Raw genomic sequence first — 57,671 nt, 5'->3', positions numbered from 1 at the left:
GATCGACGCCATGATTCCTATCGGCAGAGGACAGCGGCAATTAATCATTGGCGACGAAGGTCTGGGACGCACTTCCATCGCGCTGAATGCGGTGTTACATCAGAAAGATAAGGATGTTCGCTGTGTCTACGTGTTGATCGGACAAAAACGAGGCGCGGCGGTCAATGTCATGCAGACGCTGCAGCGGCACGGCGCTGACGCCTACACCACACTGGTGGTGGCTGACGCCGGCTCGCCCCCCGGCTTGCAGTATCTGGCGCCGTTCGCCGGATCAGCGCTGGCGTCGCACTGGATGCGCCAAGGACGCCATGTTCTGGTGGTGTATGACGATCTCTCCAGCCATGCGCGCAGCTATCGGGAGCTGTCTCTGTTGCTGCGCAGACCTCCTGGGCGCGAGGCCTATCCTGGAGATGTGTTCTCTGTACACGCTCGTTTGCTGGAGCAGGCGACCTGCCTTTCGCCCGAGCAAGGCGGGGGCAGCCTCACTGCATTGCCCATTGCGGAAACCCAACAGGGAGAAATCGCCGCTTACATCCCCACTAACCTGATATCCATCACGGACGGCCAGATCTATCTGGAGCGCAGCCTGTTCGCCGCCGGCGTACGCCCCGCCATTGACGTGGGGCGCTCCGTATCGCGCATCGGCGGCAAAGCCCAGCACCCCGCGATCAAACATGAAGCCGGCCGCATGAAGCTGGACTATTCCCGTTTTTTGGAACTGGAGATCTTTACCCGTTTCGGCGCCAAACTGGACCCAGGCATGCAGACCATTATCAAACGCGGCCAATTGCTCCGCGAACTCCTCAAACAGGACCGATTCGAACGCTTTTCGCCGGAACAGGAACTGGCCTGGATGATTGCCTACAACGAAGGGCTTCTGGATGACCATAGCCTCACAGACATCCCTTCAGTGTTGCTACAGATACAGTCCGGGCTCAGCACTCGCCTGAGTCTGGAAACGCCCCGAGAAGACTGGACGGCGGCGCTCCAGGAAATGCTGACGCACGCGGACGACTGAACCATGCCAAGCAGACGCCAGTTGCAGAGTAAGAAAGAGCTGTACGCCACATTGAATAAAATCATGGCGGCGCTAAAAGCCCTCGCCTATGCGGAAACCCGCAAGTTACAGCGACAGATTCCGCCGCAATTGGCGATCGCCGAGCACATGCGCGCCGCCATAGCAAAACTGCAGCAACATCCTAGTGAGGACAGGCCACTTAACAAGCTGGTCATTGTGATGGGAACAGAGCGAGGTTTTTGTGGCGATATCAACCGTCGTCTGCTCGACGCAACCACTGAGATGATGAGGACAACGCCATGTGGCGCCATTTTGGTGGGCGACCGGTTATATCGCCATGCCCACGCAAACTTTGAAGTGCTGGCGCAAGTCTCGGGCCCTTCCGTGGCGGAAGACGTTGAATCGGTCACCGATGAGCTGGTCGCGCTTCTGTCCCAACACAGCCAACGCTACCCATTAACCGAGGCGGAGATTCTCTACTACCGGGAGCAGGACGGACATCCCCGCCGATTTCCACTTTTCCCCAAGCGGAATCATGGAGGCGCCGCCGCGGCCATAACTCCCATGATGTATCGTCCTGCGCCGGAGTTGTTGCTGGAACTGATCCCCATGTATCTATTCGCCTCTCTACAATCCTGTCTCAAGGATGCATTGCTGGGGGAAAACAGGAAGCGGCTCAGTCATCTGGAGTACGCAACACGCCACTTGCAGGAGCGTATGAATGCGCTAACGCTACAAACCAATATGCTGCGTCAGGAAGAAATTATTGAGGATATAGAGGCTCTGTTATTTGTGGTGGCCGACTGACGCAGCGCTAAGGTGCGCTCAACTTTTCCAACGCTTCTTCAACCTGACGCGTCTCTTCATCAGTGAGCGCTTTGTAGCCTCTCAGGTAAGGCCAGCCATATCCCCAGCGAAAACCGGTCGGCCAGTATGGCGATCCACCGACGCGCACACCGGCTTCCATCACAAATGACAGGCTTTCCTCTCCTACGCCGGCGACGCATTGCTGCAAGGCTTTATCCGCCTGTACGCGCTCTTCGTATGTTCCACCTCTCCAGTAGGCCAGGTCATGCTGATAGCAGCAGTCAAACCAAAGATTTTCTTCACTGATGGAGCCATCGGGAAACATACTGCAGCCATCGCTGACGAAAGGCTTGAGTTCCTCGCCGACGCATAAGGCGGGAGCTAGCAATAATAACGTCAAAACAATATTGCGGGCGAACATAGAGCAATCGATCCAACACCGGTAATCCTGCCCGTAGCTTATGCCAGAACCCTGCGTATTACAAAGTGCAACCTGTCCCCCCAAGTTAGCGCTAAAGCGGATCAATCAGGCAAGGTGGCCGTTCTTCAAACGATACCCAACACTCTTGCCAGGACCGCATCATGCTGCTTTGTCTCTTCTTGATTTTTATCGGCTGTTTTATTCTGGAACGTGTGCACACCGGTTGGCGTCTGCCACAGGTAAAGAGCTGGTGGTTCCGCGTATTACTGGTGAATGCATTCCAACTGGCGGTGGTCTTGCTGGCAGGCGTCACCTGGGAAATCTGGTTGTCTGCTTACTCCGTTTTCAATCTTTCGAGTCATCTGAACCCTATCGCCGGCGGCTTTTTCGCGTACTTCATCGCCACCTTCGTCTTTTATTGGTGGCATCGCTGGCGCCATGAAAGCGACTTTTTATGGCGCATCTTCCATCAAATACACCACAGTCCTCAGCGCCTTGAAGTCATCACATCCTTTTATAAACACCCGGGTGAAATGATCTTCAACTCCATCCTGGGCGGTCTGCTGGTCTATGCGCTGCTCGGCCTGGACCCAGCCGCTGGCGCGGTATATACCTTCTGCACGGCGATCGGCGAATTCTTTTATCACACCAATATCAAGACGCCGCACTGGGTGGGTTACTTTTTCCAGCGCCCGGAAATGCATCGTATTCATCATGAATACGGTCGCCACAAGAATAACTATGGCGATATTACCTGGTGGGACATGCTTTTTGGCACTTATGAGAATCCCAAAACCTGGAATAAAACCTGCGGTTTCGACGACGCCAAAGAACAGCGCCTATGGGATATGCTGATGTACCGCGACGTCCATAAGGAATAAATACCTCCCCCCTCAAAAAGCAGGGGATGTTAGCGCTAATAAAATAGCGCAATCCCTTGAATTGATGTGTAATACGGGTTATCAATGCAGCGCGGAACCCAACGAGAGAGGCGCAATGAAACATCCCCTGAAAGTGTTCACCGGCAACTCCAACCCAGCCCTGGCCCACGAAATATGCGGGCATTTGGGGATAGATCTAAGCCCCCTGCAAATCTCACGTTTCTCCAACGACAACCTGTTTGTGCAGATCCAGGAAAACGTGCGCGAACGGGACGTATTTGTGGTGCAGCCGTTCACTGAGCCGGTCAGCGAACACATCATGGAACTGCTGATTACGCTGGACGCCTTACGCAGCGCTTCCGCCCGCCGTATCACTGCAGTCATTCCCTATTACTCCTACGCCCGTTCCGACAAGAAAGACGCTCCCCGCATTTCCATCGCCGGGAAGCTGATGGCCGACTTGCTGCAAACCGCCGGAGCCAATCGGGTGTTGACCATGGATTTACACGCAGACCAGGTTCATGGCTTTTTTAATATTCCCGTCGATCACCTGACCGCCGTCCCGCTGATCGCCGACTACTTCAAAGCGAACTACGACCTGAGCCGGATGGTGGCGGTTGCGACAGACGCTGGCGGCGCCAAGCGGGCGGGACGCTTTTCCGAACGCCTGAATATTCCTCTGGCGATCATCGATAAACGACGCGTCAGCGACACTCAGGTCAAACAAGGACACGTCGTCGGTGACGTCAAGGATATGGACGCCGTGATTTTCGAAGATGAAATTTCCACCGGCGGCACCCTGATGTCCACCGTCAAAACCCTGCAGCAAGCCGGCGTACGCAGCATTCATGTCGGCGCCGTACACCCAGTGCTTTGCGGTCCCGCCATCACCAATCTGCGTGAAGCGAATATTTCATCTTTGGTCGTCACTAATACGGTTTATCTACCGGAACAGAAACAACTGGAGAAAATCACCCAACTCTCCGTCGCCTCCCTAATGGCGGGGGCGATCAGCCGAATCCATTCCGGGGAGAGTGTGGGGGCTTTGTTTAGTTAATAACGGAAGCGATTAACGGAACAGACTATTGTTGACGGGGTCCCACCAAGAAGCCAGATACGTGGACTTCTTATGCCATGCGCTAATGTAGCTCATCGCCTCATCAATAACGCGCTGAGGCAAAGGCGTATTACTTTGTGAGTCGTAGCAGGCTTCGTCGTAACCCACGTTTTTCATGTACGCTATTTTAGCCATCGCCCGCATCCGCTGAGACACAGTTGGGCTGGGCGCATACTTGGTTATATTGACCGTAGGTATCCCCAGAAACGCGCCAAAATCCATTCCTCCACTCATCATGCCTATCGACGCAAAAACCCCCATACCGTGCGCGCAAAGTAACATGCCCCCCTGGCTGACATAAGAAGCTTTCAATGTGTAAAGCGTGTTTTGCACAGGAGTCAGATCAATCGCCTTTGCAGGAACCTTCTTGATATCCCGGAGGTCGCCAACAAGCACCGCCACAAGACCTCGCGCATCTAGCGCTTCCACAACCTGCTGCAAAGACGCCTCTGATGTACCTCGCCGGTCCTTGCTACCGCGCCGGACCCACACCAATACTTTGTTTCGCTGTATATTGCCCAAAAGACGGTGCAGCTGACCTTCAATGCTTGGATTAACCGGGCTACAGGCGAATACAAACGCCTTTCTGATTTCTTCGCGAATTAACGGAGGTCCAAGCTCATCGAGGTGACTATAGGCAGTAAGAGTGGTGCGGTTTGTCGTGAGAGGATCGTCTTTATTCTGTCGCTTAAGCTTAGAGTTTATTGGATGAAATTTATGTAAAAAGTGCAGCATCTGCGCGTCGGAAACAATATCACCCGGCGGCTCCAGAGAATCAATAATTAACTCCACATCCGACGCCTTCCCGACGTAACACATCGCAACCAGCCATGCAGCAGTGTGAAGAACTTCTCCGAAGCCGTTGGTTGCGAGAACGGCCTGAGTCCTTTTCAAATCATCCGGATTAATTGCGAAATCCATCGTTTCATTTCCTTGGGCTACTAAAACATAGTATTAGCGCCAAAAAAGATGAAAACGCCTCACGTATAAAAAATAATTGCATGAAATATAAGAGTTATTTCACGAAGCAAAATTCACGGTAAGCTCATTTAGATTCCGGGGTGAAAGCTTTCAGTTATGCATTAAACTTATTCCTGATACGCCACATGAAAAGGACAAACTATGTCTCTTAGCAGCACCGTTATGGAAAACTCATCATTTAGCAAAAGAGGAAAGCTTGGCGTACTGCTTGTCATAATAATGCTCGCGCTATGTTCCTTCAGACTTCCCGCAGCAGAAATCAAAGTAGTCACCACCGACTTCCCCCCCTATTCCTTTGAAGAGAGCGGCGAAATCCGTGGTATGGCGACGGAAGTGGTGAAAGCCGTGTTGGCGAAGTCTGGCGTCGGTGTGTCTTCGTTCCGTGTTTACCCATGGGCGCGGGCTTATAAACTTGCTCAGACCGAACCCAACACGCTGATCTACTCCATCGCCCGTTCCTCCGAACGAGAGCCGATGTTCAAGTGGGTGGGAGAGATTGCGCCGTTTCGGGTCAACCTCTACAAGCTGAAAAGCCGGTCAAACATCACTATCAGCAGCCTGGAAGACGCCAAACGCTATGTCGTCGGCGGTGAGTATCAGGATATCAAGCAGGATTATCTGGTTAAGCAGGGCTTTGAGGTGGGGAAGAATATTGTGCTGATGCCGGAAGACGAGCTCAACATTCGCATGCTGTTCGCCAAGCGCATCGACCTGATTCCATTCAGTGAGTTCAGCCTCCCCATCATGTTGAAACAAGAAGGTTTTTCCCCTGCGGAGGTAGAGAATGTGCTGACGTTGGACGACATTTCCTACAACCTCTATATGGCTTGCAGCCTGGAGACGCCGGACGCAACCGTAGACAGTCTCAGGCTCGCGCTGCAGACGCTATGGGATAAGGGAGAAATCCAGGCGATCCATCAGAAATACCTCAACCCCGAGTAATCGAGCCTCTCACTGTGATCACCGCAGATGTATAATCCCCGCCGTAATCAGCGGAGCAACCCCCATGGCGTTAAAAGCAACCATCTATAAAGCCGTACTGCATGTTGCAGATATGGACCGGAACTATTACGAGGACCTGACACTCACCGTCGCCAGACACCCTTCAGAAACCGACGAACGCATGATGCTGCGTCTGGTCGCTTTCGCGCTGCACGCATCAGATCGCCTGCAGTTCACCAAAGGCATCAGCACGCAGGATGAGCCGGATATCTGGGAAAAAAGCCTGAGTGATGAAATCGACCTGTGGATTGATCTCGGACTACCGGAAGAAAGCCGCATTCGCAAAGCCTGCGGTCGCGCCAGGCAAGTCATCATTTACGCCTATGGTGGTCGAGCCGTTCCGTTATGGTGGCGGAAAAATCAGGACGAACTCGCCCGCTTTGATAACCTGCGCATCATGGAAGTCAGCGCAGAGACGACCAAACAACTGGCGGATTTGGCGCAACGCGCCATGGATCTGCAATGCACCATTCAGGATGGACAGGTCTGGCTGAGCGACGCCTCCAACAGCGTCGCCATCGAACCCGTCAGCCTGTTTCCCGCATAAGGCTTCGCTTACGCTGCGAGCGGCGCGCGCTTTCTGGCGCGCCGTGCGCTCATTTCCCGCCGCATCAGCAATAAACCGCTTGCAGCGATCAGCAGAGCGCCGATTAACGCCAACGACGCAGGCGTTTCCTCCCAGAACACATAAGCCAACGCCATCCCCCATACCAACTGAGAGTACTGCATCGCACTGACCGTACTGGGCGATCCGCTCTGAAATGCTGACAGCACCAACAAAGTCGCCAGCGCGTAGCACACTCCGCCCGCCGCACTGATCGCCAGCGCGGTCATATCAAAGGAGAACAGAGACCATCCGGGCCAGCATCCCGTCACGACGACGATCAGGCTCAGCCCATAAACGGCGAACGCCAGAGGATGCTCCTGGTCTTTGTATTTTGCGACCATTATGAACGCCGCCGCTTCAATCATGGCGCTCGCCAAGGCGGGCAATAAAGCCATATTCACCACGCCAAAGCTTGGCGAGAGCACAATCAACGCGCCGACAAAGCCCATCAGCGCCAACATGAAGCGTCCCGTATCGAAGCGCTCCATATTCATCGCCATCGCGAATACCGCGACAAACACAGGCATGGTCAGAATCAGACTGTACGCCTCCGTTAGCGGCGCAGCGCCATAGCTGTAAAACGCCAGGGCGTCGACCAGCAACAGCATGACGGCCCGAACTAAATGCAGGCCCGGCCGCGATGTCTTCAATAGCGTCCAGCGTGGAGCCACCCATACCGATAACGCCAGCAGAGCAAACAGGCAGTTGAAGAAAATGACCTGTGGCAACGGGTAATTCGCCAGCAAATGTTTGATGCTTAAGTCCATCCAGGTAAAAAAGAAAAAGCCGCACAGGGCCATCAGCGCCGCTCTCATAGTCGCCCCCTAAAATCAGTCCTACAACACATCGCACACACCAATCCCTCAGATCAGCAGTGCGAGGCGGAAAATTTCACTTGGGATAGCTTGCGGCAGCGTCTAACATTTGTGAAACGAGTTTATTTTTATTAATTAATAAAATTGTTTTATGAATTTATCTCATCACATCATCGCCCATCTTCCCTTTCTCGCCGCGGTCTATCGCGCGCGCAGCTTTACCCGCGCGGCGGAGGAAATGCACGTATCCCAGGCGGCGGTGAGCTACCAGATTCGGCAGTTGGAGCAAAAGATCGGGGTTTGTCTGGTCGTGCGCCAATCCGGTAGCCGCATCCATCTGACCCATGCCGGACAGAATCTGGTGGATGAGTACTTGGTCAGCGAGCAGCGCCTGCAGGCGACTCTCGACAGTCTGAGTGGTGAAAGCCTCAGCGGCAGGCTAAAGGTCACCGCCCCCGTCGACTTCGGCAGTCTGGTTATGCCTGCCGCCATTGCGGAATTGGAGCGTCTGGCGCCTGCGCTGCAAATAGAGTTACACGTCAGTGACGACCTGATCGATCTTGTCGCGCAGCAGTTTGACGTCGCAATTCGCTCTCCTGCGACAGGCGCCGGGTTGACGCATCACCTGCTGACGACCTCCAAAAAACAGGTGGTGGCCGGCAAAGAGTATTTGCAGCGACGCGGTCTGCCGGACACTCTCGCAGATCTAAGACATCACCGTCTGCTAACCCGCGCCAACGGCAAAGCCGCCAGTTGGGGACAGTTATTAAAGCAGAATGATCTCAATCTGGATGCGATGCCGGAGCGCATGCGCCTAGGCAATACCTTCGCACTGGCGGAAGGCGTTCGCAATAATCTGGGAGTAGCGATATTGCCCAGCTTCGCTGTGGGGTGGGATATCGCGGAAGGAAAGGTCATTGAGCTGTTTCCGTCCTATAGCGCGCCGCTACTGACGGAGTTTTACTTGAGCTATCCGCCGTCAGCGCCAATCCGCAAGCGGCTCGCAGTGCTGGCGCAAGCCATACGGACGGTGATGGTTTCCGAGCGTTTCAGCGACGGATTCATCGAGGCGGACGAGCTATTGAATGATTAAAAACGCTCAACGCAAACGCCCCATGTCATCGTCTTCGGATAACTCCTCCGCTTTGCGGCATTCTTTGTCTGTTTGCGTTTCGTCGCAAACCGGATGCTGAGTTTGCGGATCAGGCTGATGATGCGACGCGCAGGACGACAACACCAGCGCCAACAAAGCGACCAACGCAGGCCGCAGCCAACGCAACTTCAGTCTAGACAGCTTTATCACTTGGATTTTCCTTTTAATTTGCACTCGTCAATCAGGCTGCGCACCCGCTCATCCGTCAATACATTTTCTCGCGCCCATGCAAAGTCTTTACTGCGTCCTATCGCAGGGGCTTGATAGGGTTGGTAATCAAAGTCGGCGAATTGGACGCTGACCTTGAGCAGACAAGCGAAAAAATAAGTGACTTCTTCCGCATTCTCCAACAGCGACGCAAAACGCAGCCCGTTTCTGGCGATACTCCACTGGAAGGGCTCTTCAGCCAGCAGCTCTTTAGTACGCGCCAGAAAACAAGATTCATGAAAATAACTCAGGGTTTCTGGATCTTTCGTCCACACGCCCCGGCGTTTCGACGCATTGAGATAGCAGGCGAGGATATTCTGCCGCAACTTATAACGGATGACTAAATTAGCCAATTGCGCCTGTTCAAGAATATCCAGTGCGGACTGGTATGCCTGAATCGCCTCTCCGCGATACGCCAGCATACGCTGGTCCTGATTGCGTTTACGCGCGCCAAGGCAACGGTCAAACAATATATCTCCCAGCAACCACCACAAACGCGCGCCCCCCACAGGCTCGCGCCCTGCAATCCTCAACTCATGACGCAGGAAAAACTCCAGACGCCCGATATTCTCCTCCTGCGACAGGTCGCAATTACGACGAAGCAAGTCCTCGTACAGATCGAACATGCCTTCCAATGCCGCAGGAAACGGATTGGGAAACTCCCTTTCATGCAAAGCATTGATAATGTCCACCGTATTTTTATTGGGTTTATGGTGGGGATGGTGATAGTTCGCCTTCAGCGTTTTGATATCCGGGCCAGCCTCATACTGGGCCACAAACGCTTCCCATGTCCAAAGACGTTTTAAGCGATGAATTTTGTTAAAAGTTGTAGGCATTTATGTTCTGCAAAATGTCAAGACCAGTTTTTGCTATAAAACTGGTTTTTTAGGCCTCTTTCCAGATCGCTATGCTGACCGGGAATCAGAGGCTGCGTCAAGCGCCGCAATCAGCACTAGGAACCGATCATGAAAAAACTTGCTTTAGCCGCTATCACTCTTCTTTACCTCAGTGGCTGCGCCACCTCTTCTCACTTCAATCGCGCCGCGATGGAAGGAATATCCGCCGAGTCTGGACAGCCCAAAGAGTACGCACGGGCGGACTCGGTCAAAGAAATCGACGCACTGAAGCCGCAAGCCGAGCTTCCATTGCGGTTGTACGTACCACAACCCGCCAATGACAACCCGTGGAGCCAGGAGGAGATTGAGGAAATCGAGTCATGGAAGTCCTTCTTGAAACAAAACGGCCTAGTGTCTGAATTATTTGTCGCACCGGAGTCGTCGCGCAGAAATTGCTATCAGTATGACAACTGCCAGCTTGAAGAACAGCGTATGGAGGCCGCGCGCTTTCAGGCGGACGCCTGGCTCGCTTTCGACATCAACAGCAGTGAGGAGGAGTACGCCAACCCTCTGAGTATTCTCAACATCACACTGGTCGGCATGTGGGTGGTCCCGGCGCATCACACGTCGTCGGACGTGCGTCTGGAAGGCTCTCTGGTGGATGTTCGCAACGGCTATCTCTACGCTTTCGCCCGCGCCTTCGGCAAAGCGTCTCAAACCCGACCATTCATGTACTCAGAAAGGTATGAAACCCGACGCCTCGCCCGTCTGAACGCGCTGAAAAACTTCGGCGAACGACTCAGGCAAGAAACCAGCGGAAGCGCAGCGTCCACTCTTTAACTCCTCGGCGACGTCCATTATCCTCAGGTAGCACGCCTCCCACTTTTCGTGGTCAGGCCAGAATCGATTGAGGGAGTATGGACATGCTACGCGCCATAACATTGCTGTTGGCTTTGGGCCTGAGTCTCATGACACAGGCCCAGCGTCTGGAAACGATCACACTGCAACACCGAACAGCGGAGGACATGGCGCGCCAGGTTCGGGAACTGTACCCCGAGGATCAGGCCCATATCAGTGGTCATCGCAACCAGTTGCTGATTCGGGCGGACGACTCGGTTATTGCGGAAATCCATGACCTGGTGATGCAACTGGATACTCCGCAACGGCAGTTTCTCATTACGGTCAGCCGTGATCGCAACCGGTTAGGAGAAAACAGCGGCTGGGGCGTCTCAGGCGTCATCAGCAACGAAGGCGGATCGGCGCGGGTCGAAGCAGGCAAGAAAGTCTACTCCACCCGGGGCGGCGGGCAGCAAACGCTCACCGTCGTGGAAGGCTCTTCCGCCTTTATCAATACCGGCCAGAAGCAGCCTGTCAGAACGACGCAACGGATCAATGGCCGACTGGTGGATAGCGTGGAATATCTGGATCTGAGCAGCGGCGTCTACGTAGAGCCCCGTCTGACCGGACAGAACCGGGTTGAATTGAAAGTCCGCTCACAAAGCAACGAGCGCGACGACATTCAACAACAACGCGTCAATACGTCTTCCCTGGACACCATTCGCGTCGTCCAGCTCGGCGAGTGGGTGGAGCTGGGAGGCGCGTCGTTAACCAGCAGCCGCTCAGACAGCGGCATAACCTATTCCACACGCAGACAGAGCGCAGATGAACAAAGCGTTCTCATCAAAGTTGAATTATTGGGGAATTAGCTATTCAGTAAAAAAGTCGTGGAAGTGGTAGCCCTTATTTTCCGGGCGCAACGATAAAGAGAAACGGCGAAAATCCTCTTTAGCCCAGTGGGCCTCCGTGACGACATCGATGGCCTTATCTACGTTGGCCGCCGTCGCCACAGCCAGATGCGTGCGAATGGTGACGCCTAGATAATCCGCAAAATCAACGCCGTTGAAATAGTCATACAGAAGCACGACCGCCCAGCCGGCTTCGACAAAGTGCCCGCCCACACTATGGGACAGGCGCCCGTCCTTTACCCCTTCTAACCCTTCATTCGACCAGTCCACACCGCCAATCAGGCGCTCCGGCTCCCGCGCGACTGAGCGCGCCGCCAGGGCCATCAAGTCACTGGCGGCCCAAATCAGGTCCACCGAGGGATAGCGTTCCAACATTTTCGGAGCGCGGGCCGTCACTTCATCCCAATACCAGTTGGCGTAAACCAGTTGTTTCAGGCTCACCTTATCAGTGTGCTCTGACAGAAATCGCCGCAAACCGGCGTTACGGTCCAAAGCCGCAGTGGAATCCATACCTCCACTGAACGCCAGCATGTCAAAGCTGCCCTTTCGCGGCCACTTTGCCTGAGCCTGTCGCAGTAACTCCGCCGCGACCAGATAGCCGACCTCCTCATCGTCGGGGTACATATGTCCCAGCCAATTAGGAAACTTCTCCGAACGCGGCTGTCCCACCAGAACCCGATCGCGCTCCGGCACACTGGTGTTGACAAGAAATACGCCGACGTCTCGGGCATTAGCTTCCTGCAGGAGCTTTTCTGTAATGGAAAAAAAGTATCCAACAATAATCACCTTCGGCGGATTGGGACGCTGCAGCGCCTCCATGCCCATTTTCAGCACATTGAAGCGTTGATCGTTCCCGTACATGACTTCCAGTTTGACGCCCAGGTCCTTCGCCACGTCTTTGGCGAAGGCGCCGGTCTTCCCCCAGAAGATATTTTCAGCGGGAGACGGTGATATAAACAGGAAATAATCCGTATCGGACAAGCGTCCGACAGACGGAGCGCCAGCATGACACAGACCGGACGAAGCGATAACCCAGACGACAATGAAGCCGCGCAAGAACTTCATTACAGTTGCGAGATTCATAGTTATTTATAGATAAGGCACCTCCATTAAGAGTGGACCATAACCGCTAGTTTGCAAAGAATCCGCCTGGCGCCCACTGACGCAAAAATTTTTCCTTCCATGTCGGCGCTTCCTGATTGCGCGGCCTGCGCCGCCGTAATAGTATGCGCTCCCCGCCCCAAGACTCGGAGTGCACCATGTTACGGCGCTTTCTGACTACCCTTTACTTTTTATGTTTCTGCTCCTCTCTTTACGCCCGCGAGCTAACGGAGCGCAGCGACTGGCGCGAGTATTTCCGCAACGCCCAGGTTCAGGGCGTCTTCGTGCTTTGCAAACAAAATGCGGACAACTGTCAAACCAGCGATCTGCAACGCGCCTCAGAGGGCTTCGTCCCCGCCTCCACATTCAAAATCCTGGAGGCGCTGATTGCGTTGGAGACCGGAGTCTTGAAAGACGGCCGGGAAGTGTTTCACTGGGATGGGCAAAAACGCCCGTTCAAAATATGGGAAGACGACTTCAGCTTACGTGGAGCCATGCAAAACTCCGTCGAGCCGGTTTTTCAGGAACTCGCGATAAAGATTGGCGAAGAACGCATGCGCCATCATGTCGCTCAAGTGAACTACGGCAACGCCGATATCAGCGGCAGCGCGGACCACTTCTGGCTTGATGGCGCGCTGCGAATATCCGCCGCGGAGCAAATTGAATTCCTGTCCCGCCTTTATTACACCGGACTGCCATTTTCTGAACGCAATCAACTGATCGTACAAGAGGCGCTGCTGACCGAAGCCGCCAACACCTTTGTATTAAGGAGTAAAACCGGCTATAGCCTGGGCATGCCAGGATACAACGATGCAACCAAATCTGGTTTGGCCTGGTGGGTCGGATGGGTGGAAAAAGGCGCTGACCTGTATTTCTTCGCCGCCAATTTCGATATCGACAAGAATGAAAAGCTGGCGTTCAGAAAAAGCATTCCCCGACGCATCATGACATCGGAGGGGATTCTGCCATAGAGGCGTTATTCAGCCGGCGAACAAGTAGCGGCCTTTTATTTGTCTCGCCTGCGATAACAGAAGCGGCGGGCTTGTCGCCGCCATGTGAACATCCCGTTGTTTTCGAGGACTGCTTATCAGTTTGCCCTGAAATTAAGTGCTAGCCTGCCCAGTCAACAGCTGTCATATCGATTCAGCAATCGCCTATTTCAGGGTAACAGCCATGCCACTAACAATAATAAAATCGCAGTTCTCCCGTCGTCTCCACAACACAATTCGTTTCAGCCTTTTCGTCAGTCTGGTCGTCAGCCTGCACGGGTGTGCGACTTCCTGGTGGCAAGACGCGGAGCCCTCCGCGCCACAAGAGGAGATCAGCCAAGCGGAAGAGATTGTCGTCCCTAATGAGTCCGTCTCTCAGACTCAGACTGCAGCTGTCCCCGCATCTAGTGAAGCCCTTAAAGGCGAAGAACTCGAACCGTCTATGGTTTCAGTAGAAATCATCAGTAGCGAGCCTCCTGCGGCTGGACATGAGACAGCGGCGTTAGCGCACAAGGATTCACTCCAAGCTGCAACGCAAACCAGTAAAGAGCCGAGTGTCGACACAGAGACGACAGCAGCCTCCGCACTTACGCCGCCGACGGCGGAAGCCCCCCATGATCAACAGGCGACTTCACAGCCCATGCTGGCGATAGCGCAAGATTCAAAGCCTTCGCCAGTGCAAGCCAACGCTAAGGCGGTAGGGCAAAGTGAAGATGTCATAGATGAAGAAGCCGGGTCACTGAAGGTCGTGGAAGTCAAAGCTCAGCCTACCTCTATCGAACGTTCCTCCACGACAGCCGCGCTGAGTCAGAGCGTCGCTTCATTCGGCATTTGGACCCTGGAACGCAACTGGGATGGAGAACACCCGGACAGCTGTCGCCTCAGCACGCCAACCCGCCAGGTGGAAATCGGCGACCACACCTCTCAAATATGGTTATCCTTGGAGCCGGGCCGCTTTGTCGTTTACGCCTCATCAGACATTTTCCTGAAAAAGCGCGGCGTAGGCCTACGCCTGGACCAGTCCAAGCTGATGTCTTTCTCACAACAGGACTACCCTACCCGCACGCTTGTCTTGTCGGACCTGAGCGAGCAACTGGAAAAGAGCAAAATGCTGCACGTTTACCTGGTATTAGGTGAGCAAAAGTCGTCGCTTGCTCACCAGGAATTCAGTTTGCAGGATATGCGCAAAGCTATCCCCGCCCTCAAACGCTGCAATGGCTGAAAAGCCTTGTTTTTCAAGGGCGAACAGCAAGTTCGCCCAGGCTTATATCTGCGTTTCCAGCCTTAAGCAATAATGCTTACAGAGAATCCACTACAGACCGCTAACCGACTGATTCTTTAGACTACTCTCGAATACATAGAAACATATACGGTTAGTGTTGTGGACTGGATAATCAATAGCAGCCAAAGAAACGCCATTCATCCAAGCGGACTCGAGCTGTTTTTTTACGCATTCGGCGGCGAGTTACGGGAACTGATGCCCCGTAATATCCCGGAAGAATTATCAGCCTCAGAAGTCCGTGAATTAGTGCAAGATGGTGAGAAGAAAATCACCAACTTCTTCGGACTTGAGAGCGACCCCCGCAAAGTGCACATTCTGCTCTAAGCGGACAAAAAAACCGAGGCGAACGCCTCGGTTTTTTATTGCCTTCAATTTCTTCCGAATAGCGCCCTACATAACGCCTTCCAGGCAGTACCGGTTATCTAGCCGGCTAACGCCCAGCCCGCTCATCTTCTTCACTTTGATCTGCACGGAAATACGCTCTTTCATCGCCTCTACATGACTGATGACGCCGATCATCTTGCCGCTGGCGTTCAGGCAATCCAAGGCATCCAGCGCCACCTCCAAGGTCTCGCTGTCCAAAGTACCGAAGCCTTCGTCCAGAAACAGTGAGTCAATGCTGGTTTTATGGCTGACCAAATCAGACAAGGCCAACGCCAAGGCCAGACTCACCAGAAAGCTCTCCCCGCCAGACAAGGTTTTGGTGTCCCTGACGGTATCCGCCTGCCAGGTATCCACCACTTGCAGCTCAAGAGCTTCGCCTTCACGGCGCTCCAGCTCATAACGACCGTGTAAGCGACTTAAATGCTGATTGGCGAGATAGACCAGATGGTCCAGAGTCAGACCTTGCGCATAACGGCGGAACTTAGCGCCGTCCGCCGCCCCTATAAGGCTACTCAAATACGCCCAGTCGTCGTAGCGCTGCTGCTGCGACTCAATATCGACCAGCAGCTTTTGCCGGCTCATCCGCCTGGACTGATCGCTTTGTAATAACTGTTTGATTTCACCCTGTTTTTGACTGATGGCTTTCAGGCCATCCGTGAGGGCTTGCAGCTGCTCCGTCAATTCAGCGTCTTTTAACTGAGTTGCTGGCGCCGCCAACAACGCATTCAATTCTGCTTCCGCACGCTGCTTCAGGGTGGCCGCTCGATCCTTCTGTTGATCCAGCTCCTGCTTCAATATCGCCAGCGCCTGCCGCTCTTCTTCATTAATCAACGCCTGTTCAAAAGCGGCTTGATCCGTAAAGCGGCTGGCGGCGAGCGCTTCGCTCCACAAGCGTTCCGCATCGGACAATAGAGCACGCTGTGAGCCCAGCTGCGTCTTCAACACTTCCTCACGTCCCAAGTGCTGCTGCAGCGCAGTGTCGGCCATTTCTTTGGCTTCCTGCAATGTGGCCCAACGCTTCTCCGCCGCCGCCAATTGCTCCTGCATACGCTTACGCTCTTCCGTCGGTGACTTGTCGCCAAATAACGCCTGACGCTGCGATTTTTTCTCCGCCAACGCCGTTTCCGTCTGCGCCAAGTTTTCCTGCAATCCTTTTAAGGTTTGCGCGATATCCGCGGTTTTCTCCGCTACATGCTCCCGCTGACGCTCCAGATCCCCGGCTTGTTTCACGCCCTGCTCCAGCTTCTCCTGGCGAGCCTGATACTCTCGCGCTTCGGCATTACGCGCCTCCAGCCAGGCGTCCTGCTCATCCTCCTGGGGCATCCCATAGCCCATACTGGAAAACGCTTCCGTCAGCCCCTGATCAAGGGCGCTCAGCACAGAGCATTGCTCGGTCTGCTGCGCAAGGTGCGCATCAATCTCTTTGCCGAGATTCAGTAGATCGCGCTGCTGCAGCTCCAACTTTCTGCGGATCTCGCCAAGCTCCTGCTCCGCAGCAGTCGCTGACTCTTTAGCTTGCTGCAGTTGTTTTTCCGTTTGCTCCAACGACCGCACACGCTCCGCCAGAGCATTTTCTTTGGCTTCTTCTTTCTGTAAATAAACATCAACGCCGTTTTGGGCGCCCGCAGGCGCATCAATCGCCAGATTGACGCCGAACTCCTGACACAACTGCGTCCACTCATCCTTCAGAGCAGCCATTTCCTGATTCAGCTTGTCGCGGCTTGCCACCCCCAACTCCAACTCACTGGACAGTCGGGCCGCCGCTTCGTTCAGCTTCCTGCCCTTGTCCTCCAATTCCTGCAATTGCTTGCGCTTCTCTTGCAGGCGTTTTTCTGTGTCGGACTCCCGCTGCGCTTCATAAGCCGCGATGCCGGGATGCTCGTGAGAGCCGCACAAAGGGCAAGGCTCTCCGGGGCTCAGGCGGGCGCGATGCTCGCTGAGCGAAGCAATCTGACGCTCTTGCTGCAGCAGACGATCCAGGTCATCCAGATGCGTCTTCTCCGCTTTATACTGCTTACGCATCAACGCCAGAGACTGCTTTCCTTGCTCTAACTCGTTCTCGCGCTGGCTGAGTTGCGCATTCAGCGCCGTTAACTCCTGATTACGTTTGCCGTGATCATCCGCCAAACGTCCCAGCCGAAAGCGATCCGTGCGGCTTTTTTGCATTGACACCAGGCGTTCACGCAGGTCTGCCTCGGTCACTCCCGACAATACATCGAGTATGGCTTGCTGAGTCGCGGCGACGGTCTGACGACGCTCTTCCAGAACGCTGTGCGCCGTAGCCTGCGCTTCCTGTAAACGAACAGACTCCGCCTCCTGCTGGCGATGCTCCGCCTGACGCATGCTGACAGCCTCTTGCAACTTGGCCAGCTCAACCGTCGCTTTTGTTCGCTGCGCCAGACGCTCCCGCCATAGAGGCAGATTCTCCGGCAATAGCTTATGGGAGCGCCTGCTTTCGAGGTATTCGTTCGCCTCTTGGATCTCCTCCCGTAACGCCTTCAACTGGAGAGATAGGGCTTTTTCCTGCTCTCCAGATTCCTCTTGGCGTCGCAGGGTCTCAGTGACAGTTTCTTGTTGCTGCCGCATCAGAGAACTGAGTTGTTCGATCGCCTGATCCAGAGGCATGACCTTTTCCGCCACCAGGCTTTCCAACTCTTCCCGTTGCGTCTGCAATTGCATCAACGCCTGTTTCGCCGACGCAAGTTCAGAGGATTTGCGCTCCAGCTCTTCGCGAGCTAATTCCAGGCTTTCCGTCAGAGACTTGATATGCCTTTCCGTCTGCGCATAAGCGTCATGGGCCTGCTGGAAGTCTTTATAGAAAGGACGCAACTTCTCCGCCGGCTCACTCAGCGCCAGTCGCCCTAAGTCAGCTTTTTCTTGCTCCAGCCGCGCCGTCGCCTCGGTAAGACGCCGTTCAGCTTCATTGTAGGACTGCTGCGCCTGGGTCAATCGGTCCAGCCACTGCTTCTGCGCCCGCAAAATCTCAAGGCGTTCGGTATCTGTTTTTTCCTGAGTGTCGAGAGCCGCCGCTTCTTCATAGTAGGCTGTCAGCTCATCGTCGCTGAGCAAGTCCTGCCCTTCCGCCTTCGCCCGCAGTCGCTCCAACTCGCCTTTTGCGTCACGCTGGCGTTCAAAGACCCGGGCGGAAATCTTGCCGTAGATCTCCGTGCCGGTAAGCTCTTCCAGCAACTCGGCGCGCTCATTCGCTGGGGCGTTCAAAAACGCAGCAAAGCCGCCCTGCGCCAGTAACATTGACTTGGTGAAACGTGCGAAGTCCAGACCCGTTAATTCCGCAATCAGGGTCAGCTTATCCTTTACTTTATCCGCCAGGATCTTGCCGTCCGCTGTCGCCAATTCGACCTGAGGCGGCTGAAACCGACCTTCCGCCAGATTGCGCGCACGTCGCTGGCTCCAAAAAGCGCGATAGGCTTCGCCTTTGACTTCAAACTCGACCTCGGCGAGACACTCCGCAGTGTGCCGGGTCATGATCTCATTGTTCATGGGCGAGACGTTGATGCGTGGCGTCTGGTGATACAACGCAAGACAGATCGCATCCAGCAATGTTGTTTTGCCGGCGCCGGTCGGTCCTGTAATGGCGAACAGCCCATTGCTATGGAAAGGGTCTGCTCTGAAGTCTATTTTCCACTCGCCTTTGAGGGAGTTCAGGTTCTTGAGGCGAAGACTCAAAATTCTCATGCATCGTCCCCCGTCACAGAGGCTTCAACACTGGATTCAGCGACAACTTCCGCTTCCACGCCGTCCGTAAGCACATCACTCTCCACCAGACGAAACATCCCCATCAGGCGCTGCCTCCGCGCCTCCGCATCTTCTCCTTCCCAGACTTCCTGAGCGAGGCGGCGTTCAAAAACCTCTTCCACCGTCAGCTCCGCCAGGGTTTCTTTCTCCAGCCGCTCAAGTCTGAGCCCCTTATTCTTGCGTTCGCGACGCACCAAAAGCACTTCCACCGGCAGAGCGCCAACCATGTCCTGGATGCGGCGCTGCAAATCATCGAGATAGTCCTGCGTCGCCGCCACCTCGATATCGACCCAGACCTTATCCGCATTGCTGAACAGCGACAGTTGCGAATTGGGCGCAACAATGGAGCCCAACTGTTTCTCTATAGACTTCAGATCGCCGCGAATCACTTGCATCGGCTGAAAACAGGGCGTCTCCAGTGGCGTCACTTGTTGCAAACGCCCATCTTCAAAGTCCGCCATCAACACCGATTTGGTTTGCTCCGCCTCATCAAAACTCAGAGGAATGGGCGAACCGCTATAGCGAATATGCTCCTGACCGCCCACCTTCTGTGAGCGATGAATGTGGCCTAAAGCGAGGTAGTCCACGGGAGGAAAGGCGCCGGAAGGAAACGCGTCCAACGCGCCAATATAGATATCCCGCACAGACTCCGAGAGTTCCGCCCCCACCGTCGTTAGATGACCCGTGGCGATAATGGGCAGCGCCTCGCCGAACTCCTCACGACGCGCCTGCGCCAACTGAAACAGGCGCGCATAGTAATCGGCAATCGCCTGCTGCAGCGCCTGCTGTTTCTCAACACCGTCCTGTCCCGCCTTGCTAGTGGTAAGGTCACGCTGCCGCAGAAAGGGAACCGCGCACAGAATAGCGCCCGGCTCTTCATTGCGATCATTCAACAACAGCACGTTGTTCTCTGGCGTTTCCGGCATACCCGCCACAACATGCACATTCAGACAGGCCAGCAGATCTTTGGATTCATTAAGCGTGGCGACAGAGTCATGATTCCCCGCCAACAGCACCAGTTGACAATCCGTCCGCTGTAACTCCACAACAAAGCGGTTGTACAACTCCCTCGCGTAACTGGGCGGCGCTCCAGTGTCGAATATATCGCCCGCGACGATTAAAGCATCCACCTCATGCACCTGGACTTGCTCCAACAGCCAGTTGAAAAACATGGCATGCTCGTCCGCCCGCGTTTTACCGAAAAAATGCTGGCCAAGGTGCCAGTCCGAGGTATGAAGAATACGAAAGGTCATTAGAAAAAGTCAGCCGAATCCAAATTTCGGCAAAGTTTACGAAGCTTGGCGGGTAAAGGCTATAGATGAAGTCACCAGCCCTATGTTTCCGTCTTATAAAAACAGGACCATTCCCCTACATTCGAGCGCCTCTCAAAAACACATTTAGTCACTTATTTTCAAGTGGTTACCTAGTACACACCCCAGTTATTTCGTTATTAGTCGTAAGATAAATTACATGACCGGGCTCGGTGGAGAAAAGCATTCCCGTCCGCCCGAATACAAAAACAACTCTCTTATTTACGACCAAGGAGCTAGTGACGGTCATGTCAGGAATAAATACGACTCAATTCCCTCAAATAAACTGGTGCAGAAAGCTAATGCTTGCCGCGCCCGCTATGCTAGTGGCGCATTTAGCACAGGCAGGCTCAACTCCAAGTCCTTATCAGCTTAACGTCCGCGTTCAAACTGAAGAGGCTGTTCAGATCTATGACAACCCACCAACCAGCTCAACGACGAGTATTGGCAGCCAGCCTCAAGGAGCTACCGGCATCATTGTTGCCGGGAAAAAATACCCAAGTTCAGTGGGTCCGGTATGGTACCTGATTGATTACGACACAGGAGAGGATGGTTGGACACTAGCCACTTCGCTATCGGAAATATCTGAGCCACAGGGACAGCCCGCCAATAAATACTCAATGGTGAGCGACACGCCACAGGTTATTTCCTGGCCAATCACAAAAGCATATCCCGGAGTTGAATATAACACTCGGTTAGGCGTTGTGGGCGGACGTTACCCTTATTACTTTATGCTGGATCAAAAGCCATCAGGCATGACTATTGATCCACGTAGCGGCGAAATTTCCTGGACACCCTCTTCACAATTGGAAGGGCAAACATTTAGCGTACAAGTTGCTATTTATGACCGCAATCAAGAAACAGCCTCACAATCATTTACTGTTAAGGTGACAAAATCAGGATTTCGCTTCGTTTCTCCCAATGGTTCTGACTCATCTGGAGATGGCTCTCAGACGACGCCCTGGAAATCTATCTCTTATGGAATTTCCGAAAGTAACGCCGATGATATTTTATATATCAAAGGTGGGAACTATACGGAAGTGTTTCAATATGAGGAGGATAAAGCAAATAAGCTGATCGCCTATCCTGGCGAAACGCCGGTTATAGACTTTAACTTTGAGGAAGCAACGACTGCTCTCGGAAAGTTTGGAGTTATTGACGGGTTAGAAATCAAAAACTGCGTAACCTATTGCATAAAGCTGAGTGCGAGCAATCCTGATTGGCTATTCAGACGTAACCACATGCATACCTTATATGACGCCACAGATAAAGGTAATCCAAGCTTTATCTATTATGGAGACAGTCGCAAAAGCGCGGAGCGCATAATCATTCAGGATAATGAGTTTCATGATCTGTTTGATCGAGGATCAGGGATTCATGGAGACATAATATCAAATATTCATGGCTCTTCTAGCGCGCTATTTAACGTACATTACGCTCTAGTGGAAGATAATATCGCACATGATATTGATGGGTTTGGCTTTCGGGACAAGGACTCTTCTTATAAGAATACATTGCGTGGCAACCTTGCCTATAATGTTAAATATGGCCTAGGTGTATTGAGTCAAGAGTATTCGTACAGTGTTGACGTACTTTACAACAGACTTGCAGGGTCACGTTATGGATTACTAGTAGGCAGTATGGTTGGAGGATTTGGCAACATACTGGCTCAGAACAATACTATATTAGGTGGAGTTAGCCATGATGGCGGCATGCCAACCGGAGGAGCGAATAGCGTTCAGATGCGTAACAATATTATTGATGATATAGGCGGAAGAACTCTGCCCTACAATTGTTGTGACGCTAAAGAAAACGAGTATTGGACTTCCGACTTGTTTATCAGAGACTTTAACCTGATACATTCCTCCAGTGTATATGTCGCCGGAAAATGGAATGGCAAGTTCACAGAAACCCGCTGGAAAAATGCCGGCTTTGATATCAATAGTCTATTTACAGATCCGCTGCTAACTGACTATAACAATCAAAACTACACCCCGCTCCCCAACTCCCCTGTCTGCGGCGCGGCCAGTGACGGTTCTGACATCGGCGCGGTTCCCTGTAACTGATGTTATTGATAAGAGTGTAATGATCGGCTGACTGCCAGCCTCGAGACAGGCCGAATATCCATCGGGATGTTCGGCCTTTTTTATTAGGGTGACCCGTCCTGAGTAAAGTGTGGACTTACTGTTTACCAGTTATAACAACCAGTTATGATAGGGCCTGTCCATTAAATAATACTTACAGGAATCTCTGCTCTGTTTGCTGGACAGCGCCAGCAGTCGGTTGTAGATGGCATCCTGCTGTAACAGCTCCCGTGAGTCCGCAGGGCTTCCTCCACCCGACATCGCCTGCCTGAGCATACGACTGCCAATCATGGCGATGCGCAGTTTAGGTGCGTCCACGCATGCATAAGACTGCAGGTTTACATTCGGCGGTTTTGGCAGGCTGAACAACACGTCCAGAATCGATGGGTTTTCCACATAAACCGCATACATCATGACGCTCCAACCAAAGTCATCCTTCTGGTTCAGAAGCGCCTGGTACGAGCTCAAATACTTCACCGCCTCTTCATTCTGGTAAAGAATCGCCAGCATCAGCGCGTTGCGGCCAAACTCCGTCTGCGCCATCAGTACTTTTTTATCCAGCCCGCGTAGTTCTTTGACTTTGTTGCGAGCCGCCAAACGATGGGCGATATTCCACTGGTCGATGGAGGACACCAACGCCATGGTGAAAAAGGGATTTTTGTGCTCCTTCGACTCAATCACAGCGGTGTACACGGCGTCATAGTTATCGCTACGGGGAAACTTCACGCCAGCGCGAAGCGCGTCCAAAAGCGCGTCATACATGCCGTCCCGGGCGAGAAAATTGAGATAGGAGAAGCCCCCGTACGCCTGCGTATTTTCATCCGTGTATTGTTCAGGATTAATACCTTGCACCGGATAGCGAGTGTGCTTGGCGTTTTTCATCATCTCAGGCCATGTTGTGTCCACTACCTGATCCCACTGCAACTTGTCCGCCGCATATAGCGCTTCCGCCTTAGACCTCTCGGTTTCTGCTTTGGCCAGGCAGGAAAGCATCAGGATGGAAATCGTAACTCCCGTGATCAGTATCCACGCGACAGGCTTTTTAGCGATGGGCAGGCTTCCCTTGGAAAACGCCGTCATGAATCGCTCTCGCTTCCAAAAAAGTAGTCATCAAGCTTTTCGGCAGGACTGCGGCGACCCAGCGCCTCCAGAGCAGCTCTCTCATGGTTCGACGCTGTCCCTTGTGCTGACAGACGGCGCTGGTATGCTTCTTTCAAAGTTAAATTGCGACTATTACGCAGTGAAGTCGACGCCCCCAAACTCGGCAGGCGTTGCACCAACTCCGGCGACACCCAGTTCACCAGGTAATGCGCCAGTGTCTCGCCATCTCTATCCACCCACTCAGCGGCAGTTTGCTCTTCCACCAGCCAAGCCACTAGTCTTTCGGTATTGTCGCGGGATTTGTAAAGCCTTAGCCCGCTATCGCTCTCCCAGCGGGGCATGTTTCGCGCCATATCCCAAAGCACTTTTTGCTTTATCCCTGGCTCTGCGGTTTCAGCCCTGGTCAAAAAGACCGCCACCGCCTTCAGACTCACCCCATCCCCGCTATCCCCGTCGGCTACCGCCGACAACGCACAAGCCAGCTCAGGTTGCCGCACCAGATACGCCATGCCTCCACTTTTTAAAGGAACTTCCGACGATGAAGCATTCCTTGCAACCAAGGGATTGTAGTAGGGTGTAGGCACTCTGCGGGGAGACATAAAGTTCATGTTGCCCTCTCCCAGAACACTGAAGGCGTGGTACAACTGAGCGCAATTCAAAGACAACGTTTTAACCGCCTCAGGAAGCGTAGACAGGTCTGACACTCGCAGCGTGCTGGCGACGATGCTCTGGTCGCGCGCCAACTTGTCCTCACCATCATAGTCACCCTCATTGAAGGCGATGGCCGGACGCTGAAGAAGGTCCGCCAGCTTATCTACGTTTTTTTCCGCTACCGCAGCGATAATCCACTCTACTTTCTTCAAGTCAACGAGAGCCCGCTCGGGCAATATCTCCATCAAGCCCTCAAGGTCATGCTCAGCCGTCCACTTCCACAGAGGTTCTAAAACCGATTCTTCTATCCCATTCACAACAGCTCTGGCGTGCGCATAGGTCGGCGCTAACTCATCCCCTGGCGAGTCGTCGCCTAATGCTCGCCGACCATGGTCTTCGCTCACACTTCTCAGACGCTGTAGCCAACTATCCCTCACTTCAGGACTATAAGGCAGGTTTGATAGGCGCTCCCTGACGGCCGTCTCGATATATCCCAGCGGATCGTGGTAGTAGGAGGTATAAGCGCCACTATAGTTCTGCCGGGCTGCTGTATCCAATGACATCCATCTTTCATATGACTGCGATGCTGAGGACAGTTTCTCCAGCAGCATCCACAGCCTGTCATCATCCACGTCTGAACCAAGCCACCCAGAGGCGTAATTGACGGCGACATCCCCTAAACAACTAGCTCCCTTGATATGTTGCAAAGCCAGTTGGATATGCCCCTTTTCTTCCGAGAGTAGCGCCTGGGATAACAAATTGTAGTCCCGGTCACTGTCACAGACGGGCCAGCCCATATCAAGCGCCGCCTCCGTAAAGCCAGGCCATCGCCAGGAAGCAATGACCGGGTTCAAAATCGCTGATAACAGAAGAGGGATAACCACCACTGACAAGGCCGTGATTAGCCCCCACTTAACCTTGCGCGGCATGACAATAGGCTGCGCCGCGGGCTGAGGTTGGGGCCGATATTGAGGTTGGGGTTGCGTCTGCGCCGTAGCGCGATGCGCCCTTCTCCCTTTGGGCGGTTGCGCCCTAGCGGGCCTCTTGGCTTTACGCTTTACAGTATTCGCGGCTTTTTGTTCAACAGTACAGAACGGACACCCATTACCGAAGCTCAAGTGCTCCTTGTTATTCGGACAAGGTTGCAAAGGGGAGTCATCCGCCGCCAATAGCCAATGCAGGTGGTCGCTCCACTCCTGTGCGGAGGGTCTGGCGTAGGGAGGCTTAGTGAAGGCGTTTTCAAACAACTGTTGCGTGCGTGAGTCCAGAGCCTGGTGAATGCTCCAGGGGGAAGGCGCAATCCGGGGGTGCTCCTTTAAGCCATAAGCATAGAGACCCGCGCCAATACGTTCGTGGTTAGTCGTAGGTAAATTGGCGCCGCCTTTGGGGGTTCCCTGAAACGGATGCACGCCTTGATTGAGCAATTGAAACAGGATGACGGCCAGCGCAAAACGGTCCTGCTCTTCACCAAGCTGATCCGGCCCCTGACGTCCCTTGATGGCTTCCGGGGCGATATAGTCAGGCGTGTACTGGTGCGCCGTGAAGCGCTTGCCAGCGCCTTGAATACTGAAACCGTCACAGTCCAGCAATGCAGTGAAGAAGGTTTCCCGATAAACATTGATGTTTACCGGCTTCATGTCGATGACATGATGGCGCTTGCGATGCAGCGCTGCGATCAGCGCTGCCAGATTCTTGGCGGCGGAAAGGCGGTATCCGTAGTGCTCAGGTAGCTTACTGAACTGCCGTGTCTTACGGTTCAGCATCATTTCCAGTGATACAGCTCGGGACAGGTCGACGAAAGGCATCAGATAGCCTCTCAACTCGCCGCGCCTATTCGTCACAATGGACTGCGGCCAGGCGATTTGCACAAAGCGATGTCCATCGTGCTCAATGTGGGACAGCTCTGGCGAATTCGCCAACATGGCTTCAAGCTTGGCGCGGCGTCCGGGGTCCTGCTCTGGCTTGTGATAGATCTTAGCGACCAGATCAGGGCATCCCTCGACGCGGTATATGGCCGCATCCGCGCCTTGCCCCAAAGGTTTATCCAGCAGGCGGACGGCTCCGCCGCCCACCTCAATCAGCGTTTGCGTTTGGCCCATAACAACGTCTTATCGTCACCAGAAATACGGCGGGCGTTGGCGTGATCGAGAATCTGCTGGAGCGCAACGACGCCCCGCTCTTCTTCGTTCTGTTCCAGAAATGCGCAGACCGGAGCGATAAAGTCGCGGTCCAATCCATTAGCCGCGGGTTTGGCGGTAAAGCTGTAGGCGCCGTCAGTCACCAGTATCAGCTCATCATATTCAGAGGGCACTGGGGTTATGCGCAGATGCTCACGCCAGCGATCCTGGGTGAAAAAGAAAGTTTCTTCCGCGTATTCGCCGTTTTCCGGCAAACACAGCAGACAAGGCGCCCATTGACGCTCCTGCACCGCCGCCGCCATGCCGTCGCCAATTTGCAGAACAAATCCGCCACTGCGGTCCATGACAACAGCCGCCAGCGTCGCATGAAAGTCCGCCAGATTGGCGTCAGGATAAGCCTGCAGTAGTTGAGCGCGACAAGTTTCGACGGCCTGTTCGGCAATCCTTCGTACGTCAGACTCTTGCAATGGCGCGGAAACGTTCTCAGCGAAGGCGTCCACGAGACACAGGCTTAACATGCGGCTTCCTTGCTCCGACTGCGCCGCCGAACCTGCGCCGTCGCTTATCGCCGCAACCAGCCGCTCACCAATAACGCGCCAACTGAACGCATCCTGACAGGGTAGTCCGTCCCGGACATGGTGCGGGCCAGCAACGCTGGCCGCGACCACTTTCCAGGCCGGCTCTGGATAACTGCTTGTCATAGAGGATTAAACTTCGACTTCAGACCAGTCTGTCGCAGGCAACTGCACTTTTTCGCCAGGAGACGACACCGATACAGTGGCCATACTCCGGCTCAGCCAGACAAACAGCTCACGGAATTGCAGGCCTTTCAGTTTCTTGGCGCCTTTGTTGGAAAACTGGTTGAGCGTCTCGAAGGTTGCGCCTTCCACGCCGATGGGAAAAATTACGACTTTACGATTCTGCTCAGCATGGCGGCAACGATCCGCGACGCTCTCCCAGTCGAAGTCTGTGGGCGCCCCGTCGCTGATGAGGATAATCCAGGGACGCGTGGAGGAAATGCCGTTGGCGTCATATGCGGCTTTCTGATCTTCGATTTTATCCAGCGCCAGATTCATGGCGGCGCCCAGCGGCGTCGTGCCATTGGCGAATACTTCGGGTGCGTTGAAGTCCATCGCATCCACCCAGTCCGTCAGCACTTCCGCCTGATCATGGTTGCCTGCGCGGATCACCAAAAGCTGCACGCGCATCGCTGTGCTGGCGTCCTCTTTCAGGGCCTGCTCCAACAGTCTCAGTCCTTCGTTGAGCTGTCTGATCGGCTCGCCAAACATGGAGCTGGAGCCGTCCAGAACCAGAACGCAGGGGGTGCGCTGGCTGTTGTTATCATTAAAGACCACATCCGGTATCAAAGTATCAGACATACCTACTCCTCGTTTACATCCGATGAATTCAGGCAAAAGAAACACAAAGCGCTATTTATAAAAGCGACCCGTCATATAGCCGTCGCAAAGAAAAAAACCGCCTGTTTAGAGGGGCATTCTGAAGGATATCAGGCGCTTATAAAAGCATTCAGAAACGCTTGCGTACGCTCTTTATCCGGCGCCACAAAAATTTTATCCGGCGGCCCTTCTTCGAGAATCCGGCCCTGGTCGAAAAAGCAGACGCGATCGCTTATCTCCCGGGCGAAATACATTTCGTGAGTCACCAGCAGCATGGTGAAGCTGTGCTCTTTGGCGAGGTTGCGAATCACGTCCAACACTTCATCCACCAACTCTGGGTCAAGCGCCGACGTTATTTCGTCCAGCAACAGAATTTCCGGCCGCATGGCCAAAGCACGGGCGATGCCAACCCGCTGTTTCTGTCCGCCGGATAACTGCGCGGGATAGCTGTCCGCTTTATCTTGCAGCCCGACCAGCGCCAGTAGATCCATCGCCTCCCGTTCCGCTTCCTGCCGGGATTTACCCTTCACTCGCATAGGGGCCTCGGTGATGTTACGGCGCACCGTCATATGCGGAAACAGATTAAAGTGCTGAAACACCATGCCCATATGGTTGCGCATCTTGCGCAGGTGTTTTTTATCAGCGGGAACAAGCCGATCGCCTTTGGACATATGCCATAACGGCTCGCCTTTCACCCTGACCACCCCGCCGTCGATATCCTCAAGGGTCATCAGGATGCGTAATAGCGTGCTTTTGCCGGAACCGCTGGAGCCAATGATAGACACGATCTCGCCTTCTTCGACGCTGAAGTTAAAATTTTCAAATAACGCCAGTTCGCCGAACTGCTTTTTTACATTCTGAAATTCAATAATGGGAGAGGTCATCGTAGGCTGAATCCTTCTTTGGGAAAACGACGCTCGATCTGATGTACGCCCAGCGCAGCGACAATACTGAACGCCAGGTAAAGCAAGCCGACCAGCGTGAACGGCTCCAGGTAGCGGAAATTTTCGGAACCCAGGATTTTGGCGGTCTGCAACATTTCCAGCAAAGTGATGGCGGAGAGCTGAGGGGTTTCCTTGAACATGGCGATGATATAGTTGCCGGTGGCCGGAATCATCGCCCGCAACGCCTGCGGCAATACGATATCGCGATAGGTCATGAACTGAGACAGGTTAAGCGCTCTGGCGGCTTCCCACTGCCCCTTCTCCACCCCATCAATGCCGCTGCGAAACACTTCAGACAAATACGCTCCATAATGCGCGCCCAGCGCCAGCACGCCAGTGGTCATGGGCGACAGACTCACGCCAAACTCCGGCATGACGTAATAAAGGAAAAAGATCTGCACCAGCAACGGCGTGCTGCGCACAAACTCAACCACCCAGTAGACCGGCCAACTGATCCAGCGTGAGGGGCTGCGTCGCAACAATGACAAAGCCAACCCCACACCAATCGCCAGCAGGCTGCCCAGCAGGGTGGCTAATAAGGTTATCTGTGCTGCGTTCAATAGATCCGGCAACACTTCCCAGGTGAAATCCCAGTCCCAATCCAGTTCTATCATGAGCGCAGGCCTCCTCTATCCAGGCCCCGGCCCAGACGCGCTTCCAGCCACCGGAACAAAAAGGCCATCGCTTGCGCCATCACGAAATAGATCAGCAATACCAGGCCAAAAATCTCCCCCACCTGCAGGGTCGCATCCGCCAGGGTTTTGGCTTTGTAGGTAAGGTCGCCAATGGTGATCAGCGATACCAGAGAGGTCGCTTTCATCAACTCAATGGCGAGGTTGCCGAACGGCGGAATCATATTGATCAGCGACTGCGGCAGAATAATGCGCCATAACCGGCTCCAGGGCGTAAAGTTCAACGCCACCGCCGCCTCGTACTGCCCTTTGGGCACAGCCAGCACAGATCCTCTCACCACCTCCGCGCCATAAGCGCCGATATTCAATCCAAGCGCAATGACGCTGGCCGTCATCGCATCCAGACTCAAGCCGAAGAACGGCAGCACAAAATAAATCCAATACAGCTGAATCAAGGCGGAAGTGCCGCGAAAAAACTCAATATATACCCGCGCTATCTGCCGCAACGGGGTGGGCGCGAACAGTCGCGTCAAGCCAGCGATAAAAGCCAGCGCCCCCGCAACGGGCAAAGACAGGCAGAGAATTTTCAGGGTGATCCAGGCGCCCTGGAGCAAGATGGGCGTCAGTTCGCTCAGTTCCATGAGATAAGACTTAGTTACACAGCTCCTGGGTAGTGATGTCGCCCGGCAAGGTGTGCGTACCGAAACCGTATTCCTGCACCATGCTGACGTGCTGCTCCGTTCCCAGGAAACCATCCAGCACTCGATTGAAGTTGTCGCGCAAGGTTTCATCGCCCTTACGGAAGCCAAATGCGCCGTAGCCTTTGACGGACTCCCCATCAATCTTCAGTTCATCAAACGGCAGCGCCAACTCCACTCGCTCATCTTTCTGCGCCAGTTGCGCCATGGTCAAACTGGTGCCCGCTAGCGCATCAATGCGCCCCGCTTTCAGCGCCGCTACGCCAGCAGGATAGTCCGGCAGCGTCACAATACGGTCCATCGGCACGCCGAATTTTTTCGCGTAGCCAAATTCAACCGCGCCAGCCATCACGCCCATTTTTACTTCATCCGCTTTTTTCACGTCGCCATAGCCGTGTAACCCCTTGGGGTTACCGTCAAGCACCAGAAAGCCTTCGCCGATAGTGTAGGTAGGGTTAGAAAACAACACCTGTTTGCATCTTTTGGGGTTAACGTACATACCGGCGGCAATGACGTCGAACCGACCAGCTTTCAATCCGGGAATCAGGGAGCCGAATTCCGTTACAACCACTTCCACATCATCCACACCAAGCTTGTCCAAAACGTACATGGCGATGGATGGAGCCTCTCCCGCGGGCTCCCCCATGGGAGTGAGATATCCATAGGGACGTTCGTTGGCGACACCCAGGGTGATCTTGCCTTCTTTGCTGATCTCATCCCAGGTGTCAGCCATTGTGACGGTGGAGAGCGCGAACAATATAAACGCGAATATACTTTTCATGACTTCCCTCGAATTCCTTATATGACTAAACAAAAATGTCTATCGAAATCCTTAAAAATCATAAGTAGGTGAAATTTAATTCTCAATAATTATTTTGAATTCTAACAATATTAATCACTTAACCCTCCTCACCAACAGTTCCGCAAGCCCCTGAGACAACGGCTTTCAGGGAGTTAACCGGCGTCCCAATCAGGTTTTGCATTACAATGGCGCCCCAACCTTGCCAATAAATATTCGACATCAAACTTATGCGTCGCTATTCGCTTTCCTGTTCCCATATTTTCGCCAGACCATTCCGTCATTTCATGGCGCGCAAACCGGGGCTGACATTGCTGCTGGCCGCCAGTATCCACCTGTCTGCACAGGCGGAGCCCATAGAAATATCCCTGCAGTTCACCGAACTCCATTCCGTTAAAAACAAGGCACAAGGGCTAACGGAGCCATCCGGGCTGACGCTCGACGCCAACGGCGGACTCTGGACGGTCAGCGACGACACCGCCAAGTTATTTCTGCTGGATCATCAGGGACAGGTGCTCAAGAGCATCGAGGCGCCTGCATCCGGTTTTGAAGGCGTCGCCTATGACCCTGAACACCGCCGTCTGATCGCGGTTAAAGAGGAAAGCAACGCGTTTTTCATTTTCGACCTCGCGTCTGGCGAACCAGTGGCGCAGCGTCGCTTATCGGACTTCGAGGACTTCGCCCAAAGCGCGACCTTTTTTGCTCAAACCAAAGAGAATAAAGGTCTGGAAGGAATCGCCTGGAACCCCGCAGACGCCAGCATTTACGCTATAAAAGAAGGCGATCCCGGCGTACTTCTGCATTTATCCGGCGATCTGAGCAAGGTGATAAGCAGCGTCAAGCTAGTGGAAACCGGCGTCAGCGACGACGATATCGCCCTGGATGACATCGACTACTCCGGCCTGACCGTGATCCCCGAACACAACTTACTGGCTATCGTCAGCGACAAAGCGGCGAGGATCTATTTCTATGATCTGACAAGCGGACGGGTTAAAAGCTCTGCGGCGCTGACCAAGCCTGGGAAAAAGCCCGGCAAGCTCAAGCCAGTGCGAAAGGCGGAGGGAGTTGCTTATGATCCGGCGAGCCAATCGCTCTACGTGATTAGCGATAAAGACGCCGAGTTGTATGTGTATAAAGTGGTAATAAGCGAATAAGAAGCATGCGACGCCAGAGTCATTAATACTCTGGCGCGCCGTTGATCAGACCGGCGACGCCGGCCTGCGGGAATCAGTACAGCGCCGATTCATCCTCCAAGACTTCGTTGAGTACGTCCAGGAACAGCTTGTCCGCATCACTCATGTTTTCTGGAATGCGGATGGTGGTGCTGGCGCTGATTTCATCAGCCATTTTACGTTCCGCGTCTTTCTCCTGCTGCAACCTGCGTGCGATTTCCATGCACTTAACCGGAATGGTGGGATCCATCAGCACTTTCTTAATGAAGCCCCGCATCTCCGCAATCATTTTTGCCTGCCGGCTCTCTTCCGCCATACTCATTGGCGATCTCCTATAACAGCTTGTTCTAATAATTTATTCCGCAAAAACCAAGAGACAACGTATCTGAGTTCTTATAGTGAGTATAGTGAGGGTTTATCCATAAAAAAACCCACGCCCGACGCCTTCATGGGAGTCGTCGAACATGGGCTTATAAGTACCGCTGACGCGGTGCGTATGAGACAAATCAAACCAGAAAGGATAGCTGTTAGGCCGCTATCTGGTTGGCCAAAGCAGAATGTCATGCATCGTCTCGCTCCAACACTGTCTGTTTCGACATTTTTTAGGCTAATATAGCCAATCCAAGCGATGACGGGTAAAAGCATGCAGCAAGTCACAATTCTCGGTTTCGACTACGCGGTATCTTCCGCCATTACCGGCGTGGTGGATTTGCTGGCGATGGCCGGGGTCACCTGGAATCACATTCAGCGCAGCCAGCCCCATCCCAAGTTCAATATCCGCGTAGCCACCCGGGACGCCCAGCCTGTGCGCTGCCATAACCGGCTGCTGATTCAGGCCGACGCCTGCTTTGACGATATTAAGCCGAGCGATATCCTGGTTATTCCCTCCATCGCTGGCGATATCGAAAAAACACTGACGCAGAACCCTCAACTGATTGAGGTTCTGAAAACCATGAATGGTCAGGGAACAATCATCGCGGGCAACTGCACCGGCGCCTTTTTCATGGCGGAAGCTGGCATTCTCGACAACCGCACTGCGACCACCCACTGGGCCTTTGTGGACATGTTCCGCCAGCGATACCCCAGCGTGGACCTGCGGCCGGAGCAAATGCTCACCGCCTCGGAAAACGTGTTCTGCTCCGGCGGCGGCATCGCCTGGCTGGATTTGTGTCTGTACCTGATCGAACATTTCTGCGGCCACGAAGTGGCGGTGCAGACCGCCAAAACCTTCGTCATTGATATGGGACGCACCTATCAATCCAGTTACTCCTCCATGCGGGCGCGCAAATATCACCGCGATGAGGATGTGCTGCGGGTGCAAAACTGGCTGGAAACGCACTGCGATCAGGACGTGCGCATCGACGACCTGGCGGGACGCTTCAATATGAGTCCACGCACCCTGGCGCGCCGCTTTAAGGCCGCCACCGGCGATACGCCGCTTGGCTACCTGCAGACTTTGCGTCTGGAAGAGGCCAAAAAGCTCTTGGAGGAGACCTCCGACAACGTCAGTCAGATCACGCTAGCGGTAGGCTATGAAGACGTCAGCTCTTTCACCAAACTGTTCCGGCAGAAAACCGGTCTGACGCCGAAAGAGTATCGAAATAAGTTCCAGCGACGCAGCATAACCTGATGTCCGAAGCCGACCCTATGTCTGAAGCAAAAGCCCCCCTCTCCAACGCGGACGTTCCCGTCACTGCGCCGCCGCTTCAGCCGTTTTATTACCTGGACAACTTCCTTACTCTGTTGAGCTGCGTAGAGGCTCAATACGCCAACCTGCTGAACGCAGAAGAAAGCGCCTATATCCAGAATTTCCGCTCCCTGACGCGCACGCAACAGGCATTGCTGGTGCGCTTGTACGGGCGCAAAGGCCCGCTGTTTCGTAGCGACAAACTGGCTTATGCAGAGATTCCCCAACTTGGCGAAGACCTGGATATTCTTGCCGACAAGGGCTGGATTGAATTCAATCCTGATGCAGAAGCCCCGGCGTTACTGGCCTTGCTGACCAAAGAGGAAATCCGCCAGAACTGGCGTGCGGAGGCCCCTCGCAGCAGCAAGCGCGACAAACTGCTGGAAGGGCTTGAGCTGACCTGCGCGGACTTTTATCAACAGGGCAACTTCCGCTTTCTGCAGCTGAACCATACCGATTTAGTACTGCTGTTTCGGCTGCTGTTTTTCGGCAACCTCTATCAGGACCTGACCACCTTCGTCACCTCTGATTTAGGCGTCATTCGCTACGAAAGCTACCAGCTCGATCCCGAACACCGACTGTTCGCCGCACGTGAGGATATCGATCACATCAAGCAACTGGTAGCGCTGGCGGACGAATATTCCGCTCTAGAAACTCTGAGCGTCGACGTGTGCGTCGATATCATCGCCAGAACGCCTGCGCCGGGAGATAGCGCCGTCCTGCGCCGTCGCCACGACCGCTTTTGCAATAAAGTCGCTCGCGATCTGGAGCGCCTGCAGGATCTGGATCTGGCGTATCAGGTCTACTTGCGCACCCAGGAGCCGCCTTCTCGCGAGCGCCGCGCCCGCATTCAGTTCAAGCAGGAAAAATATGAGGCGGCGCACGATATCTGCGCAAGCATCATTGACTCGCCTTACACTGAAGCGGAGTTGATTTTCGCTGAGCAGTTCACCGAAAAGTGCGCCAAAGCACTGGGCCGCCCAAAGGACCGTTCTTCGCCTTTCCGTCCCCTACAGCGCTTGCTCACTATCGCCGCCAATCCCGAGTTGCGGGTGGAGGAACTGGTGCGCCAGGAAGTCGCCGGGGCAAGCGGAGTTTGTGTCTACGTAGAGAACTGGCTCTTCAATGCGGTATTCGGGCTGACCTTCTGGCCGGCTGTCTTCGCCCCGGTTTCCGGCGCTTTCAGCCATCCCTATCAGCATCGCCCCCATGATCTTTACGACGCCAGCTTCACCAAGAAGCGTCATACGCTGATCCAGGCCGCTTTCGCTTTATTAAACGCAGAAGACTGGCCGGAGGTCGTCCTGGCGCGATGGCGGGACAAATTCGGCCTGAGCAATCCATTCGTCGGTTGGCCGGAAGCAGGAGAAGACTGCCTGCAGATAGCGCTGGAGCGTATTCCCCGCGAGCATTGGCGGGCAGTCTTTCAACGCATGCTGCGGGACTTGCGGGAGAATGGCAGCGGCTTTCCAGACTTGATTCATTTCCCTGAACAGGGCGGCTATGAATTGCTGGAAGTGAAAAGCCCCACTGACAGCCTGCAACCAAATCAAAAACGCTGGATGGCGACGTTCGAGCAAAACGGCATCCCTTACCAACTGGTTCAAGTCACTTGGCTATAAAGACTTCGCCTCCGGACAAACTCTCCTACAAGCTCAGCGTTCGGGAAGCCGCTCATTTCCTTGCGCAATTGGGCGACCTCGATCATCAGGATCGGGACACCGCCAGCGCCCGCGAAGGGCAGCTTGCGCACAAGCAGGTTCAGGAAGGCTGGCCGGCGGACTACATCAGCGAAGCCCCGGTAAAGATCACCCTCTCCGAAACGGACTTTCAACTACAACTGCAGGGGCGCATAGACGGCCTCCGCATGGCTGACGACCATGTGTTGTTCGAAGAAATCAAAACGCTGCGCCAAGACCCTCAGCATATCCCCCTTGGACTGGCGGAAAGACACCGGCTGCAGCTGTTGCTGTACGCCCTGCTGTGGCGACGGGAGCAAACAGAGCCCCCACTAACGCCGATCAGGCTACGTCTGACTTATGTGCGCGTTCCGGACATGGAGCAGACGCAGTTTGATAGCGAAATGTCCTGTGAGGAAGCCGAACAAGAGAGCGACACGCTGTTTCAGCGTCTGCAAGACTGGTATCGGCGTCTGACGCAACATCGCACTCAACGTAACGGTCTGCTGCGCGATCTCAACTTTCCTTATAGCGGATTTCGCCCGGGCCAGCGGGAGTTGGCGCGACAAACCTATCTTAGCCTGCGCGACGCCAGTCAGGCGCTGATAGAGGCGCCCACTGGCAGCGGCAAATCACTGGCGACGCTGTTCCCGGCGCTGAAAGCCATGGGGGAAGGTCACCTGGATCAAGTAATGCTGATCACCGCCAAGACTTCCTCCCAAGAAGCTGCGCTAAAAGCCATGCAGGATATGCGCTTGGATAATGCGCCGCTACGCACCCTGCAGCTCCATGCCCGCGACCGTATTTGCGGCGGCGACTCCGTTTGCGATCCGCTGGACTGCCCACGCCGACGCGACTTCTATCAACGTCTGCCGGAAGCAAGGGAGGAAGCGCTGGAAGCGGCATGGCTGGATGGCGAACGCCTGCGCGAGATTGCGCTGAAATACGATCTCTGCCCTCACGGTTTGCAGGGCGAGCTGGCGCCCTGGGTGGATGTCCTCATTGGCGACTATAACTATGCGTTTTCTCCCCAGGTCAGATCAGACAGCCTTTTCACTCGAAATCGTATCGGCCTGCTGGCGGATGAAGCGCACAACTTGCCTGACCGGGCGCGGGATCTGTTCTCCGCAGAGCTGTCCGAAGCTCCTTTCAATCGTATAGCCCGTCAATGCAAGGCGCTGAGGAAAGACGCCAGCGCCGTCGCCAAAGCCATCAGGCAAATGCATATCACGCCCGAGCAGGCGCCAGGCAAAGGCCAGCAGCCGCTGGAGGCGCGTCTGCAGGATTTTTGCGCCGTCGCGGAGCACTGGCTGATGTCGCCCCAGGATTTGCTCGCGTCAGCGGATACAGAGCTGAATCGACAGGTGCAGGAGGCGATTTTCACCGCACAGGGCTGGATACGTCTGGCTCCCAGCATCGGCGACGATTTCGCCTGTTTCGAGCGCGACTGGGAGCAACAGCGTATCCTGAGTCTACGCTGTCTGTCTCCCGCCCGTTTACTGCGGCCGATGCTGCAGGCCTGTCATGGCGTCACCCTGTTTTCCGCAACACTGACGCCGCCGTATTACTACCAGAGCTTATTGGGCCTGGACGATAATCCTCAGCTTTTGCGTAGCCTGTCCCCTTTTCCGCCAGAGCATCTGGGGGTGTTTATTGCGCCCTATTTAAATTTCCGACTGCGCAGCAGGGACACGCAATTGGACGCAGTGTGCGCGTTGATCCAGCAGAGCATCGCCTCCCGACCTGGAAACTATTGGGTATTCACGCCAGCGTTCAGTTACATGGAGCAGCTCACTGAGCGCTTCGCCAAGCTGTATCCAGAGATAGAGTTTGCGCAGCAGACCCGACAGGCCAGCCAGGAAGATCAGCAGCGTTTTCTCACCCGCTTCCGCAAGGCCCGCGAGCTGCTGGGTTTCACCGTTATTGGCGGCGTCTATGGGGAAAGTATCGATATGGTCGGAGACAGTCTGGTGGGCTGCATTATTCTAGGCCCCGGCCTACCGCAGATCAGTTCGGTCAACGAGCAGATCTCCGCCTATTTTGAGCGCCAGGGAATGGACGGCTTTGCCTACGCTTATCAATTGCCGGGCTGGCAAAAGGTGGTGCAGGCCGCAGGACGGGTAATCCGCACCGAGTCAGACAAAGGCGTCGTGATCCTGGTGGACGACCGTTTCACCAAACCGCCTTACCCTGCCTTGGCTCCACAACATTGGCGTCCGCAGCTCGTCAGAAGCAGTCAAAATCTGCAATCCGGTCTTACTCAATTCTGGACGCAAGACCCAGCCCCCTGATGACCATTGAGCAGCTATACGACGTTCCAGGCCCAGGAATAAAAAAAGGCCCCAAGCAGGGGCCGAGTAGCGTTCAAGAAAACATCATTCGAGAGGTTCGAACCGCTGGTCTGATGAGGCAGACTGCGCATTCGCTGTGTCTTTCTAAGTGTAGGCAAAGATAGGCAGTCCGCCAGAAAAAATAACAACTTCTCAACAAAATAGGCATTATGCATCGTCGCCGCTCGGGCAGGGTTAAGATCGCTTACACCAGAAATTTCAGATCCGGCGCCTTTATATTTGATCTCAAGCATTGAAGCTTGAGCTCAGATCTACACATTCATGAGCCAAAATTAAGGAAAGATACTTCTGGCATGAGAAAAGTATCCCTTTACTTGCACTTTACCCTGGCGCTTATCTCAACGCCTTTTTTCTCAGCTTGCGACACGTCGGGGGCGGCTATAAGCCATATCCAGGATAGCAATGGCGATTTTGACATTTGTGAACTCGCGCTGCCTTCAGATGGCGGAAGCATGGCCTATTGCATTGATACCGGCCATGAAAAACTGTGGGTGACTTTCGACAAGGCGCTTGAGTCAGAGCATCCCTGCACCTTTATCCTAGGCCAGCTCGAGGGGCGCGCTCAAAGAGTTAAACAAGGCTCCGATCAGGAGAAGATATTAATTAATTCCTTCTCCAAGTGGCTGACTAACCATGCCAGCAAAGAATCCATAAATACCTTTAGCAAACAATCACTGGCCGATTTCCATAACGAGGAAACAATGCATGCATACCTGGTCTGGCATATGCTGCAAAGCGTAAAAGACAGAAAAAACAGCGCATATTGCTCAACGAAGTAATAGCGTCACGCCTTAAACCGATAAGTTCCTTTTCGTTATTTCCAATAAAATCCCGCCGAATCTAAACTACCCATACCGGGCATGGACTCTCAACGCCCGGGCAGGATGCCTTTATCACTTCAGGATTATGATGGAGGGACGCCATGACATTTCTTCGCTGTATTTCTATCGCACTTTTGTTTGCGATTTCCAATGCCTTCGCTGACCCGATTCAGGACAGCGTTTCCAACCATTACAAGGCCGGCTGGTATCCGAACGTTTATGAAAACGAGGGGCCTTTAACCTGCCCGAAAACCTGCCGCGCCTGGACAGGTTGGCGCGCCGAAGGTGAACGGACTCCCTATGACGAACATAAAGCCACCTATGTGTGCAAGTCGAACAACATCGACACCATTCCCTCACCAACTGACAGAGACATGTGGCTCTACGGAAACCAGTTTGGTGATAAAAAAGCCTGCTTCATGGGAACGCCCAGTGAAAAGACTATCGTCAGCGAGCGTTATTACTGCCTCTGCGTCAGCAATTGCAGTGGTCCGGATTTGGTAATTCGTACGGTATACGACCCTGTATGGGATTCTACAACCGGCGAGTCCGTCATAAAAATTGTCGTCACGAATGTGGGCGTCAGCATGTCTGCGGCAACGGACGCACGCGTCTACGATCCCGGTACGGGCGCGTCTGACGTCCAACCCGTCGCAGCATTGGTGCCAGGAGCGTCCGCCGGCGTTAAGTTCCGGCTTGGCTATTGGGTATTCGACCCTGACGCCGAACTGCACTTCATGGTGGATTATTCCCACAAAGTGGACGAGTGCGACGAAAGCAACAATACCGCTATCTACAAAAAGCAGGGATAGTAAGCACTGTGCGGGAGGCAGGCTAACGGCGCTCTTCTGAGCGCCGTCCCCGCCCAAAGATAAAGCGCGTTACAACCAAAACCGCCATAGTGCGAAAAGCCCCATGCCCGCGGCGATGATCGCCAGCAGATTTCGGGTGAGCGCGGCAACAATGATCGCCACGACCGCCGCGACCAGATAAGGATTACGCCAGTCAAGCCAAAGCTCGCCTTTCGGAACCAGCACAGCAGGCGCAATAATCGCCGACAGGACCGCCATCGGCGCATAGCTCAAAGCTCTCTCCACCCATGGATTAAGACGCAGCCGATCCGCCAGGGCGAACGGCAGATAGCGAATGCCGAAGGTTACCGCCATCATGCCCAATAACATGGCCCACTCCATCAGCAACCTCCTTCGGCCAGTTCAGACTTGCGGTCTTGCAACGCCACTTCCGCGCCCAACCCGCAGAGTATTCCCGTCAGCGCCGCCGCAAACAGCCCCAGCTGATGCGGCCAATCACGCCACCATACCGAACAGACGCCAGCCGCCAACACCGCCGCCAGACGAGGACGGTTAACCACCTGCGGCGCCACTATACCGATAAAGGTCACCGCCATAGCCACATCCAGGCCCCAGTTTTCGATATCAGGAACCCACTCGCCCAAGGTCAGTCCCAACAGGGTGCATAGCTGCCAATTGAGGTACATGGACAGCGCAGACCCCAGGTAATACCAATGAAACTGCCCTGTATGCTCGCCACCCAGGCGGCCGGCGACAACAGCGAAGGTTTCGTCCGTCAGCCAAAACGCCATCGGCGCCCGCCAGCGCTGCGGCAAAGTGCGCACCATGGGAATCAGGGTGACGGCGTAAAGCAAATGACGCAGGTTAACCACAAAGGTTGTCAGGACAATCAACCAGGGAGACGCTCCCGCCGCCAGTAAACCCAGGGAAATAAACTGAGCCGAGCCGGCGAACACGATCAAAGACATCGCCAGCGTCGCCTCAAAAGACAGCCCATTCACCGGCCCCAGAGTGCCAAATACAATGCCAAATGGAATAGCGCCGACGATCAAAGGAATCGTGTTCTGTGCGCCGGCTCGGAACGCCTGTCCGGGCGATTCAAATGCGTGAGTCGTCATAAAAGAACTGCTCTAAGAGATTAATTATTTGCTTATAGAAAGCATCGAAGATGAGCGCATCAGGGTCGTCAAACTAACAGACTTTCGCAAAACGTCCTGGAGAGACGCCCATAATTCGCTGGAAGTGACGGCTTAAGTGGCTTTGATCGGAAAATCCTGTGGCCGCCGCCACATCCGTCAGGCTCAGCCCCATCCGCAGTAAATGCTGCGCGCGGCTTACCCGCACCTGATTCAAATATGCGTGCGGAGGCATGCCCGTCATGCGCGTAAACAACCGCGTCAGATAGCTGGGGCTCAACCCGGTACAGTCGGTCAAATCCTTTAATGAAACTGCGTCGGCATAGTGCGCCTGCAGATATTCCTTCACCTTGGCCACCGCCCAGTGCGAGCCGCCCTTTTCCAGAAGCTGACGGGGACGCATGCGGGCGTGCCGCTGCATCAACTGCCCCATCATCTGGTAATAAAGCGTTTCACAGTGCAGCGGCTCATCGCCCTGCTCCAGAAGACAGTGCAGGACCTGCAGTCCCCTGGCCAATTGCGGATCGCGCACCACCGGCTCCGGGAACCAGGGCTCAACGCCAGGACCGAATATATCCGCGATAACCGGCGCCAATTCGGCCGGAGTAGGATAAATCGCCCGATAGGACCACCCTTCTTCCGTCGCGGTGCGCCCCGTGTGCACCTGATCGGAATTAACCAATACGATACTGCCGACAGGCGCAGTATGCTCAGCGCCATCGCGAAGGAAATGCTGCGCCCCTTTTTCAATGACCGCCACGCAGTAGCCCTCGTGCACATGCCGGGGAAAGTGCTGTTTGACGAAGGTGGCTTTCAGAATCTCGACGCCGCCTAGCGCTTTGTCCTGCCAGTACTTAGCATGCTCAATCACAAACCGACACTCATGGTAAAGGTCACTTAACGATAAATGGGAAGGCCCAATATAGAATCAGTCTAGCGGCTTCATTAACGGCTGTATTGTACGTTTTTGCTCTTTGCGCTGCGGATAACGCGCGTTAAGGTTGCAAATGGGGCGGAGGATGCGAAGAAGAGTTGAGTTAATTGAGTTTTCTGGTGGCGGGCTAACGGGCGTGTGCGGATTGAGAAAGAAACTCGGCGGCTGACAGCCAGGTCGCTGGAACCAGCGCCTGCAGCCATTCTGATAAAAATCAGCTCTTCTTTCTTTTAACCTGAGAAGCGGCGACTCCGCCGTTCATAACTTCTGCGATCTGGCGCAGTCCCATATTTCTGCGATATCGGCAGTCCCGTTGCTCATCCGTAGTCGCCCAGATCTGCTCCTCAGCCCATTGCGGCGCATCAGGAACATATATCGGAGCGTAGCGTTTGATCGCCTCCTCAACCATTTGCTGAGGCGTGGGCTGCTTTTGCTTATCCATATGCATTACTACCTGTATCGTTTAAGAAATTCTGATTCGCTTGGGTTGTTTCCACCACATCGGCGGCAGCGTTTCGAAACTTGCTGTGATCCCATGGACCGCGCCATAGACTTGCCGGAACACTTACCAAATCCGCCTCCGCAAGCTACACCCAAACATGAGTAACTATCTTTTTTCTCGAAACCGCCGAGTATAGGACGGGAACCATTTCCAGACGATCACCCAAAGGATCTATATTTGTCCTAGTCCAGACCAGGCCTGGGCTCCCGATAAGTGAACATCGTTCAAAATTTTTCCAGAAATCTCGCCACTTAGCAGGATTGAAGGAAAATTCAGGAAACAAACCCGGAAGCCTGACGCGCCGTCAGATCGGTTAATAAGAGCGATATTTGAGCAGTATAGTGATGATAAGCACGGAAGAAATAGTTGAAAGCCGCGACACATCCTTGTGCCGGAAACTTTTTACTGAGGAGTAGGACCGCCCTCAGTTTTCAGACGCTCGGCTTCCGCCTTGATCATCTGTTGCAGTTCCTGAATATTCGCCTGCACGCGTGAAGCGCCCAACTGAGCGCCCTTGCTCATCAGCTCTGGCATCTTCTGGATAGCTTTCTGTCCGGTTTCAGTCTGGTAGAAAGCGACAATCTCATTGAGCTCCTTTTCAGTAAAAGCGTCCGCGTAGATTTTCACGAACTCTCCCTTCAGGGTGTCGTAACTCATCTGCTTTTTAAAATATCTCATCATGACATCCCGAAAAGGCGTCAGATTGGGGTTTTGTTGCAGCTGAATCGTCATCATTTGTTCGATGGAGTGTTCCATCATGACTTCCATATTCATGACATCCAGCAGCCTGGCTGCGGCTTTCTTGGCGCCATCATCCGCGGCAAAAGCGGAAGGGCTCAGTAGAATCGCCGTCATGACGCAGGCGACTACAGATTTCAACATCATTTTTCTCCTTGGGAATCAATGAATTTAAAGTCAGACGCTGCGGCCATTGTAACGAATCATTCACTCTGACGCCTTGCAAATCACTACAACCTGGGGTTTCCCCCAGGCACTGGCGGCGCATCGTCCACACGCCCCAAACCACCGTCAGTTCCCGTCGACAAACATCTTATTGACCCGGTGAGAATAAGCCTTTAGTTTGCCTAGCTGGTAAAAAATCTAACCTAGAAGACAACTAAGGAGACTATATGGCCGGGCAAACGACTCATTCCCAGGTTGTAGTGTTGGGCAGCGGACCGGGGGGCTACTCCGCAGCGTTCAGAGCCGCGGATATGGGCTTGGAAGTAACCTTGATTGAACGCTATTCATCCTTGGGCGGCGTTTGTCTTAATGTAGGCTGTATTCCGTCCAAAGCGCTCCTGCACGTCGCTTACGTTATGGAAGAAGCGCATTCCGCCTCCGCCGTGGGCGTCACATACGCCAAGCCGGAAGTAGACCTGGATAAAGTGCGCGCGTTCAAAGACAACACGGTCAAGAAGCTGACCCAGGGCGTCCAGGGCATGGCCAAGGGCCGTAAAGTGAAAGTAGTTCACGGCTATGGCGAATTCGCCGGCCCCAACCAGATTACCGTGGACAACGAAGGCGTCAAAACCGAAATTACCTTTGACCACTGCATCATCGCGGCGGGTTCTCAGAGCGTTAAACTGCCTTTTATTCCTCACGACGACCCCCGCGTTCTGGACTCCACCTCCGCACTGGAGCTGAAAGAAATCCCCAAACGCCTGCTGATCGTTGGCGGCGGCATCATCGGTCTGGAAATGGGCACGGTATATGAAGCCCTAGGCAGCGAAGTTAGCATCGTCGAATTCGCTGATCAATTGGTCCCGGCTGCGGACAAAGACCTGATCGCCGTCTACAGCAAATTCGTCAAAGACCAGTTCAACGTCATGCTGTCCACCAAGGTAACGGCGGTGGAAGCGAAGAAAGACGGTCTGTACGTAACTTTCGAAGGCAAGAATGCGCCAGAAGGCCAGCAGTCTTATGACGCCATTCTAGTGGCGGTAGGCCGTTCTCCCAACGGTAAGAAGATCGGCGCAGAAAAAGCGGGCATCCAAGTGGATGAGCGCGGTTTCATCAACACTGACAACCAGCAGCGCACCAACGTACCGCACATCTACGCCATCGGCGATATCGCCGGCAACCCGATGCTGGCGCATAAAGCCACCCATCAGGGCCATGTGGCGGCGGAAGTGATCGCAGGCCACAAGTGCGTATTCGATCCTAAAGTCATTCCTTCCATCGCCTACACCAACCCGGAAATCGCCTGGACTGGTTTGACCGAGAAAGAAGCCAAAGCAGCCAGCATTCCCTACAAAACCGCTGTATTCCCCTGGGTAGCCAGCGGACGCGCTTTAGGCGCCGCGCGCAGCGAAGGTAAAACCAAGCTGATCTACAAAGAAGACGGCACGCTGATTGGCGGCGGCATCGTGGGCATCAACGCCGGCGAACTGCTGGGCGAATTGAGTCTGGCCATTGAGTTCGGCGCGGATGTGGAAGATCTGGCGCTGACTATCCACGCTCACCCAACGCTGCACGAAACCGTTGGTTTGGCTGGCGAATTGGCGGCGGGAACTATTACCGACCTGCCTAACCCCATGGCGAAGATCAAGAAATCCTGATCACCTCACTCGCTATCCAAAAGCCGGCTTTCACGCCGGCTTTTTTATTGCCCGGAGAAATCAAATCCGCCGCCATTGCAATGCGCCACAGCGGACATAATCTTTTTGGACTAGGAACTTTTTCACTTTCCCTGTTACTTACAAGTTGAGGCGCTATGACCAGCAGGACGAGTCGGCGCTGCATTTATACCGGGTAGTATCAACCACAGGAGTATAGCGAGTTCCAATATGACTCTATATCAAACGCATATTCATCAATTGCTGCAGGTGATAGGAAACCGTTGCGGCGTTGATCTGACGCTGAAGAACGGCTACTGCACGCTCTCCTTTGATCAGGAGTCCCGTTTGCACGTGCAGGTCGGCCGGGATTCAGAAACGGTGGTATTCAGAATGCCTCTGACGCAGCCCCCCAACGCCAACAGGGAGACGTTTTACGCCAAACTACTGCACATCAACTCACAACCGGAAACCATGCTGGGGGCATGGCTTGCGCTATCGGAACACTCGGGTGCGGTGGAGCTATGCATGAGTCGCGAGGCGCTCAGCCTGGACGACAGCGAAATGGCCGCCATCCTGCTGAACATGATGGACATGCGGCAATCGCTCAGGCAGGAGCTGGAGACGCCTCAGAGCACGCCCAAGCCGTGCAGTCCGCACTTAGGCGCAAGCGTCCTGCACGCTCGTCATCAAGCGCTCTGAGGCCAATACACAGCGCACTAGGGCTGAAGGTATCCGCCAACAGCCTGGATAATACGGGGAGAATCCGGCGGCGACACCCATATCGCCAAGGCCGTTTTCTCCTGACCTATCTGCGGCGGCGGGGGAAGTTCGATGTTCCACTCCCCTGCGCCCGCCGCCTCCACCCTGTCCAGCACCACAAAGTCATGCATCAGCATACGTCCGCGGTTTTCCCCCGCCTTGATTTCTGACGTCAATCCCACGCCCAGGTATGCGACGTTCAAAACGGCTTTGCTGGAAACCGCAAATGAAGCATGTAAACGGCCGTCCTGCAACTGCGCTGACAGTACGCCAGGCTCGGCGTCGCCGCCATGCCACCGTCTCGCCCCGGAAAACCAGCGACGCCACTCCTTGCTGTTCACCACAATGCCCGGCGTGTAAACATGGGCGACCAAACCTGAGCGTACGTAATCCCGCTGTCTTTCACTGTATTCCTCCCGCGAAAAGCGGTCGGTCCAGCCCAGCTGATTCCAATAATCCACATGAAACGCCATAGGGATGAAATCTTTAAACAGCCCCTTGTCCCCTTTCATTTCCGACAACCACTCATCCGCACGAGGACAACTGCTGCAGCCTTCGGAAGTAAAGAGTTCAACCACATCCGTGGTGTGTTTCGCGCTGACAAACTCCTGCGCAGGAGCCAGTAATGGCCACGCCAATAATATGCATGCAAACAGGTTAGCTTTCACTTTTCACTCCTCGCGCTTCAGGGGCTGTAGACATCAAGACGACAGCCTCTGGTCATTGAATAAAACCAAAGTCTGACGTTTTAGAGTCCGCTTAAGATAATCAGTTCCCTGGACGCCCCAATGCGCTAACTCCATTTTAAGTCTCTTCTCGACACTCAGACCCGACGGTTAACGTTGAAAACGCTTTCCAGAGAAAGCAATGGCCTCTTGAGAATAAGCCCCGCCAAAGCATCGTTATCAGGCGTTTCAGTTATCTCCCAAATCACCGGATGTAGTCCAAATGGGGGTTTGCAATATTTCGAAGGAAAGCTAGAGTATTTCGCACACATAATGAAAACGATTCCACTTCAACGTCTTGTCCCGTCTGAATGAGCACGGACAAAGGCGTTACTTAATTAAGCACCAGCAAACACTCTCGTCGCGACGAATTACCGGGGGCGACATGACGGGCGCCGTCTTCCGTCCGTCATGGCTGCTGGCGCGCTAATACCGCATTGGCTATGTCGAAGTTGTGAACTCGGCTCCAGCCCCTCCGGCGTAAAGCTTCCTCGGGAGATTCCGACGCGCGCAGTGAGCGCGTCGGCCTTTTAAACCTGACAATTACATAAGGTATCGCCAATGATTAAGCAGGGACTTAAAGCGACGGCTATCGCCGCGCTTATCGCAGCCGGGCCGGCAATGGCCTATGACTGCGCAGGACTGAGCAGCTGGGACGCCGCCGCCGTCTATGTCGGCGGCAAAACAATCCAACACAAGCAAAACGCCTACACCGCTAACTGGTGGAACAAAGGCGCAGACCCGGAAGCCCATTCCGGACAATGGCAGGAATGGAAAGCGGAAGGCGCCTGTGATGGCGCCGGCGGCAATCAACGCCCCACCGCCAAACTGACTTCACCCGGCGCAGGGCAAACATTTAAAGTTGGAGCAACGGTGGCGATTAACGCAGAAGCCGCCGATGCAGACGGCTCAGTATCCAACGTCGCCTTCTTCGTAGACGGCGCACAAATATCCCAGGACGCTACCGCGCCATATGCGGCCACCTGGACCGCCACCGCTGGCGCACATACCCTGAAAGTCGTCGCTACCGATGACCGTTCCGCACAGGGCGAATCCGCAACCGTTTCCATTAATGTCTCTGATGACGACACACAACCGCCCTCATCGGACTGTGACGCCCCGCAATACGCCGCGGGAGCCGCATACGCCAATGGCGACCAGGTGCAAAATCTGGGTCGGGTTTACGAGTGCAAGGTCGGCGGATGGTGCTCCTCCAGCGCCGCCTGGGCGTACGAACCAGGTAAAGGGCTTTACTGGGAACAAGCCTGGGGCGATCTTGGCGTATGCAGCGACGGCAACGCCGCTCCGACGGTTTCCCTGAGCAATCCTGCAGACGGCGCAATTATCCTCTCCGGAACGGCCATCAATCTGCAGGCGAGCGCCTCCGATAGCGACGGCGTGGTCACGGAAGTCTCTTTCTACGACGGTTCAAACCTGCTGGGCAGCACGGTAAACACGCCTTACGCCTATGAGTGGCTGAACGCGCCTGTCGGACAACATACGTTGACCGCCGTGGCTAAAGACGATGGGGGCAAATCCACTACCTCCGACAGCGTCACCATCACTGTCAGCGACGAAGCCGTCGCCACCGCCATCACTTCACCGCAAAACAATGCGCGAGTCACGCTTGGCGCCAGCGTCAACATTAACGCCAACGCCAGCTCCATCAACGGAGATATCGCCAAGGTGGAGTTCTTTGTTAACGGAACCTCTATTTCCTCAGACGCCAGCGCCCCCTATCAAAGTAACTGGACGCCTGCTGCGGAAGGCCAATACCAGCTTACCGTCACTGCGACGGACAAAGACGGATACGAGGCCATGTCCACGCCCATCCTGGTGACTGTGCTCGGCGGCAAGACGTCTGATCGCGTTATCGTCGGTTACTGGCACAACTTCGACAATGGCTCCGGCTTCGTCAGACTGCCGGATGTCTCAGCGGACTGGGATGTGATTGATGTCGCCTTCGCCACGCCCAAACTGGGCAGCCATTCCGACATGGAATTCTCTCCGTTCCAGATTTCACCGGCGCAGATGAAAGCGGATATCGCCGCCGTACAGGCCCGCGGTCAGAAAGTCATTATCTCCATCGGCGGCGCGGAAGCCGTGGTGAAGCTGACGGACGCCAACGCAGAGCAGGAATTCGTCGACAGTATGACGGCGCTGATTCGTGAATACGGCTTCGACGGATTCGATATCGATCTGGAGGGCAGTTCTTTGTCTCTGGACGCTGGCGACACCGACTTCAAAAACCCGAAATCTCCGGTACTGACGCATCTGATCTCCGCCAGCAAGCGCATCATCGGCAATTTCGGCGGCAACCTGATGCTGACCATGGCGCCGGAAACCTACTATGTTCAGGGCGGCTTCAGCGCTTATGGCGGCGGCTCAGGCGCTTACTTGCCGGTCATTCACGCCTTGCGCAATGAACTCAGCTTCATTCATGTGCAGCACTATAACTCCGGCTGCATGCTGGGGCTGGACGGCAAGTGCTACAGCGTCAGCACCGCTGACTTCCACGTCGCCATGGCGGAAATGCTGTTGGCTGGTTTCCCTGTAGGCGGCAATGCCAACAACCGCTTCCCGCCCCTGCCAGCGGAAAAAGTGGCGATTGGCCTACCCGCCTCAGCTTCAGCCGCAGGCAGCGGCTACACCTCGCCCTCGGTCGTGCATCAAGCGGTGAATTATCTGGTGAAAGGGCAATCTTTCGGCGGATCTTACCAGTTACAGAATCCTGATGGTTATCCGGGCTTCAAAGGTCTGATGACCTGGTCCATCAACTGGGATCGCGTCAACAATAACGAATATCTGAAGAACCATAAGCCGTTCCTCAACGGTTTATAGTCCCTGCCTTGGGCGCCTTTAGGCGCCCTTTTTTCAACCACTGCTATCCCTTCTCCAATCCCTCGCGCCACTGCGCATATCGATTAACCTAATCGGCCAACAATTCGCCAATTACAATTTCTACACAAAAGTAATCAAATAGATATTTACATATAAAACAATAGGATATACCAAACCTGCCACACCTCTTCGCCGAAGAAGACCGCCGTTACAGGTATCTTCACGTACCCTCACTCACTTGAATAAATAACTGCATACACTATAGTCCCCAGAAAAATGCGCATGTCTCTTGTTTTACCAAAGTGAGTTCGTTTCCACTATGAGTCTGACCATGTCAGCCCCCCGTTCAGGCGCCCTTGGCGTCATACCTCCTCTCTTCAGCATGCTGATCTTTGTTGTCGGCCATGGCCTGTTAACCACGTTACTGACCCTGCGCATGTCCGCGGAGAATGTTTCCACCTTCGCCATCGGTATGATTTCCACCGCGTATTTCGCGGGTCTGGTGATCGGTTCATTCGTCAACGCCAAACTCATTATCCGGGTCGGCCATATCCGCGCCTACGCGGCGTACGCATCTATGCTGGCCAGCGTCGCCATCATGTATGGACTGGTGGTGGAGCCTTACACCTGGGCCTTTCTGCGTCTGCTGGGCGGTTTCGCCACTGGCGGCCTGTTAGTGGTCATTGAATCATGGATGCTGGTGTCCAGCTCTTCCGAAAACCGCGGCAAGGTGATGGCGGTCTACATGATTCTCTTCTACGCCTCGCTGGCGAGCGGACAGCTGTTGCTTAAGTACATCGATCCTTTAACGTTGATTCCTTTCGCGTTAGCCGCTATCGCCGCCTCACTGTCCGTAGTGCCGCTTTCTCTTACTCGCGTGCCTATGCCGGAAATGGGCGAGCCGCATCCGTTGAGCATGGTGGAGCTGATTCGCCTTACGCCAGCCGGCGTATTGAGCAGCTTCATGTCAGGAATGGTGTTGGGTGTGGTGTACGGGCTGTTGCCGTTATTCTTCACCCAGTCCGGTTATGACTTGGATTGGGTCGCTAACCTGATGGCGGTGGTGATCGTCGGCGGCATGGCGCTGCAATATCCGGTCGGCCGCGCGTCAGACCGCTATGACCGTCGTCTGACGCTGACAGCGCTGGCGGCGGCGCTGGCTATTCTCAGCAGCATCATGAGCCTGATGAGCTATGGCGCCGGCGGCAGCAACGCCACGATGGCGCTGATGATCTTCCTGTTGGGGGGCGTCGCGTTCTCTATTTATCCCATCAGTCTCAGCCACGCCTGCGACGAATTGAAGCCTGAGCAGGTGATCAGCGCCAACCAGGGGCTGCTGATTGCTTACAGCGTCGGCGCCATGACCGGGCCACTGGTGGAGCCGGCCTTTGTTTCTATGATGGGACCAAAGGGCATCTTCACTTACTTCGCCGCCGTTTCTCTCGCCCTGGTTGGGTTCCTGTTATGGCGCCGGAGAGTCAGAACGCCTGTGCCGCTGGAAGAACACCAGGCTTACACGCTAACCACGCCGAATACGCCGGTGATGGCGGAATTCGACCCGCGCTCGGATCATGAAGAGGTCACGGACGAGGAAACCAGCGAAGAAGAACAAGCGGCGTAACTTACTCCGCTTTCAGCATAGCGGGCTGCATGGGGCGCTTGTCGCGGTCCCGCAGCCCAACCAGCAATACGTCGCCGCCTGCGCTCACTCTCACTTCTCCATAGCGGGCGGCTTCATAAAACTCGCCAAACCCTTCCTGGAAGAAAAACGCGTCCGAAGCAATATTGATCCGTCCGCCTCTGATCCGATACAGCAGCGCCACCTCGGATGAGCCCGCCTCATCCGCCGATTGCGCCAGGCGTTGAAAGCGGGCGACGTTATCCTCATCCAGCGTCGCAATCACATAGCCGTCCGCCGTCACAACGTCTTCCTGATCGCCCAGCGCATTGTCGATTTGCCGGATCAGCGAATAACGCAGGCGCATATAGTCTCCCTGCATAATCGAGCGGGGATCGCGAGGAGCAAGTTCGAGCAGCACGGTTTCACCGCTTGCGAGCAGTCTTTCTTTGGCGATGATCAGCCCGTTGCATACCAGTAAAACCAGCGTCAGGCCGCCCCAGAGGATTCGTCTGCGCATCATCTCAGTCATGATCTGGCCCCCTCTTCAACGCCAATGCGATCCAGCAATTTGCGCACGCCAATCAGAACCCCGCCTGTCGCAACCAGACTAATTGACTTCGCCAACAGGCTGATTTCGATTCCGTAGAAGTAGGCCGTCAGAAACACGGACAAAAACACCACGCCCAACCCGATATAAAACGTGCGACATTGCGCGACGCCCACCACCAGAGCCAGAGACGCGACCATCAACCCCGGGGCGTTATGCGCGGTTACCGCAGTAATAAGCACCGTCGCGATCAGGATGGCTGGCGCACGCTTGTCTTCGCCAAAGACAGGAAACAACACTCGCCATATCGACCAGATTAAAACCGCCGCTATTCCCAAAGTGGAAATCCAGGGGTTGGGGTAAAACACAAAATCATCCAGCAGATCCGGCAGCACATAAACAGTCGACAATAATGACCATCCTAACGCAGCGACGATCATGCCCGCCGCGAGAGGGGACGTCAGAGCTTCGTATCGGCGTAACCCACTCTGCGAGTCATTCAGGGCCAGCCAGGCGAATCCCGCCACCAACAGAGGCGGCGCTACAGGTATCAGCGCCTGTTGCTTGTGGATATACAGCAGTATGGCTGTCGCGATGCAGATAAAGAGTACGGACAAAAAGCGATGCGCACGGTCTGCGAACAGCGGAATCAACGCCAGATTAAGCATGATCAGCGTCGCCAGTATGCCTTCCACATCGTCAACCAGATCCATCTCTTCCAGACCAAAGCCCAGCATCAACTGGCCAGCCATGCTGGTCGCCAACGCCACTTGGTTAATGAACAGGTGATCCACTAAACGACTCAGAACAGTCGCGCCAACGATGAGTATTAGCCCCAGGGCGACATAGCCCCCATCAGAAGCCATCAAGCTAACGCCTAATGCAAAGGCGATAAACAGCCAACTGCCCAACCAGGCGCCGAAGCCCACCAGCGCCTTGATGAACCAGGGCTGCTCCTCAAACTGCAACAGCCGTTGCTGTAACGGCGCGGGTAATTCCGATGCTGTGGTAATCGCGGAATTCTCCGTCCCCATGCGCTCCAGGAGCTGCGCCAGGGTTAATTTATCGTTACGCATGGGAAGCTCCCTTCCGAATCTTACGCGCCAGCTCACGCAACCAGAGTGCGGCGAAGGCGGTTTGCCCGATCACCAGCAACGCCATGAACAACGCGAACTCGAATGAATCCGCCCATAGTCTTGCTATCAGGGAGTTCAACACCAAAATGATGGCTAAGGCGCATTCCGCCAGAATCAGCAAATCAGGCTTGCGACGCTGATAAAACCAAAGGCAACCGCCCACTACCATAATGAAACCTAGAGGCGTTAATGGAGCGAGGCGTCCGCCATGCTCCCACCCATCAAAAATGACGGACAAGCTGGCGCAGACCATTAACGCCAATACGCCCGTACCAATAACCCTGGGAAACCAGCGTCCTCGCATCCAGGACACGCCGCGTTCGGCGCTATATTCCCATGCGACCAGCACCAGGCCATTCAGCAACAAGAGCGACAGCGCCAGCCCTTGGTCCCACACCATTTGCCCAAGCATCAGCAATGGCCCGCCAAAGTCTTCGCTCCAGCTTGAGTGGGGATAAAGCATCTGCGTCCAATAGAGAATCAGGGCCAGATTGGCCAGCACCGCCGCCAGCATCCATAAACCTGGCTGCCGTCCAATCGCCACCCAGGCCGCCACGAGAACGCCCCAGGCGACAAAGAGTCCGTATGGATCTGCGCCAGTCTGATAGATCTGTCCATACACCGCCAAATGAACGCCCGTCAAAAACGCGGCGGCGAACAGGCAGCAACGCCCGACGATGCTATCCAGCCCTTTACGCCAGGCGCCCCAGGCTCCTGCTACGACACCCGCCTGGATCAAAGCGAATTTGGCGAATTTGTGCAGATCCTGCCAGTTGAAGGCAAAGAATGCGGCGACGCCAGCCAATATCAACGCCGCGCCGCACAACATAAAAAACAGGCGGCATCTGGCGAGCCAATCCGGACGAGAGGTCTGATAACCGGCATGGTCCAACGCGCGATCCAGAGTCGTCTGATCCCATTGCAACTCATTGGCGAGACAAAATATCAAGGCGCGGGAGAGAGGCAGCTCGGCGGCTTCTTTTGCGGTGGAAGGAGGTAAATTCTGGTTCGTCTGCATAGGCGGATTTTCATAGGGTCATTAGACGGTAGTCTATCCCAGACTCGCTTATTAGAATACTTTTCTATAACCAAGTCCGGTTGACAATGTTGATGAAGTTCACGCCAAAAGGCTGATATTTTGGCTAGAATTTTTCTTCGTCGACATCGCGCCGACTCATAAAAACAGATAAAGAAAAACAATAACTAAACAACAAATACAGCAGTTAATCCGCCAACAATGAATATATTAAAAACCGCCATTCTGGGCAGTCTTGCGGCTGTCTCCGTCACGGCTTTTACCGGCTGTGGCACAGTAAACACCGTCATGCGCGGCGATGACGTCGCCGCGCGCAACCTCAACGAAATCGGCACTCATTGTGAGTCCATTCCCCGGGTCTACAGCGGCGTCGCCTATGACCTGTGCCGCCTGCATGGCGCACCCGCCCCCATTCACACCTGGCAGGCGACGGATGGAGAAGCGCACATGTTAGTAGTGGATTTGGTCGTATCAGGCGTGCTCGATACGTTGTCCCTGCCCTACACCATTTTCAAGCAGTCAGAGCAAGGCAATATCCGCATCAAATGATCGCGGGGCCTCTCGTTAGAAAATGCGCCTGAAAGTAATCTAAGACGTGGAGTTTACGCCGGGTCGTCCGGCGGCTCCATGCGACTGCATACCCGGTTACGTCCTTCCTTCTTGGCCTGATACAGACATTCGTCGGCGGTGGACAGCAGGTTTTCGCGACTGATGTGTGGGCCCGGATAGCATGTCACCAGCCCGGCGCTGATGGTGACGATCTTCTTACCGTCGTTATGTTCATGGGCGATCGCCAGTTTGTGTACGGCGTTCAACATGGCGTCAGCGAAACGCTGACCGCCTTCCGCATCCGTGTCTGGCAGAATGACCACGAACTCTTCCCCACCCAGGCGGGCGACAAAGTCCGTGTTGCGCTTGCGCACCTGGTAAATCATCTTCGCCACTTTCTGCAGGCAGGCGTCACCAGCGGGGTGACCATAGAAGTCATTGAATCGCTTGAAGTTATCAATATCGATCATGATCAACGATAACGGCTCTCGCGCCCGGCAGGCGCGGAACCATTCACGACGATAGACTTCCTGGAAATTGCGCCGGTTCGGCACGCCAGTGAGCGCATCGGTCAAGGTCAGCTTTTTTAACAAATCCCGATTGCGCACCAGTTCCAGCAAGTTACGCGTTCGCGCTTTGACGATAGAGTGGCTGTAAGGTTTGATAATGTAATCGATGGCGCCAGCTTCAAGGCCGCGCGTCTCGTCTTCCGCAGAGTCCCGCGAGGTGACGAACACAATGGGAATATCGCGGGTTTCCGGTTCACGCTTTAGCTGTTTGCAGACCTGATAGCCGTCCGTGTCCGGCAGCACCACATCCAGCATGATCAGATGCGGATGCGCCTCACGGGCGATCTGCTTGGCCTGTTCGCCATTGACCGCAAAGAACAGCTCATACTCATCCCCCAGCATGCTCGCCAGAGTCTCAATATTGCTGACGGAGTCGTCCACGATAAGGACACGCTGCTTGGTCTGCGGTCTGCCGCCTCCCAGAGTCAGCTCAGTTTCTTCCAGCGACAACTGAATCTGGCGCAGGAATAACTCTTCCCGCTCCTGGGCGTTGCGCAGTTCCGACTTCATTTCCCGCAACACCAACTGCGTGTTGACCTTGGCGATGAGTTCGAACCAATTAAACGGTTTGATGACATAGTCCACGGCGCCTTGTTTGTAGCCGTTGACCATGTCGTCCACGTCATTTTTCGCAGTCAGAAAAATGACGGGAATATGCCGGGTATTCGCGTTGCTTTTAAGCCTGCGGCATACTTCAAAGCCATCCATGCCGGGCAACTGGATATCTAGCAAGATAATGTCCGGTAAGTCCCGGATCGCCATTTCCAGCGCCTCTTCGCCAGTCATGGCGAACTCCACTTCGTGCACTTCTTTGAAGATGTTATGCAGAAGCTCAATATTGGTGGCCTGATCATCCACCACCAAAATACGCCCGGCCGGTTGTTGCTTAGCCATAGGTCGTCGCTCTAATCGTCTGTTCGTATCAGGTTTCGCAAACGTCTCAACGCTTCCAGCGCCTCTTTAAAGTTCAACTTCTGTAAGTTTAATAGCAAATCCTGATTTTCTCTCTTTGCGGCGTCACTTAATACGTACGCATTGACTTCTTTAGCGACGTCCCTGGCGCGTAAGTTATTGCTGGAAATAAGTTTTTCCAGCTCATCCAGTATTTCAAGCAATGCACCCCGAGCTAACGGCCCATCCTCGTTTTGAGGCTGCGGCTCGGGTTCGCCGTTGCTTTCCAGTTCCAGCAACAGCAGCTCCGCCTGACGCGCAGAGCCGGACATTTCGTCCAGTGCGTCCGCCAGCACCACCAGGGACTCGTTTCTCACCTGCCCCAGGCGTATCTCCTTTTCCAGAGTCATGGCGGCTTGATACACACCCTCGGCGCCGAGATTACCGGCTTCGCCTTTCAGGCTATGGGCCAAATGTTCAGCCCCCTGCTCATCGCCTTGGTCCAGCATGTCCTGCAAACGGGCGCAGGCGTGAGAATTGTTTTCAATAAAATCCACGACCAGATGCAGCAGCAGCGATATATTGCCCAGGAAGCGCGCTTGCGCTTGCTGCCAGTCGATCCCCGGCAGATCCAGTTCAATGGAGTTCTCCGTGATCTTACGGGCGGGCTTGTCCACAGTAGACTCGGCAGCCTCTGTCCGCTTGCTTGGAGGCGCTTCCCGCATCCAGGCTTTTAACGTCCGGTACAACTGGTTAACGTCGATAGGCTTGGTAATATAATCATTCATACCCGCCTTAAGGCAACGTTCTTTATCACCGGCGATCGCCATCGCCGTCATAGCGACAACCGGCGTTTTATCCAGACCCGGCAGTTTGCGCAACAATTGCGTCGCCTGCAAGCCATCCATCTCGGGCATCTGAATATCCATGAATATCAGATCCCAGAGTCCTTCTTTGCGATACAAGGCGTCTTTGATACGGTTAATGGCCTGCAAGCCGTTGTTGCAGATGTCTACATGTAACCCCAGGTCACCCAGCAGATGACGGGCCACTTCCTGGTTACCCGGATTATCCTCCACCACCAGCACTTTGCCAGATACCCTTGGACGGGCCACAGGACCGACTTCTTTCACTTCCTGTGGCGGCGGAGCCTCGTCCGTATCCACCTGGAAACCAGCCGTGAATACAAATGTGCTGCCTTTGCCTGGCGTGCTCTTCGCCCAGATCTTGCCCCCCATCAACTGCACCAGTTGCTTACAGATGGCGAGCCCCAGGCCGGTGCCTTCATAACGTCGACTTAAACGGCTATCCACCTGACTGAATGCTGCGAACAGGCGCGACAGATTTTTCGGCGCAATGCCCACGCCGGTGTCACGAATGGAAAAGCGCAGCATCACCGGTCCTTCGTCGCCGGCTTCTTTCTTGTACAGACGCACCGTCACTACAATTTTGCCTCGCTCCGTGAACTTAATCGCGTTGTTCACCAGATTGAGCAGGATCTGTCCCAGACGGTCCGGGTCGCCTTTCAGACGCTGCGGCACGTCCTGGGAGACGGAAAAGATCAGCTCCAGTTGCTTCTCCGCCGCCTTCGCCGCTTCCATTTGCGCCAACTGCTGTAGAACGCCGTCGAGCGTAAAGGGCCTGTTTTCAATCTTGAGTTTGCCCGCTTCGATCTTGGAGAAATCGAGAATGTCATTGATCAGCGCCAGCAGCGACTTGGCGGCGACGTTAATGCGGGTGAGGAAATCTGTCTGCCTTGCGTCCAGGTCCGTGCGCTGCATCAGATAGCACATTCCCAATATCGCATTCATGGGGGTGCGAATCTCATGGCTGACGTTGGCGACGAAGAAACTCTTGGCTTCACTGGCGGTTTCAGCCTGTTCTTTAGCCAGAATGAGTTCTTTTTCCGTCTGCTTGCGCGCATCGATCTCACCACGCAGTTTCCGTATCAGGATGTTGATCGCCACCCAAGCGATGAGCAACAGACATAGCGTCAATAAAGCGTCCATTAAAAACGCATGCTGCATGTTGCGCTTGAGCTTGCTGAAGAAGAGATGGCTGACTTCAAAACGCGCGACGCCCAGAAGTTCGTCCGTCACCCTGGAATACAGCTCAATTTGAGCGGCGTAGCAACCTGCGCATTTGCGCACGCCCCAGGTGCGATTGAGAATCCCTGATGGCGCATTCAACGTGGTGTAGTCCAGTTCCAGCGTCACGCTTTGGAAAAAAGGCGTCTCCGATACAGGATCGGTCAACAGCAGAATCTGATCAATCACCCGCTCCACCCGCTCCCGGTCCACCGGCTGACCAGGATGCTCCGTCAGCACATCCGCCAACGCCACTCCCTGGGAGTAGGCCAGTATCTGGGCGTTCGCCTGCGCTTCTTCGCTTAAACGGGGCTCCAGGCCGAGAAACCAATAAACCGCCAATACGCCTTCCAACGCCAGCGCCAGCAATGAAAACGCAAGCGTGGCGGCGATAGGCAC

The 57,671-nt window shown here is 54.5% G+C and carries 52 protein-coding genes (2 of these 52 running past the window's edge); 24 read left to right on the top strand and 28 right to left on the bottom strand.

What is annotated here, in order from left to right:
- Together ONV78_RS15020 and ONV78_RS15015 are read left to right on the top strand one after the other, a co-directional pair.
- Positions 1–1,018: the 3' portion of a F0F1 ATP synthase subunit alpha gene (locus ONV78_RS15020; protein ID WP_279504231.1), read on the top strand. 488 nt of this gene lie to the left of the window's left edge; the window shows 1,018 of its 1,506 coding nt (coding positions 489–1,506); the start codon falls outside the window, past its left edge; its stop codon occupies positions 1,016–1,018.
- A 3-nt stretch (positions 1,019–1,021) separates the two neighbouring features.
- Complete coding sequence (locus ONV78_RS15015) at positions 1,022–1,825, top strand: F0F1 ATP synthase subunit gamma (protein ID WP_279504229.1); 804 nt, start codon at positions 1,022–1,024, stop codon at positions 1,823–1,825.
- 7 nt (positions 1,826–1,832) lie between these two features.
- Here the strand turns inward: ONV78_RS15015 and ONV78_RS15010 are convergent, their stop codons facing one another.
- Entirely contained in the window at positions 1,833–2,246 is a 414-nt protein-coding gene (locus ONV78_RS15010; RefSeq protein WP_279504228.1) for an FAD-binding oxidoreductase, read from the bottom strand.
- A gap of 161 nt (positions 2,247–2,407) precedes the next feature.
- On the opposite strand from ONV78_RS15010, the gene ONV78_RS15005 reads away from it, so the two are divergent.
- Entirely contained in the window at positions 2,408–3,127 is a 720-nt protein-coding gene (locus ONV78_RS15005; protein WP_279504227.1) for a sterol desaturase family protein, read from the top strand.
- A 115-nt stretch (positions 3,128–3,242) separates the two neighbouring features.
- Positions 3,243–4,184, top strand: a complete 942-nt coding sequence (locus tag ONV78_RS15000) for a ribose-phosphate pyrophosphokinase (protein ID WP_279504225.1) — start codon at positions 3,243–3,245, stop codon at positions 4,182–4,184.
- A 12-nt stretch (positions 4,185–4,196) separates the two neighbouring features.
- Here the strand turns inward: ONV78_RS15000 and ONV78_RS14995 are convergent, their stop codons facing one another.
- Positions 4,197–5,165, bottom strand: a complete 969-nt coding sequence (locus tag ONV78_RS14995) for a hypothetical protein (RefSeq protein ID WP_279504222.1) — start codon at positions 5,163–5,165, stop codon at positions 4,197–4,199.
- Positions 5,166–5,366: 201 nt separating this feature from the next.
- Between ONV78_RS14995 and ONV78_RS14990 the strand changes: the two genes are divergently transcribed.
- Together ONV78_RS14990 and ONV78_RS14985 are read left to right on the top strand one after the other, a co-directional pair.
- Positions 5,367–6,167: a transporter substrate-binding domain-containing protein gene (locus ONV78_RS14990; protein ID WP_279504220.1), complete on the top strand. Its 801-nt coding sequence runs from the start codon at positions 5,367–5,369 to the stop codon at positions 6,165–6,167.
- A 64-nt stretch (positions 6,168–6,231) separates the two neighbouring features.
- The gene (locus tag ONV78_RS14985) at positions 6,232–6,774 is read left to right on the top strand and encodes a YaeQ family protein (protein WP_279504218.1); all 543 of its coding nucleotides are present in this window, start codon (positions 6,232–6,234) and stop codon (positions 6,772–6,774) included.
- A gap of 8 nt (positions 6,775–6,782) precedes the next feature.
- Here the strand turns inward: ONV78_RS14985 and ONV78_RS14980 are convergent, their stop codons facing one another.
- A complete protein-coding gene (locus ONV78_RS14980; protein ID WP_279504217.1) occupies positions 6,783–7,649 on the bottom strand; it encodes a DMT family transporter in 867 nt (288 codons plus the stop codon).
- Positions 7,650–7,800: 151 nt separating this feature from the next.
- Between ONV78_RS14980 and ONV78_RS14975 the strand changes: the two genes are divergently transcribed.
- Positions 7,801–8,742, top strand: coding sequence for a LysR family transcriptional regulator (locus tag ONV78_RS14975; protein ID WP_279504215.1), 942 nt, complete (start codon positions 7,801–7,803; stop codon positions 8,740–8,742).
- 6 nt (positions 8,743–8,748) lie between these two features.
- On the opposite strand, the gene ONV78_RS14970 is transcribed toward ONV78_RS14975, so the two are convergent.
- Positions 8,749–8,952 (bottom strand): hypothetical protein, encoded by a 204-nt coding sequence (locus tag ONV78_RS14970; protein ID WP_279504213.1) that lies wholly within the window; start codon positions 8,950–8,952, stop codon positions 8,749–8,751.
- A complete protein-coding gene (locus ONV78_RS14965; RefSeq protein WP_279504212.1) occupies positions 8,949–9,785 on the bottom strand; it encodes a hypothetical protein in 837 nt (278 codons plus the stop codon). Before ONV78_RS14965 ends, ONV78_RS14970 begins: the two co-directional genes overlap by 4 nt.
- A 189-nt stretch (positions 9,786–9,974) precedes the next feature.
- On the opposite strand from ONV78_RS14965, the gene ONV78_RS14960 reads away from it, so the two are divergent.
- Complete coding sequence (locus tag ONV78_RS14960; RefSeq protein WP_279504210.1) at positions 9,975–10,685, top strand: hypothetical protein; 711 nt, start codon at positions 9,975–9,977, stop codon at positions 10,683–10,685.
- Between the two features lie 83 nt (positions 10,686–10,768).
- Positions 10,769–11,551, top strand: coding sequence for a secretin N-terminal domain-containing protein (locus ONV78_RS14955; protein ID WP_279504209.1), 783 nt, complete (start codon positions 10,769–10,771; stop codon positions 11,549–11,551).
- Here ONV78_RS14955 and ONV78_RS14950 read toward each other — a convergent pair whose 3' ends face one another.
- Complete coding sequence (locus ONV78_RS14950) at positions 11,552–12,655, bottom strand: ABC transporter substrate-binding protein (RefSeq protein ID WP_279504207.1); 1,104 nt, start codon at positions 12,653–12,655, stop codon at positions 11,552–11,554.
- Positions 12,656–12,849: 194 nt separating this feature from the next.
- Between ONV78_RS14950 and blaOXA the strand changes: the two genes are divergently transcribed.
- From blaOXA to ONV78_RS14935, 3 genes are all read left to right on the top strand, one after another.
- Positions 12,850–13,662 (top strand): class D beta-lactamase, encoded by an 813-nt coding sequence (gene blaOXA, locus ONV78_RS14945; protein WP_279504205.1) that lies wholly within the window; start codon positions 12,850–12,852, stop codon positions 13,660–13,662.
- 202 nt (positions 13,663–13,864) lie between these two features.
- Entirely contained in the window at positions 13,865–14,902 is a 1,038-nt protein-coding gene (locus ONV78_RS14940; protein WP_279504203.1) for a hypothetical protein, read from the top strand.
- 159 nt (positions 14,903–15,061) lie between these two features.
- Positions 15,062–15,286: a hypothetical protein gene (locus ONV78_RS14935; RefSeq protein ID WP_127968486.1), complete on the top strand. Its 225-nt coding sequence runs from the start codon at positions 15,062–15,064 to the stop codon at positions 15,284–15,286.
- Between the two features lie 66 nt (positions 15,287–15,352).
- Here ONV78_RS14935 and ONV78_RS14930 read toward each other — a convergent pair whose 3' ends face one another.
- Both ONV78_RS14930 and sbcD read right to left on the bottom strand, forming a co-directional pair.
- Positions 15,353–19,042 (bottom strand): AAA family ATPase, encoded by a 3,690-nt coding sequence (locus tag ONV78_RS14930; RefSeq protein WP_279504202.1) that lies wholly within the window; start codon positions 19,040–19,042, stop codon positions 15,353–15,355.
- The gene (sbcD, locus tag ONV78_RS14925) at positions 19,039–20,355 is read right to left on the bottom strand and encodes an exonuclease subunit SbcD (protein WP_279504200.1); all 1,317 of its coding nucleotides are present in this window, start codon (positions 20,353–20,355) and stop codon (positions 19,039–19,041) included. Before sbcD ends, ONV78_RS14930 begins: the two co-directional genes overlap by 4 nt.
- 305 nt (positions 20,356–20,660) lie before the next feature.
- On the opposite strand from sbcD, the gene ONV78_RS14920 reads away from it, so the two are divergent.
- Entirely contained in the window at positions 20,661–22,478 is a 1,818-nt protein-coding gene (locus tag ONV78_RS14920) for a putative Ig domain-containing protein (RefSeq protein ID WP_279504198.1), read from the top strand.
- Between the two features lie 129 nt (positions 22,479–22,607).
- Here ONV78_RS14920 and ONV78_RS14915 read toward each other — a convergent pair whose 3' ends face one another.
- The 8 genes from ONV78_RS14915 to ehuB all read right to left on the bottom strand — a co-directional run bounded on the left by ONV78_RS14915 (position 22,608) and on the right by ehuB (position 30,838).
- Positions 22,608–23,576: an ankyrin repeat domain-containing protein gene (locus tag ONV78_RS14915; RefSeq protein ID WP_279504196.1), complete on the bottom strand. Its 969-nt coding sequence runs from the start codon at positions 23,574–23,576 to the stop codon at positions 22,608–22,610.
- Complete coding sequence (locus ONV78_RS14910) at positions 23,573–26,347, bottom strand: hypothetical protein (RefSeq protein ID WP_279504194.1); 2,775 nt, start codon at positions 26,345–26,347, stop codon at positions 23,573–23,575. The genes ONV78_RS14915 and ONV78_RS14910 overlap by 4 nt, the downstream gene beginning before the upstream one ends.
- On the bottom strand, positions 26,326–27,087 hold the full coding sequence (locus ONV78_RS14905; protein ID WP_279504193.1) for a PP2C family serine/threonine-protein phosphatase: 762 nt from the start codon (positions 27,085–27,087) through the stop codon (positions 26,326–26,328). Before ONV78_RS14905 ends, ONV78_RS14910 begins: the two co-directional genes overlap by 22 nt.
- Positions 27,088–27,093: 6 nt before the next feature.
- Entirely contained in the window at positions 27,094–27,765 is a 672-nt protein-coding gene (locus ONV78_RS14900; protein WP_216736423.1) for a VWA domain-containing protein, read from the bottom strand.
- Positions 27,766–27,893: 128 nt separating this feature from the next.
- Positions 27,894–28,667: an ectoine/hydroxyectoine ABC transporter ATP-binding protein EhuA gene (ehuA, locus tag ONV78_RS14895; RefSeq protein WP_279504189.1), complete on the bottom strand. Its 774-nt coding sequence runs from the start codon at positions 28,665–28,667 to the stop codon at positions 27,894–27,896.
- Complete coding sequence (gene ehuD / locus ONV78_RS14890) at positions 28,664–29,341, bottom strand: ectoine/hydroxyectoine ABC transporter permease subunit EhuD (protein WP_279504187.1); 678 nt, start codon at positions 29,339–29,341, stop codon at positions 28,664–28,666. Before ehuD ends, ehuA begins: the two co-directional genes overlap by 4 nt.
- On the bottom strand, positions 29,338–30,000 hold the full coding sequence (ehuC, locus tag ONV78_RS14885; RefSeq protein ID WP_279504185.1) for an ectoine/hydroxyectoine ABC transporter permease subunit EhuC: 663 nt from the start codon (positions 29,998–30,000) through the stop codon (positions 29,338–29,340). Before ehuC ends, ehuD begins: the two co-directional genes overlap by 4 nt.
- A 10-nt stretch (positions 30,001–30,010) precedes the next feature.
- Positions 30,011–30,838, bottom strand: coding sequence for an ectoine/hydroxyectoine ABC transporter substrate-binding protein EhuB (gene ehuB / locus ONV78_RS14880; protein ID WP_279504184.1), 828 nt, complete (start codon positions 30,836–30,838; stop codon positions 30,011–30,013).
- Positions 30,839–31,086: 248 nt separating this feature from the next.
- Between ehuB and ONV78_RS14875 the strand changes: the two genes are divergently transcribed.
- A complete protein-coding gene (locus tag ONV78_RS14875; RefSeq protein ID WP_279504183.1) occupies positions 31,087–32,010 on the top strand; it encodes an SdiA-regulated domain-containing protein in 924 nt (307 codons plus the stop codon).
- A 73-nt stretch (positions 32,011–32,083) separates the two neighbouring features.
- Here the strand turns inward: ONV78_RS14875 and ONV78_RS14870 are convergent, their stop codons facing one another.
- On the bottom strand, positions 32,084–32,350 hold the full coding sequence (locus tag ONV78_RS14870) for a hypothetical protein (protein ID WP_127968473.1): 267 nt from the start codon (positions 32,348–32,350) through the stop codon (positions 32,084–32,086).
- Between the two features lie 321 nt (positions 32,351–32,671).
- On the opposite strand from ONV78_RS14870, the gene ONV78_RS14865 reads away from it, so the two are divergent.
- The 5 genes from ONV78_RS14865 (at position 32,672) to ONV78_RS14845 (ending at position 39,378) form a co-directional block, all read left to right on the top strand.
- On the top strand, positions 32,672–33,658 hold the full coding sequence (locus ONV78_RS14865; protein WP_253938261.1) for a GlxA family transcriptional regulator: 987 nt from the start codon (positions 32,672–32,674) through the stop codon (positions 33,656–33,658).
- A gap of 17 nt (positions 33,659–33,675) precedes the next feature.
- Positions 33,676–35,337 carry a VRR-NUC domain-containing protein gene (locus ONV78_RS14860; protein ID WP_279504178.1) on the top strand — a complete coding sequence of 554 codons (1,662 nt, stop codon included), beginning with the start codon at positions 33,676–33,678 and terminating at the stop codon, positions 35,335–35,337.
- Positions 35,328–37,685 carry an ATP-dependent DNA helicase gene (locus ONV78_RS14855; protein WP_279504177.1) on the top strand — a complete coding sequence of 786 codons (2,358 nt, stop codon included), beginning with the start codon at positions 35,328–35,330 and terminating at the stop codon, positions 37,683–37,685. The genes ONV78_RS14860 and ONV78_RS14855 overlap by 10 nt, the downstream gene beginning before the upstream one ends.
- A gap of 353 nt (positions 37,686–38,038) precedes the next feature.
- Positions 38,039–38,524, top strand: a complete 486-nt coding sequence (locus ONV78_RS14850; RefSeq protein WP_279504175.1) for a hypothetical protein — start codon at positions 38,039–38,041, stop codon at positions 38,522–38,524.
- Between the two features lie 143 nt (positions 38,525–38,667).
- Positions 38,668–39,378 carry a CARDB domain-containing protein gene (locus ONV78_RS14845; RefSeq protein WP_279504173.1) on the top strand — a complete coding sequence of 237 codons (711 nt, stop codon included), beginning with the start codon at positions 38,668–38,670 and terminating at the stop codon, positions 39,376–39,378.
- A 69-nt stretch (positions 39,379–39,447) separates the two neighbouring features.
- On the opposite strand, the gene ONV78_RS14840 is transcribed toward ONV78_RS14845, so the two are convergent.
- The 5 genes from ONV78_RS14840 to ONV78_RS14820 all read right to left on the bottom strand — a co-directional run bounded on the left by ONV78_RS14840 (position 39,448) and on the right by ONV78_RS14820 (position 42,835).
- Positions 39,448–39,759 carry an AzlD domain-containing protein gene (locus ONV78_RS14840; protein ID WP_279504170.1) on the bottom strand — a complete coding sequence of 104 codons (312 nt, stop codon included), beginning with the start codon at positions 39,757–39,759 and terminating at the stop codon, positions 39,448–39,450.
- Positions 39,759–40,496, bottom strand: coding sequence for an AzlC family ABC transporter permease (locus ONV78_RS14835; protein ID WP_216736412.1), 738 nt, complete (start codon positions 40,494–40,496; stop codon positions 39,759–39,761). The genes ONV78_RS14840 and ONV78_RS14835 overlap by 1 nt, the downstream gene beginning before the upstream one ends.
- A 73-nt stretch (positions 40,497–40,569) precedes the next feature.
- The gene (locus ONV78_RS14830; RefSeq protein WP_216736411.1) at positions 40,570–41,385 is read right to left on the bottom strand and encodes an AraC family transcriptional regulator; all 816 of its coding nucleotides are present in this window, start codon (positions 41,383–41,385) and stop codon (positions 40,570–40,572) included.
- 277 nt (positions 41,386–41,662) lie between these two features.
- Positions 41,663–41,890 (bottom strand): hypothetical protein, encoded by a 228-nt coding sequence (locus ONV78_RS14825; protein WP_216736410.1) that lies wholly within the window; start codon positions 41,888–41,890, stop codon positions 41,663–41,665.
- 462 nt (positions 41,891–42,352) lie between these two features.
- Positions 42,353–42,835: a DUF2059 domain-containing protein gene (locus ONV78_RS14820; RefSeq protein ID WP_279504167.1), complete on the bottom strand. Its 483-nt coding sequence runs from the start codon at positions 42,833–42,835 to the stop codon at positions 42,353–42,355.
- Positions 42,836–43,080: 245 nt separating this feature from the next.
- Here ONV78_RS14820 and lpdA point away from each other — a divergent pair, with 245 nt between their 5' ends.
- Together lpdA and ONV78_RS14810 are read left to right on the top strand one after the other, a co-directional pair.
- Entirely contained in the window at positions 43,081–44,511 is a 1,431-nt protein-coding gene (gene lpdA / locus ONV78_RS14815) for a dihydrolipoyl dehydrogenase (RefSeq protein ID WP_279504166.1), read from the top strand.
- 228 nt (positions 44,512–44,739) lie between these two features.
- Positions 44,740–45,210, top strand: coding sequence for a type III secretion system chaperone (locus ONV78_RS14810; RefSeq protein WP_216736407.1), 471 nt, complete (start codon positions 44,740–44,742; stop codon positions 45,208–45,210).
- Between the two features lie 17 nt (positions 45,211–45,227).
- On the opposite strand, the gene ONV78_RS14805 is transcribed toward ONV78_RS14810, so the two are convergent.
- Positions 45,228–45,938 carry a DUF1223 domain-containing protein gene (locus ONV78_RS14805; protein WP_279504165.1) on the bottom strand — a complete coding sequence of 237 codons (711 nt, stop codon included), beginning with the start codon at positions 45,936–45,938 and terminating at the stop codon, positions 45,228–45,230.
- Between the two features lie 618 nt (positions 45,939–46,556).
- On the opposite strand from ONV78_RS14805, the gene ONV78_RS14800 reads away from it, so the two are divergent.
- Both ONV78_RS14800 and ONV78_RS14795 read left to right on the top strand, forming a co-directional pair.
- Entirely contained in the window at positions 46,557–48,836 is a 2,280-nt protein-coding gene (locus ONV78_RS14800; protein ID WP_279504164.1) for an Ig-like domain-containing protein, read from the top strand.
- 331 nt (positions 48,837–49,167) lie between these two features.
- Positions 49,168–50,457: an MFS transporter gene (locus tag ONV78_RS14795; RefSeq protein WP_279504162.1), complete on the top strand. Its 1,290-nt coding sequence runs from the start codon at positions 49,168–49,170 to the stop codon at positions 50,455–50,457.
- Between the two features lies 1 nt (position 50,458).
- On the opposite strand, the gene ONV78_RS14790 is transcribed toward ONV78_RS14795, so the two are convergent.
- Genes ONV78_RS14790 through ONV78_RS14780 form a run of 3 tightly spaced genes read right to left on the bottom strand, consistent with a single transcriptional unit; the run spans position 50,459 to position 53,158 of the window.
- A complete protein-coding gene (locus ONV78_RS14790; RefSeq protein ID WP_279504160.1) occupies positions 50,459–50,986 on the bottom strand; it encodes a GDYXXLXY domain-containing protein in 528 nt (175 codons plus the stop codon).
- Positions 50,983–52,080, bottom strand: a complete 1,098-nt coding sequence (locus ONV78_RS14785) for a DUF4401 domain-containing protein (RefSeq protein WP_279504159.1) — start codon at positions 52,078–52,080, stop codon at positions 50,983–50,985. The genes ONV78_RS14790 and ONV78_RS14785 overlap by 4 nt, the downstream gene beginning before the upstream one ends.
- Positions 52,073–53,158 (bottom strand): DUF2157 domain-containing protein, encoded by a 1,086-nt coding sequence (locus tag ONV78_RS14780; protein WP_279504158.1) that lies wholly within the window; start codon positions 53,156–53,158, stop codon positions 52,073–52,075. Before ONV78_RS14780 ends, ONV78_RS14785 begins: the two co-directional genes overlap by 8 nt.
- Positions 53,159–53,377: 219 nt before the next feature.
- Here ONV78_RS14780 and ONV78_RS14775 point away from each other — a divergent pair, with 219 nt between their 5' ends.
- Positions 53,378–53,725 (top strand): YceK/YidQ family lipoprotein, encoded by a 348-nt coding sequence (locus ONV78_RS14775; protein WP_127968455.1) that lies wholly within the window; start codon positions 53,378–53,380, stop codon positions 53,723–53,725.
- Between the two features lie 53 nt (positions 53,726–53,778).
- On the opposite strand, the gene ONV78_RS14770 is transcribed toward ONV78_RS14775, so the two are convergent.
- Together ONV78_RS14770 and ONV78_RS14765 are read right to left on the bottom strand one after the other, a co-directional pair.
- A complete protein-coding gene (locus ONV78_RS14770) occupies positions 53,779–55,188 on the bottom strand; it encodes a PleD family two-component system response regulator (protein ID WP_127968454.1) in 1,410 nt (469 codons plus the stop codon).
- Between the two features lie 11 nt (positions 55,189–55,199).
- Positions 55,200–57,671, bottom strand: partial view of an ATP-binding protein gene (locus ONV78_RS14765; protein ID WP_279504156.1) — the 3' portion only. 33 nt of this gene lie beyond the right edge of the window; 2,472 of the gene's 2,505 nt are visible here — the last part of the coding sequence; the start codon falls outside the window, past its right edge; its stop codon occupies positions 55,200–55,202.

Source organism: Hahella sp. CR1 (assembly GCF_029813005.1).
In the GTDB taxonomy this organism is placed as follows: Bacteria; Pseudomonadota; Gammaproteobacteria; order Pseudomonadales; family Oleiphilaceae; genus Hahella.
Note: the sequence above shows the minus strand (reverse complement) of the source record. Positions and strands in the feature narration are given on the sequence as shown.

Bases quoted from the DNA above. Each gene is read 5' to 3' on its own strand.
- ONV78_RS15015 (WP_279504229.1), top strand. From the start codon at position 1,022: ATGCCAAGCAGACGCCAGTTGCAGAGTAAGAAAGAGCTGTACGCCACA.
- ONV78_RS15010 (WP_279504228.1), bottom strand. From the start codon at position 2,246: ATGTTCGCCCGCAATATTGTTTTGACGTTATTATTGCTAGCTCCCGCC.
- ONV78_RS15005 (WP_279504227.1), top strand. From the start codon at position 2,408: ATGCTGCTTTGTCTCTTCTTGATTTTTATCGGCTGTTTTATTCTGGAA.
- ONV78_RS15000 (WP_279504225.1), top strand. From the start codon at position 3,243: ATGAAACATCCCCTGAAAGTGTTCACCGGCAACTCCAACCCAGCCCTG.
- ONV78_RS14995 (WP_279504222.1), bottom strand. From the start codon at position 5,165: ATGGATTTCGCAATTAATCCGGATGATTTGAAAAGGACTCAGGCCGTT.
- ONV78_RS14990 (WP_279504220.1), top strand. From the start codon at position 5,367: ATGTCTCTTAGCAGCACCGTTATGGAAAACTCATCATTTAGCAAAAGA.
- ONV78_RS14985 (WP_279504218.1), top strand. From the start codon at position 6,232: ATGGCGTTAAAAGCAACCATCTATAAAGCCGTACTGCATGTTGCAGAT.
- ONV78_RS14980 (WP_279504217.1), bottom strand. From the start codon at position 7,649: ATGAGAGCGGCGCTGATGGCCCTGTGCGGCTTTTTCTTTTTTACCTGG.
- ONV78_RS14975 (WP_279504215.1), top strand. From the start codon at position 7,801: ATGAATTTATCTCATCACATCATCGCCCATCTTCCCTTTCTCGCCGCG.
- ONV78_RS14960 (WP_279504210.1), top strand. From the start codon at position 9,975: ATGAAAAAACTTGCTTTAGCCGCTATCACTCTTCTTTACCTCAGTGGC.
- ONV78_RS14955 (WP_279504209.1), top strand. From the start codon at position 10,769: ATGCTACGCGCCATAACATTGCTGTTGGCTTTGGGCCTGAGTCTCATG.
- ONV78_RS14950 (WP_279504207.1), bottom strand. From the start codon at position 12,655: ATGAAGTTCTTGCGCGGCTTCATTGTCGTCTGGGTTATCGCTTCGTCC.
- blaOXA (WP_279504205.1), top strand. From the start codon at position 12,850: ATGTTACGGCGCTTTCTGACTACCCTTTACTTTTTATGTTTCTGCTCC.
- ONV78_RS14940 (WP_279504203.1), top strand. From the start codon at position 13,865: ATGCCACTAACAATAATAAAATCGCAGTTCTCCCGTCGTCTCCACAAC.
- ONV78_RS14930 (WP_279504202.1), bottom strand. From the start codon at position 19,042: ATGAGAATTTTGAGTCTTCGCCTCAAGAACCTGAACTCCCTCAAAGGC.
- sbcD (WP_279504200.1), bottom strand. From the start codon at position 20,355: ATGACCTTTCGTATTCTTCATACCTCGGACTGGCACCTTGGCCAGCAT.
- ONV78_RS14920 (WP_279504198.1), top strand. From the start codon at position 20,661: ATGTCAGGAATAAATACGACTCAATTCCCTCAAATAAACTGGTGCAGA.
- ONV78_RS14915 (WP_279504196.1), bottom strand. From the start codon at position 23,576: ATGACGGCGTTTTCCAAGGGAAGCCTGCCCATCGCTAAAAAGCCTGTC.
- ONV78_RS14910 (WP_279504194.1), bottom strand. From the start codon at position 26,347: ATGGGCCAAACGCAAACGCTGATTGAGGTGGGCGGCGGAGCCGTCCGC.
- ONV78_RS14905 (WP_279504193.1), bottom strand. From the start codon at position 27,087: ATGACAAGCAGTTATCCAGAGCCGGCCTGGAAAGTGGTCGCGGCCAGC.
- ONV78_RS14900 (WP_216736423.1), bottom strand. From the start codon at position 27,765: ATGTCTGATACTTTGATACCGGATGTGGTCTTTAATGATAACAACAGC.
- ehuA (WP_279504189.1), bottom strand. From the start codon at position 28,667: ATGACCTCTCCCATTATTGAATTTCAGAATGTAAAAAAGCAGTTCGGC.
- ehuD (WP_279504187.1), bottom strand. From the start codon at position 29,341: ATGATAGAACTGGATTGGGACTGGGATTTCACCTGGGAAGTGTTGCCG.
- ehuC (WP_279504185.1), bottom strand. From the start codon at position 30,000: ATGGAACTGAGCGAACTGACGCCCATCTTGCTCCAGGGCGCCTGGATC.
- ehuB (WP_279504184.1), bottom strand. From the start codon at position 30,838: ATGAAAAGTATATTCGCGTTTATATTGTTCGCGCTCTCCACCGTCACA.
- ONV78_RS14875 (WP_279504183.1), top strand. From the start codon at position 31,087: ATGCGTCGCTATTCGCTTTCCTGTTCCCATATTTTCGCCAGACCATTC.
- ONV78_RS14870 (WP_127968473.1), bottom strand. From the start codon at position 32,350: ATGAGTATGGCGGAAGAGAGCCGGCAGGCAAAAATGATTGCGGAGATG.
- ONV78_RS14865 (WP_253938261.1), top strand. From the start codon at position 32,672: ATGCAGCAAGTCACAATTCTCGGTTTCGACTACGCGGTATCTTCCGCC.
- ONV78_RS14860 (WP_279504178.1), top strand. From the start codon at position 33,676: ATGTCTGAAGCAAAAGCCCCCCTCTCCAACGCGGACGTTCCCGTCACT.
- ONV78_RS14850 (WP_279504175.1), top strand. From the start codon at position 38,039: ATGAGAAAAGTATCCCTTTACTTGCACTTTACCCTGGCGCTTATCTCA.
- ONV78_RS14845 (WP_279504173.1), top strand. From the start codon at position 38,668: ATGACATTTCTTCGCTGTATTTCTATCGCACTTTTGTTTGCGATTTCC.
- ONV78_RS14840 (WP_279504170.1), bottom strand. From the start codon at position 39,759: ATGGAGTGGGCCATGTTATTGGGCATGATGGCGGTAACCTTCGGCATT.
- ONV78_RS14835 (WP_216736412.1), bottom strand. From the start codon at position 40,496: ATGACGACTCACGCATTTGAATCGCCCGGACAGGCGTTCCGAGCCGGC.
- ONV78_RS14825 (WP_216736410.1), bottom strand. From the start codon at position 41,890: ATGGATAAGCAAAAGCAGCCCACGCCTCAGCAAATGGTTGAGGAGGCG.
- ONV78_RS14820 (WP_279504167.1), bottom strand. From the start codon at position 42,835: ATGATGTTGAAATCTGTAGTCGCCTGCGTCATGACGGCGATTCTACTG.
- lpdA (WP_279504166.1), top strand. From the start codon at position 43,081: ATGGCCGGGCAAACGACTCATTCCCAGGTTGTAGTGTTGGGCAGCGGA.
- ONV78_RS14810 (WP_216736407.1), top strand. From the start codon at position 44,740: ATGACTCTATATCAAACGCATATTCATCAATTGCTGCAGGTGATAGGA.
- ONV78_RS14800 (WP_279504164.1), top strand. From the start codon at position 46,557: ATGATTAAGCAGGGACTTAAAGCGACGGCTATCGCCGCGCTTATCGCA.
- ONV78_RS14795 (WP_279504162.1), top strand. From the start codon at position 49,168: ATGTCAGCCCCCCGTTCAGGCGCCCTTGGCGTCATACCTCCTCTCTTC.
- ONV78_RS14790 (WP_279504160.1), bottom strand. From the start codon at position 50,986: ATGACTGAGATGATGCGCAGACGAATCCTCTGGGGCGGCCTGACGCTG.
- ONV78_RS14785 (WP_279504159.1), bottom strand. From the start codon at position 52,080: ATGCGTAACGATAAATTAACCCTGGCGCAGCTCCTGGAGCGCATGGGG.
- ONV78_RS14780 (WP_279504158.1), bottom strand. From the start codon at position 53,158: ATGCAGACGAACCAGAATTTACCTCCTTCCACCGCAAAAGAAGCCGCC.
- ONV78_RS14775 (WP_127968455.1), top strand. From the start codon at position 53,378: ATGAATATATTAAAAACCGCCATTCTGGGCAGTCTTGCGGCTGTCTCC.
- ONV78_RS14770 (WP_127968454.1), bottom strand. From the start codon at position 55,188: ATGGCTAAGCAACAACCGGCCGGGCGTATTTTGGTGGTGGATGATCAG.